This is a genomic window from Methylobacterium sp. UNCCL125 (assembly GCF_900116795.1).
GTDB lineage: Bacteria > Pseudomonadota > Alphaproteobacteria > Rhizobiales > Beijerinckiaceae > Methylobacterium > Methylobacterium fujisawaense.
In genome coordinates this window covers 281,162-338,832 of sequence record NZ_FPBW01000005.1, presented here as the reverse complement: position 1 = coordinate 338,832, position 57,671 = coordinate 281,162, and the positions used below count along the sequence as shown (strand labels likewise).

The window sequence follows — 57,671 nt, the reverse complement described above, 5'->3', positions numbered from 1 at the left end:
AGCGGGGCTCGGGCTCGATCCTTCCTGTGTCCTCTACAACGTGTTCGACCGCGAGGGCTTCACGGTGGCATCCAATGCTGAACAGATGGCAGGGTCCGGGTGACGTCAAAGCCGCTGGCCAGCACCGCTATGCCGGTGAGGAGCTGGGCCTATCAAAAGTAAGCGTTTGGAGACGCGTCTTCCTGAGCAAAACCCGTTGGACGGCGCGTAAACGCCTTTTCGCTCATGGCCGACGACGCGTGCGCCGACGACGGGGTGCCGGAGACGGTGCAGCGGGCCTGGACGCGCCAGGATGACGTCACGCCAAGCTCGAACTTGGAGGCGCGGCTCTGCACCATCAGCCACAATCTGTTTCATGCGGAGTGCCGCGAGCGCAGGCGCGTGATCGGAAATGTGGACGGCTCCGTTACGACTCAGCGCGCCGCGCCCGCGGCCCAAGAGCACCGCTCCGATCTGCCGACCGTCCGGTCGCCCATCGGTCAGCTGCCTGAGATCTGGCGCGGGGGTCTGCTGCTCGTGAGCGCGCGAGACTTAACCTATGAGGCGGCCGCCGAAGTGATGGGCTGTCAAACCGGTCCTGTGAAAAGCCGGGCGCGCCGCGCCCGGGCCTGGCGCGTTGCGAATCCTGCCAGCGAGGAGCACCTCAACTTGCGCAGGCATCCATGCTGACCTGTCCGGAGGCACCGAACCGGCCTGACACGGCTATGCCAGTGTGAGCGTATTCGTTTCTGTCAGATCTGCTCCGAAACTAGTTTTACATAGGACGAGGCTCGCGATTCAGCTTCATCCCGCGCTCCAAACGATTGAGCAACCCTCTGGGCTGAGCTCAATTGCCGTGCCACTTCGATGGTGGTCACTCGTAGTCGCTGACGATTCGGATGGCTGCCACGCTTAGCCATGCGCATCTACCCTGAGGTTGTTTCCGCATGACGCCGACTACGTCGCAGTTGGAGCCGAAGCTCCTCCTGAAGAGCCTCCGCGCCTTTCGGAAAGGTGACTTCTCGATCCGGCTGCCGCTGGATCTCACGGGCATCGATGGCGAGATCGCGGACGCGTTCAACGACATTCTCGAACTCAATCAGGGTCTCGCCCGGGAACTCGACCGGGTTGCGCGTGCCGTGGGCAAGGACGGGCGCATCGGCGAGCGTGGCAAGCTTCCGGCCGCGACCGGCGGATGGAACGACTGTGTCGACTCGGTCAACACGATGATCGGAGATCTCGTTCAACCGACCACCGAAGTGGCCCGCGTCATCGGGGCGGTCGCGAAAGGCGACCTCGGTCAGACCATGCAGATCGAGATCGAGGGCCGCCCGTTGAGGGGCGAGTTCCTCCGCATCGGCAAAGTGGTCAACACGATGGTCGACCAGCTGAACTCCTTCGCTTCGGAGGTGACGCGCGTGGCCCGGGAGGTTGGCTCGGAGGGCAAGCTCGGCGGACAGGCCAAGGTCAAGGGCGTCGGCGGAACCTGGAAGGATCTCACCGACAACGTGAACCTGATGGCGGCCAATCTGACAGGCCAAGTCCGCAATATCGCGGAGGTCACCACTGCCGTGGCCAATGGCGATCTGTCCAAGAAGATCACTGTCGATGTGAAGGGTGAGATCCTGGACCTGAAATCGACCATCAACACAATGGTCGATCAGCTCAATTCCTTCGCCTCGGAGGTCACGCGCGTTGCCAAGGAGGTGGGCTCGGAAGGCAAGCTTGGAGGCCAAGCCCAGGTCAAGGGCGTCGGTGGCGTCTGGAAGGATTTGACCGACAACGTCAACATGATGGCCGAGAATCTGACGGGCCAAGTGCGTAACATCGCCGAGGTCACGACCGCGGTCGCGCGCGGCGACCTCTCCAAGAAGATCACCGTCGACGTCAAAGGCGAGATCCTGGCGCTGAAGCTGACCATCAACACGATGGTGGACCAGCTCAACTCCTTCGCCTCCGAGGTGACGCGTGTCGCCCGCGAGGTCGGCACGGAGGGCAAGCTCGGCGGTCAGGCCCAGGTGGAAGGCGTCGGTGGGACCTGGAAGGACCTCACCGACAACGTGAACATGATGGCGGCCAACCTCACCGGCCAGGTGCGCAACATCGCCGACGTCACGACTGCGGTGGCCAATGGCGACCTGTCCAAGAAGATCACCGTGGACGTGCGCGGTGAGATCCTAGAGCTGAAGAACACCATCAACACGATGGTGGATCAGCTTAATTCCTTCGCCTCAGAGGTGACCCGCGTCGCGCGCGAGGTCGGATCGGAGGGGAAGCTCGGCGGGCAGGCCCACGTTCCTGGGGTCGCCGGCACCTGGGCCGATCTCACCGACAACGTGAACCTGATGGCCGCCAACCTCACCGGCCAGGTGCGCAACATCGCCGACGTGACCACCGCGGTGGCCAACGGCGACCTGTCGAAGAAGATCACCGTGGACGTGCGCGGCGAAATTCTGGAATTGAAGAACACCATCAACACGATGGTGGATCAGCTCAATTCCTTCGCCTCGGAGGTGACCCGTGTCGCCAAGGAAGTCGGCTCGGAGGGGAAGCTCGGCGGGCAGGCCCGCGTCGAAGGCGTGGCAGGAACCTGGGCTGATCTCACCGACAACGTCAACCTGATGGCCGCCAACCTGACCGGTCAGGTGCGCAACATCGCCGACGTGACCACCGCGGTGGCCAATGGCGACCTGTCCAAGAAGATCACCGTCGACGTGAAGGGCGAGATCCTGGAGCTGAAATCGACCATCAACACGATGGTGGATCAGCTCAACTCCTTCGCCTCGGAGGTGACCCGCGTCGCCCGCGAAGTCGGCACGGAAGGCAAGCTTGGCGGGCAGGCGCAGGTCAAGGGCGTCGGCGGCGTGTGGAAAGGCCTGACCGACAACGTGAACATGATGGCGGCCAACCTGACGGGCCAAGTGCGCAACATCGCCGAGGTCACGACTGCGGTGGCCAACGGCGATCTCTCCAAGAAGATCACCGTGGCCGTCGAAGGCGAAATCCTGGAATTGAAGTCGACCATCAACACGATGGTGGATCAGCTCAACTCCTTCGCCTCGGAGGTCGTCCGCGTCGCCCGCGAGGTTGGCATCGAGGGCAAGCTCGGCGGACAGGCCCAAGTGCGCGGCGTCGGCGGAACCTGGAAGGATCTCACCGACAACGTCAACATGATGGCCGCGAACCTCACCGGTCAGGTGCGCAACATCGCCGATGTCACGACTGCGGTGGCCAACGGCGATCTGTCCAAGAAGATCACCGTCGACGTGAAGGGTGAGATCCTGGAGCTGAAATCGACCATCAACACGATGGTGGATCAGCTCAACTCCTTCGCCTCGGAGGTGACCCGCGTTGCCCGGGAGGTCGGCTCGGAGGGCAAGCTCGGCGGCCAGGCTCAGGTGCGCGGCGTCGGCGGAACCTGGAAGGACCTCACCGACAACGTCAACATGATGGCCGCCAACCTGACCGGTCAGGTCCGCGGCATCGCGGATGTCGTCACGGCGGTGGCCCAGGGCGACCTCAAGCGGAAACTCTCGGTCGATGCCAAGGGCGAGATCGCCGCCCTGGCCGACACCGTCAACGAGATGATCGAGACGCTCGCCACCTTTGCCGACCAGGTCACCAACGTCGCCCGCGAGGTGGGCGTCGAGGGCAAGCTCGGCGGTCAGGCCAGGGTGCCGGGTGCCGCCGGGCTGTGGCGCGATCTCACCGACAACGTGAACCAGCTCGCGGCGAACCTGACGACCCAGGTGCGCGCCATTGCCGAAGTGGCGACGGCGGTGACGAAGGGCGACCTCGCACGCTCGATCTCGGTCGAGGCTTCCGGCGAAGTCGCCTCGTTGAAGGACAACATCAACGAGATGATCCGCAATCTGCGGGACACGACCCTCAAGAACGCCGAGCAGGACTGGCTGAAGACGAACCTCGCCAAGTTCACGCGCATGCTGCAGGGCGAGCGCGACCTCGCCACCGTCTCAAATCTGATCCTGTCCGAGATCGCGTCGCTCGTGAATGCCCAGCGCGGCGTGTTCTTCATGGTGGAGGACGATGGCGGAGAGCCGGTTCTGGATCTGATGGCGAGCTATGCCTTCACGGAGCGCAAGAACCTGTCGAACCGGTATCGCCTCCGTCAGGGTCTCGTGGGCCAATGCGCCTTCGAGAAAAAGCGCATCACCCTCACCAACGTGCCCGGCGACTACATCACCATCGGCTCGGCTCTCGGCGAGGCACCACCCCTCAACATCATCGTCCTGCCAGTCCTGTTCGAGCAGGAAGTTCGGGCAGTCATCGAGCTGGCGTCGTTCAACCGTTTCAGTGAGACCCATCAGTCCTTCCTTGACCAACTGACCGAATCCATCGGGATCGTGCTCAACACGATTGCCGCCAACATGCGGACCGAGGGTCTCCTCAAGCAGTCGCAGCTCCTGACCGGCGAATTGCAGAGCCGGCAAGAGGAGCTGAAGAAGACGAACGACCGCCTGGAACTTCAGGCGGCCTCCCTGCAGCAATCCGAGGATCTGCTGAAGAGCCAGCGCGAGCGCCTGCAGCAGACCAACGAGGAGCTGGAGGAGAAGGCGCGGCTGCTCGAAATCCAGAAGCGCGAGGTCGAGGGCAAGAACCGCGAAGTCTCCGTCGCCAAGACGGCGCTGGAGGAGAAGGCCGAGCAGCTGAGCCTGACCTCGCGCTACAAGTCGCAGTTCCTGGCCAACATGAGCCACGAGCTGCGCACGCCGCTCAACAGCCTGTTGATCCTCTCGAAGCTTCTCTCCGAGAACCGCGACGGGAACCTCACGGACAAGCAGCGGGAGTTCGCCAAGACGATCAACGCAGCCGGGACCGACCTCCTGTCGCTCATCAACGACATCCTCGATCTCTCCAAGATCGAGTCCGGGACGGTGTCGCTCGAAGTCGGCGATGTCGCGCTGCAAGACCTCGTCGAGAACCTCGAAAGGACCTTCCGCCAGCTGGCCGAGGACCGCCAGCTCGCCTTCGTGATCGATGTCGAGCCCGGCCTGCCGCGGTCGGTACGCACGGATTCCAAGCGCCTGCAGCAGGTTCTCCGCAACCTTCTCTCCAACGCCTTCAAATTCACCGAGACGGGCAGCGTTTCGCTCAAGATCGGCTCGGCCGAGGGGTCGCCGCTGCGCGCCGGGAGCCAGTGGATGGCCCTTTCCGTAACCGATACCGGTATCGGCATCGCCGAGGATAAGCAGCGGATCATCTTCGAGGCGTTTCAGCAGGCCGACGGGACCACGAGCCGCAAGTATGGCGGCACCGGCCTCGGCCTCGCCATCAGCCGCGAGATCGCCCGCCTGCTGGGCGGCGAGATCGTGGTCGAGAGCCGCATCGGTTCGGGCAGCACCTTCACCCTGTTCCTGCCCTTCGAACCGCCCGTTCAGGCAGTCACGGGCCGCGCATGGGAGACGGCCGCGGGGACCGGAAATGCCGCGCTGACCGGCCGCCAGCCGAACGCCGCGATGGCCCTTTCGGCCGCCGCGGACGACCGCCATGCCATCCACCCGGGGGATCACATCGTGCTCATCGTCGAGGACGACGCGATGTTCGCCTCGGTGCTGCTGGAGCTTGCGCGCGAACGCGGGTTCAAAGGCTTGATCGCGCAGGACGGTGCCGGCGCGCTGAGCCTCGCCCACCGCTTCAAGCCGCACGCCATCACCCTCGATATCGGCCTGCCCGACATGGACGGCTGGGCCCTGCTCGACCTCCTGAAGAACAACTCCCGCACCCGCCACATCCCGATCCACGTCATCTCCGTGAACGACGAGAAGAAGCGCGGCCTGCGCGCCGGCGCGTTCGGCTTTCTGGAGAAGCCCGTGGAGCGCGAGGGCCTGCTGCGGGCCCTGGAGCTCTCGAAGGATTTCATCACGCGGCCCGTCCGCAACCTTCTGCTCGTCGAGGACGACGAGAACCAGCGCGCCAGCATCACGGCGCTCCTGAGCGAGGAGGACGTCAAGATTTTCGGGGTCGGCACGGCGTCGGCCGCACTGGAAGCCCTGACCGGCGGCCGGTTCGATTGTGCGATCATCGATCTCGGCTTGCCCGATATCGGTGGTTCCGAGCTGATCGAGCAGATCCGCGCCTCGCAGGACGGAGAGGAACTGCCGATCATCGTCTATACCGGTCGGGCGCTCACGCCCGCCGAGGAGCAGCAACTGAGGCAGACCGCCTCGACGATCATCATCAAGGACACGCGCTCGTCCGAGCGACTCCTCGACGAGACCGCCCTGTTCCTGCATCGGGCCATCGCCAGCGCCCCGGCCGACGAGCAGGGTCTCGGCGATCGCAGTGACGGCGTGTCTCTCCAGGGCTGCCGGGTCATCCTGATCGACGACGACCTGCGTAACATCTTCTCGCTCACGAGCGCCCTGGAGCAGCACGGGCTTGAGGTTCTGTTCGCGGAGAACGGGCATGACGGCATCGCGCTGCTCGAATCCCATCCGAACATCGACGCGATGTTGATCGACATCATGATGCCAGGAATGGACGGCTACGAGACGATGCGCGCGATCCGGGTCCAGGGCGCCTTCCGAAGCCTGCCGCTGATCGCCGTGACCGCGAAGGCCATGAAGGGCGACCGCGAGAAGTGCCTCGAGGCGGGCGCGTCGGATTACGTCTCGAAGCCGATCGACATGGACGAGCTGCTGGCCGTGCTGCGGGTGCAGTTGGCACGACGGGGCGAGGTCGCCGACAGTGTGACGCCGCTACGTGCGGAAGCGAGAGACTTCGAGCGGCAACCCCGATGAGCCGCCGACTGGATCCCCATCCGGCTGGTCCGGACGATACCGCGGGACAGCTCGGCTTACCCACCGAGCTGGCCCCGGTCCGAGCCAAGATCCTGATCGTCGATGACGACCAGCGTAATCTGCTTGCCGCCTCCGAGATTCTAGCCGAGCCCAAGACCGACTTGATTCTAGCGAACTCGCCGGAGGAAGCCCTACGCCGGGCCCTCCGGGAGGACTTCGCCCTCATTCTGCTCGACGTACAGATGCCGCGCATGGACGGCTACGAGGTGGCCGCCCTCATCCGCAGCCGCTCGCGCACATCCCGTGTCCCGATCCTGTTCCTCACGGCCCACAACAAGGACGACATCCACATCTTCCGCGGTTACTCCGCAGGCGCGGTCGACTATGTGTTCAAGCCGATCCAGCCTTTGGTGCTGAAGTCGAAGGTCGATGTCTTCGTCGATCTTTACCGCAAGACCGAAGAGATCAAGCGCAACGCGACTGCCGAGAAGCGTCTGCTCCTGGAGAACCTTCGCGTACGCGGTGAGAAACTGGAAGCCGAGCAGGCGCTGCGCAGGCGGGAAGAGCATCAGGCCGCTGTCCTGCGCGGCCTTCCCATCGCCCTCTACACCTCACCGATCGGCGTCGCCGACCGGCGCCTCGACTTCACCAACGACAGCATCGCGCGCATCACCGGCTTCTCGCGCGAGACCTTCGCCACTTCCGGCCTCTGGAGCTCCCGCCTCGAAGCAGACGACCGTGAGCGCGTGTCGGCAGCGCTGCGCGCGGTCCTCGAGACCGGCGAGGTGACTCTGGAGTATCGCTGGCGCAACGCGGATGGCTTGGAACGACACATCCTCGACCAGATCTCGGTGAACCGTGATGAGAGCGGCACGGCGGTCGAGCTCTTCGGGATGTGGTTCGACGTGACGGAGCGCAAGGAACTTGAACTCAACTTGCAGCACGCTTCGAAGCTCGAGGCGGTGGGCCGCCTAACCGGCGGGATCGCGCACGATTTCAACAACATGTTGAGCATCGTCATCGGCAATCTTGACTTGGTAAAAGGCGCGTTGCTGGGCAACGAGAAGGCGCACCGCCGCATCGAGAGAGCCATCGAGGGGGCCCATCGCTGCGCCGAACTCACCAGCCGGCTGCTGGCCTTCTCGCGACGCTCTCCTCTCCAGCCGAAAGCGCTGAACTTCGCGAACTTCATTCCTGGCCTGATCAAGCTTCTGGCGCGTACGCTCGGCGAGCGGATCACGATCTCCGCGGATCTGGAGGCGGGATTGCCGGAAGTCTGTGTCGATCACGCTCAGTTCGAGGCCGCTCTCATCAACCTCGCGGTGAATGCCCGGGACGCGATGCCGGATGGAGGGACCTTGGACATCCGCATCAGGCGCCGGGACCCCACTGGGCCGGAGGGGGTCGAGGACGTGCGTTTCGTAGAGATCACGGTCGCCGACTCGGGCACGGGGATGTCACCTGATGTTCTGGCGCGCGTCTTCGAACCCTTCTTCACGACGAAGGAGGTCGGCAAAGGCACGGGCCTCGGTCTGAGCATGGTCTATGGCTTCGTGCAGCAGAGTGGCGGGACCATCGTTGTCGACAGCACGCCGCATCAAGGCACCCGTTTCCTCGTCACGATGCCCGTGCTCGCCGAAGGAAGTCCCAGATCGGAAGAATGCGCTGCGGGTGCGACGAACGAGCCGCCGAATCCGATGAATGGTGCGGGTAGGGCCGTGCTTGTCGTCGAGGACGACGCCGATGTCCGCTCGACCGTTGTCTCGACCCTCGAGGCCCTCGCGTTCGAGGTGCTCAGTGCGCATGATGCCAGCGAGGCTCTGCACGTTCTGCGGAGGGAGGCGAATATCTGCCTCGTTTTCAGCGACGTGAACATGCCCGGCGCGATGAACGGCATCGAGCTCGGACACATCATCCGGCAGCAATGGCCACACATGCAGATCCTGCTGGCCTCCGGCTACCTTCGGGAAGGTCAGGATGCGAACGGCTTCCCCTTGCTGCAGAAACCATTCCGAGCGGACGACTTGATTGACAACCTGCGGGAGCTGCTCGGCAACGCGCGGGGATGAAGTTGTCTCGATCGCGACCAAGGAAAACGACAGCGGAACGCGTGCCGATCGCAGAGAGGCGCGGCGATTTTGCCCGGCAGAGATCCCCGGGATCTGTGGAGATCCGCCGTTCCCGCGTATCGGCACAGGGCTGCCGGCGTTCGGGTTCCCGGTAAGACGGCCAGCGGTGCCCCAAGACGGTGCGTGCGAACGTCACCCGGGCGACGCCGGTTGTCGAGGGATGGACGCGCGGCCTGTCGATCAGCCGTCCGTCGCACGCACCGGGATGGACGGGTTCAGTCGGCCGAGCCGGCCGACTTCCGCGGCAACGTCCTGCAAGCTGGCGTCACCCTTGCGCAAGATCCGGTCGGCGGCAGACAGATCATGACGCTCTTCCTCCGAGACGTCGCGGGCACTCAGGACGACCACCGGAACTTCGTCGCCGCCTGGCATTGCCCGCAGGGCGCGCAGGAATGCGAAGCCGTCCATCACCGGCATGGTCAGGTCGAGGAGCACGAGCCCCGGGCGCGCCGCGCGCACGCTGGCCAGGGCCTCGGCCCCGTCGCCGGCCTCCCGAACCGCGAACCCCTGGCGCCCCAGCACGGTGCGGAGCCGGCGCCGCATCTCGGCGTCGTCATCCACCACCAGCACGTCGCCCGCGCCGGCGCCGATCCGGTCGAGCACCCCCTTCAGGCGGCTCCAGTCCACCGGCTTCGGAAGCGAACCGGCCGCCCCGAGCGCGGCCCCGAGTGCGGCATCGGCCACGAAGCTGACCATGATCACCGGGATGTCCCGGGTGGCCTCGTCGCGCTTCAGCGCGGCGAGCACGGCCCAGCCGTCCATCTCCGGCATCATCACGTCGAGCAGCACCGCGACGGGCTGCAACTGGCGTGCGAGTTCGAGACCCGACCGTCCGTCGACCGCAGCCTGGGCCGAAAAGCCCTGGCGGGCCAGGAAGCGGATCATCAGCTCGCGCTGGCTGGACTCGTCGTCGACGACCAGAACCAGACCGCGCGTGCCGTCCGCCGTGCCACCGTGAAGGGCCGGAGGATGCCCATCCGCGATCTCGGGCCCGGGCATGGTCGCCGGCAGTGTGAGGGTGAAGGTCGTGCCCCGACCTTCGGCGCTGTCCGCGGAGACGTCGCCGCCCATCAGATTGGCGAAGGCCTTGGTCAGGGCCAAGCCCAGTCCCGTGCCGCCGTACTTGCGCGTCGTCGATTCGTCGGCCTGCACGAACCTCTGGAACAGCCCGGCGAGCTGCTCGGGCGTCATGCCGATGCCGGTATCCGATACGGCGAAGGTCAGCCGGTCACCATGGGGTCCGGGCTCGCGCCGGACCCGCAACGTCACGGTCCCGCCCTCGGTGAACTTGGCGGCGTTGCCGAGCAGATTGAACAGGCACTGGCGCAGTTTCACCGCGTCGGTCTGTGCATGGCCGAGGTCCGGAGCAAGGTCGAGGACGAGGCGGTTGCCCTTCTTGGCCACGAGACCCTCGACGGTCGCGGCGGCGTCTCGCACGAAGGCCTCGACGGCGACGTCCTCGGCCAGGACGTCCATCTTCTCGGCCTCGACCTTCGAGAGGTCGAGGACGTCGTTGATCAGCCCGAGAAGGTGCTGGGCGTTCGAGCGGATCTTTCCGAGATCGGCCTGGAACGTGTCCTGCCCGAGATCCTCCGCCTCCTCCTGAAGCATCTCGGCGTAGCCGATGACCGCCGAGAGCGGCGTGCGCAGCTCGTGGCTCATGTTGGCGAGGAACGCGCTCTTGGCGCGGTTGGCGGCCTCGGCCGCATCCCGGGCATCCCGCAAGGCGGCCTCGTGGGCGTGACGGGCGCTGACATCCGCGTGGACGCCGACCCATTCGCGGATCGCCCCGTCCGCATCCCGCACGGGCACGGCGCGCACCGCGTAGTGCCGCCAGCTGCCATCCGATGCGCGGACGCGGTGTTCCACGGCGTAGGCGCCGCCCGTCCGGGACGCCTCCTGCCAGATCCGGTTCGTCTCGGGGAAATCCTCCGGGTGGATCGCTTTCGCCCAGCCGCGACCGCGATACTCAGCGAAGGTATGGCCCGTGATCTGCTCCCAGCCCGGCTGCTCCTCGATGAAGTCGCCGGCAGCGTTCGTCGTCCACATCACGCCATCGACGGCCCGGACCGCGGAGCGGAAGCGCGCTTCGCTGACGTGTAGGCGCCGCTGGGTGCGCCGCTGGTCGAACGAACCCGCCATCATCGCCAGGAACAGGACGACGAAGGTGATACCGGCCACCGCCAGGGCGAGATCTTGCTGGCCGGTGGACAGGACGGCCGCGTGGGCCGGGTGAGCACCCGCCTCCTCGGCTGTGAAGGTCGCGGCGGCCATGCCGGTGTAGTGCATGCCGGCGACCGCCAGCCCCATGACGCCGGCGGCCATGAGCCTCTGCCAGGGGCGGTTGCGCCGGAAGGTGAGCCACAGGGCGGCGGTCGATGCGGTGACGGCGATGGCGACCGACACGGCAACGATGCGCGGGTCGTAGGCCAGGTTCCCCGGGACCCGCATCGCGGCCATGCCGGTATAGTGCATGGCCGCCACGCCGAGGCCCATCGCCGAGCCCGCGACGAGCAGCGGCGCGGTGGCGATGCCTTCCCGCGCCACCCAGGCAAAGGCCGCGGCCGTGCTGCCCACAGCGACCAACAGCGACAGGACGGTCGTGCCGAGGTCGTACCGCGCCGGCATGCCCATCTCGAAGGCAAGCATCCCGACGAAATGCATGGCCCAGATGCCACCGCCCATGGCGCACGCGGCGGCTGCGGCCCAGGCCCAGCGCGGACCGGAATCGGGCTGGCGGATGCGCGCTCCGAGGTCGAGCGCCGCATAGGATGCGAACACCGCGATCACGATGGAGAGCGCCACAAGGGCCGGGCTGTAGCCGGTATGGATCATACGAGGATCGATCAGGGAGAGGTCGGGCGTCGGGCGCTCGGGAGGGCGGACGAATCTGCGGGCGGCGACAGAGCGTGTCCACTCACCGATGCGTTTGGCTTCGGTATCCGCCCGCGCGGGACGCCGATAGCGTGGCATTGTCGCGCGACGACCGCGGTGAAGAGGTCGGCTCAGGCCTCCCGCCAGCCCGAATCCCATTCCGTGGATGAGAGATCGGGGTCGGCTCACGTGGCTTTCGATCACGCTGCGGACAGCGGCTCAGGCATGTAGCTGGGCCCGCCCACGCTGGCGGACCGTGACGGGCACCGCTCATGCACCGACGCGGACAGGAGATTCACGCGGCGCGTGACGCGTGCGACTCCGGGCGACGGTCGTGCCCATATCGTCCCAGGGCAGGATCGCCGATCAGCGCGCGTCCGGATCCCGTCAGCACCGTGGGCATGGCCGAGCGGAGTCGGGGACAGCCACGGGTCGATTTCGGCCAAGCCGTCTGGTCCCGTCGGCGTCGGACTTGGTGCAACCGTCGCAGTCGGCGCGCGTCATGCAGGATGCAGATGGGACTCATTACCCGGATCTGCCGGAACCGGGACGCCAGGGTCAAAATGCGGACGCAGACGTTGCATCCGAGCGCCAGAAGCATCACACACGCACCAGATTTCCGGACCGTTCGGTGCGCCGCCCATGAGCGAGGCGCACCGAAGAGTCGGCAGTTCGGCGCCGTCCGTGATCGTCCAGACAACAGGAACTTGTGATGAAGACGCGCGCGGCTGTCGCGTGGGAGGCCAAGAAGCCTCTCACGATCGAGACCATCGACATCGAGGGGCCCAAGGCCGGCGAGGTTCTCGTCGAGCTGATGGCCACCGGGATCTGCCACACCGACGCCTACACGCTGTCGGGCCTCGATTCCGAGGGCAAGTTCCCGGCGATCCTCGGTCATGAGGGCGCGGGCATCGTCCGCGAGGTCGGCGCCGGCGTCACCACGCTGAAGCCCGGAGACCATGTCATCCCGCTCTACACGCCGGAATGCCGCAACTGTAAGTCCTGCCTGTCCCAGCGCACCAACCTGTGCACCGCGATCCGGGCGACCCAGGGCCAGGGCGTGATGCCGGACGGCACGAGCCGCTTCTCCTGCGTCTCGACCGGCGGCAGCCCGGGCGGTTCGAGCACCGTATTCCACTACATGGGCTGCTCGACCTTCTCGAACTTCACGGTCCTGCCCGCCATCGCGCTGGCCAAGATCCGCGAAGACGCCCCCTTCGACAAGATCTGCTACATCGGCTGCGGCGTGACCACCGGGATCGGCGCAGTGATCTACACCGCCAAGGTCTGGCCGGGCGCCAACGTGGTGGTGTTCGGTCTCGGCGGTATCGGCCTCAACGTGCTCCAGGCCGCCCGGATGGTCGGTGCCGACAAGATCATCGGCGTCGACATCAACCCGGAGAAGCAGGCCATGGCCCGCAAATTCGGCATGACCGACTTCATCAATCCGAACGAGGTCGGCACCGACAAGGTGGTTCAGGCCATCGTCGATCTCACCGGCGGCGGCGCCGATTTCTCCTTCGACTGCACCGGCAACGTCCACGTGATGCGCCAGGCCCTCGAGTGCTGCCATCGCGGCTGGGGCGAGTCGATCGTCATCGGCGTGGCGGAAGCCGGCCGCGAGATCTCGACCCGTCCGTTCCAGCTCGTCACCGGCCGCGTCTGGAAGGGTTCGGCGTTCGGCGGCGCGCGCGGACGCACGGACGTGCCGAAGATCGTCGACTGGTACATGGAGGGTAAGATCAACATCGACGATCTGATCACCCACACCATGCCGCTGGAGGAGATCAACCACGGCTTCGACCTCATGCACGAGGGCAAGTCGATCCGCTCCGTGGTCGTCTACTAAGGAAGACAGATCCGGGGCTCCCCCGCCTGCGAGGTCGGGGAGCCCCACGCACGCCCCCGCATTCCCGGAGCCCCGGTGCCCGCGATCCGGCCCCCGAGCGGGGCTCTCGGCGCCCGAGCAGGAGATCACAGCTGATGGAAACCGTCTCGAAGGCCCGCGCCCACGGCGGCACGCAGGGCGTCTACAAGCACGACGCGCAGACCACCGGATGCCCGATGACCTTCGCGGTGTTCGTGCCGCCCCAGGCCGAGAAGGGACCAGTCCCGGTGCTGTGGTACCTGTCCGGGCTGACCTGCACGCACGCCAACGTCATGGACAAGGGTGAGTATCGCAAGGCGGCAGCCGATCATGGTGTGATCGTCGTGGCTCCGGATACCAGCCCGCGCGGCCCCGGGATCCCGGACGAAGAGGGCAACTGGCAGTTCGGCTCCGGTGCCGGTTTCTATCTGGACGCCACCGAGGCGCCCTATGCGAAGAACTACAAGATGTGGAGCTACGTGACTGAGGAGTTGCCGGCCCTGATCGCGCAGGAATTCCCCGCCGATCTGTCGCGCCAGGGCATCTTCGGCCATTCCATGGGCGGCCACGGGGCGCTCACCATCGCGCTGACCTACCCGGAACGCTTCAAGTCCTGCTCCGCATTCGCGCCGATCGCACAGCCGTCCACGGCCGGCTGGTCGAAGCCTGCCTTCGAGAAGTACCTCGGGTCCGACCCGGCCGCCTGGCGCGCCCACGACGCCACCGCGCTGATCGAGGACGGCAAGCGCTTCCCCGAGATCCTGGTGGATCAGGGCACCGCCGACAGCTTCCTTCAGGACGGTCTGCGCCCCTGGCTGCTTGAGGAGGCCTGCAAGAAGGCCGGCATCGCGCTGACGCTGAACATGCGCGAGGGCTACGACCACTCCTACTTCTTCATCTCGACCTTCATGGCCGACCACATCGCCTGGGCTGCCGCGCGCCTGAAGTAAGTTTGTCAGCACCCTCGGCGCAGTCGGGAAGCGATGCTTCCCGACCTCGGGTGGAAGACGCCGTCCTGGGCGCCCGCGGAGGCTCGATCCCCCCGCTTTCGGGAAGCCCAGGCGGTTTTCCGCATGCCCGACATATATCGGTTGGAGCTCGTCCGCTTGTGCAGCGCGCCCTCTGCAAGGCGGACGTTTGACTTCCGGCCAGACCAACGCACGCCGGATCTCCGAAGCCCCCAACACCGCGCATCCGGGTTTGCGCTCCATTCGGCTGAACGGCGAGGGGCAGAAACGTCCCCCGAAGCCGGCACGGTTCCGGGGCGAGATCGATCCGCTTCACGTCCCGGACCGGAATCAGGCCGACCGACTGGCGCGACGTCTGTCAGGACAGGATCCCGGCGGCGCGCCGGGACATCTCGGGACCTCGTCGTTGCGAACCCAACGGTCGCCCTGATCAATCGGGTGTCCGGCCACCAAACCGGCAACGGCGGCGACACCGCCTTCCAGAAAGCGCCGCCGGGCGGGGATATCGGTGTCGTCGTCGGTCATGGCCGTGCGATCCGAAGTCGAAGGCGCTTGCGGCCGGGGCGCACTCATGCCGCTCCCCGGTCGGACGCGGCGTGCGGCGTGGAGAACCGGTCGGCAGGACGCGGCAGGCCGAGATTCTCCCGCAGGGTCGTCCCCTCGTATGCCTCCCGGAACAGGCCCCTTCGGCGCAGTTCGGGGATCACCAGGGAAACGAAATCGTCGAGGCCTCCGGGCAGGGTCGGCGGCATGATGTTGAAGCCATCCGCGCCATAAGCCTCGAAGCGCTCCTGCAGGGCGTCCGCGATCTGCGTCGGCGTGCCGACGATCGTCCAATGTCCACGGGCGCTGGCGGCCCGCAGGTACAATGCGCGGATCGTCAGCCCTTCGCGGCGGGCGAGACGGAGGAAGAGATCCTGACGGCTCTTGCCGCCGTCGGTCTCCGGAAGATCCGGCACGAGGGCATCGTCCGGGTAGGCGGAGAGATCGGCGCCGATGAGCTGCTGCAAGAGCGCGCGGCCGACCACCGGATGAATCAGATCCTGCAGGGACGCGAATTTGTCCTGCGCCTCGGCCTCCGTCCGGCCCACGACGGGGAAGGCGCCCGGCATGATCTTGAGGTGGTCGGGGTTGCGGCCGTGGCGTGCCATCCGATGCTTCACGTCGCCGTAGAAATCCACCGCGTCCTCCAGGGTCTGCTGGGCGGTGAAGATCACTTCGGCGGTGCGGGCGGCGAGGGCTTTGCCCGCCTCCGAAGAGCCGGCCTGAACCACCACGGGATGCCCCTGCGGCGGCCGGGGGACGTTGAGCGGCCCCCTCACCGAGAAATGCGCGCCCGCGTGCGCGAGCAGGCCGAGCTTGTCCGGATCGAAGAAGCGGCCGGTCTCGCGGTCGCGCACGAAGGCGTCGTCCGCGTAGGAATCCCAGAGGCCGCGGACGACGTCCACGAATTCCTCCGCTCGGGCGTAGCGGTTGGCGTGGGCGAGATGGCTCTCGCGGCTGAAGTTCCAGGCCTCGCGCGGATCGGCGGAGGTGACGAGGTTCCAGCCCGCCCGGCCGCCGCTCAGGTGATCGAGCGAGGCAAACTTCCGCGCGACATGGAACGGCTCGTTGTAGGTCGTGGAGGCGGTCGCCACGAGCCCGATGCGCTCGGTGACCGCCGACAGGTGGGACAGCAGCGTCAGGGGCTCGAACTGGCCGACATAGCGGATCGCCGTGCGGCTCAGGGCGTCAAGATCGTCCCCGCGAATGCTGACGCCGTCCGCGAGGAAGAGCAGATCGAACTTCGCGGCCTCCGCGGTCCGGGCGATCTGGCGGTAATGGGCGGCGTTGATCCCAGCATCGGCTTGGGACGACGGATGCCGCCACGCGGCGACGTGGTGGCCGCCGGGATACAGGAACGCGCCCAGGCGCATGCGGTCGCGGCGTGCCATGCCCGTCGCCCCCTCACGCCGAGCCGACCCGGTATTGCCGGGGCGGCGCCTCCCCGGAAATCGCGAAGGCGCCGACGGAGCGGTCCCGGTAGATCCGCGGGTTGTGGGAGGCGATGGTGCGGGCGTTGCGCCAGTAGCGGTCGAGCCCGTTCCCGACCTTCACCGCCGAGGCGCCCAGCGCGTCGAACAGGCTCGTCGTCGCGCTCAAGATCAGGTCGGTCACCACGCTGACCGCTTGGTTGACCTCGACATCGGCGAGCGTCGCCTGACGCTCCACGTCCGGCGATCCGGCCCGGTGCGCGTCGTGGACCCTCTGGAGGGCCTCCGCGACCTTCAGGACGATCGCGCCCGCCGCATAGGCGTTGGCACGCACGCGCCCCACCACCGCCTGGATCTGCGGGTCGTCAGCCGTCCGCCCGGCATTGCCGTGGCTGTAGACGCGGGTCCGCTCGGCCACGAGCCGTGCCACGTCGTCCGCCGCCGCCCGGCCGATCCCGGCGAGCGTCGCCAGATGAACCAGCTGGAAGAACGCCATCGCATAGGGGAAACGGGCCGGATCGGGCTTGATCAGGTCGGGGGCGAGCACCACGCCTTCGAAGGTCGCGGTGCCGCTGGCTGTGAGCGACTGCCCGAACCCGTCCCAGTCGTCGACGATGGTCACCCCCGGCGCGCGCACCGGCACCGCCGCCGTCACCGGGCCGCCCGCCTCGTCATCCGCCGAGAGGTGGATGTAGTCCGCGAACAGCGAGCCGGTCGTGTAGAACTTCCGGCCGTCGACCACGCGGGCACCGTCACGCTGGCGCACCACCGTGTCGAATGCGCCGACCTTGGCGGGGCCCGTCTCCGAGACGCCGCTGCCGATCGTCTCGCCCGCGCCGATCCGGCCGATCCAGGCCGCGCGCCATTCGGGCGAGGACGAGCAGAGCGCATCCTCGGTGAAGCCGAAATGCGCCCGCAGCGCATTGGTGACGTTGGAATCGGCGCTCGACAGCTCGATCAGCAGAGCGAACAGTTCCGACAGGCTGGCGCCGTGGCCGCCCTCGGACGGCGCGAGGCGCAGCGTGGTGAAGTTGGCCTCCCGCAGCCAACCGATCTCGGCATGGGGCAGTCGGCGGGTCCGATCCCGCTCGACCGCCGTGGCGCGGATCTCGGCGAAGACCGGCCGAAACCGGTCCGCGAGTTCCTCGTAGCGCCCGCTCGGCCCCGCACCCCAGCCCGCTTCCGTCTGAGACATGAACACGACTTCCCGATTCCGGCCGACGGCCCGACAGCGATGCCCCTGGAATCGGTGAGTTGTTCCCGGATCTCAAGCCGAATGGTCTTGCACTATCCGTTTTTGGAAACTCGGTCTCGCAAGGAAGACGCTTCGGAGATTTTCATTTTCTTCAACGTCCCAGAGAGAAAAGGCTGCCTCTTCGGGCCCATGATTCGTGAATGATCCGACAAAGATCGATCGTTGGCGCCGAATTCCGAACTGTCGGGCGCCGACAGCGAAAGAATACTTTTCCAAGCGCCCGTCAAGGAACGGTCTGCCATGCTGCAACGGCAAATCGAAAACACGTTTCATTGATCCGGCGCCCCCGGGCGGCTTTCAATACGGGGCCGGCCTCTTCTTTCCCTGCCGCGTTGCGAGCCTTCGATGACCGACGAGACCCTCTGGCGGATCGCGCCCTCCCGCCGCTCGCTCCTGCGCACCGGACTCGGCGGCGCGGCCGCCGTCGCGCTCGGTGCCCCTGCCGTGCACGCGGCGCCGCGCGAGGTGAAGATCAGCATGCAGCGCTCGTCGGTGCTGTTCACCGTGCTCAAGGTGAAGGGCACGCTGGCCGAGCGGCTCGCTCCGCTGGGCTTCACGCCGACCTGGCACCTGTTCACCAGCGTGATCGAGCCGATGAATGCCGGCGCGGTCGATATCCATGCCGACGTGGCCGATGCGGTGCCGATCTTCACCCAATCGGCCAAGGCGCCCCTCACCTTCTACGCCCGGGAGCGGGGGGCACCGTCGGCCGAGGCGATCATCGTGCCGGACGAGTCGTCGATCCGCACCGTCGCCGATCTGAAGGGCAAGACGGTCGGCGTCTCGCGCGGCTCGGGCAGCCATTACGTGCTCGCCGCCGCGCTGAAGCGCGACGGCCTCACGCTCGGCGATATCACGCCCGCCTATCTTCAGGCGCCGGAAGGGGCCGTGGCCTTCGAGCAGGGCCGCCTCGATGCGTGGTCGATCTGGGATCCGTTCCTGGCCTTCGCGGCGGCGAAGCGCCCGGTGCGGGTCATCGCCGACGGCAGCGGGCTCACGAGCTATCACCGGTACTACCTCGTCAACGATAGCTTCGCCGCCGCGCAGCCGGAGGTGGTGGCGACCGTCTACCGCGCGCTCGCCGAGGCCGGCGCGTGGATGAAGGCGAACCCAGTGGAGGCCGTGGCGCTGCTGGCTCCGATCTGGGGCGACCTGCCGCCCGCCGTCGTGGCCGCCGCCAACAGCCGCCGCACCTATGCCGTCGAGCCGGTGGAGCGGGCGCAGCTCGGCGAGCAGCAGGCCATCGCCGACGTGTTCTACGAGGCGAAACTCATCCCCCGCCGGATCGACGCCACCGCCGTGCCGATCTTCGCGATTCCTCCCGGCCGGGGCTGACGCCATGACGGGCTCACCCCGGTTCGGCATCTGGGCCGCCGTCCACGGCTCCCGCGCCGCCCACCACGATCCCGACGAGCCGGACGATGCCAGCTGGGAGCGCAACCGGGCCCTGGTGCTGGAGGCGGAGGCGCTGGGCTTCGACGCGGTGCTGGTCGCGCAGCACACGATGAACCCCTACGATCCGCAGCGCGATCAGCTGGAGGCCTGGACAGGAGCGGCGGCGCTGGCGGCCCTGACCCGGCGCATCGAGATCATCGCGGCGATCAAGCCCGGGCTTTACCATCCCGTGGTGCTCGCCAAGATGGCGCTGCAGATCGAGCATATCAGCGGCGGCCGCTTCGCCCTGAATCTCGTGAATGCCTGGAACAAGGTCGAGTTCGAGCGAGCCGGGCTGCCCTTCCCGGCCCATGACGAGCGCTACGCCTACGGCCGCGAGTGGATCGGCCTCGTGGACCGGCTGATGCGCGGCGAGCGCGTGACCGTCCAGGGCCAGCACTTCCAAGTGGAGGAGTACCAGCTCCGCCCGGCCGGGACCTTCCGGGCGCGGCCGAGGATCTATCTCGGCGGCGAATCCGAGCCCGCCCGGGCGCTCGCCGCCGACCATGCCGATGTCTGGTTCATCAACGGCCAGCCGCTCGCTGAGGTCGCGGCGCTGATCGAAGACGTCGCCCGCCGCCCTGCCCCCAATGCCCCCCTGCGCTACGGCCTCTCGGCCTTCGTGATCGCCCGCGAGACCGATGCGGAGGCGCAGGCCGAGCAGGACCGTCTCCTCGCCCTCGCCCAGCGCGACGCGGCCCTGCGCGCCGACACCCGGGCCCGCACCGATGCCGCGAGCGTCATGTTCGCCAAGACCGATGCGGCCGCCTCCCGGCATGTCGGCACCAATGGCGGCACCGCCGCCGGGCTGGTGGGCAGCTACGAGACTGTGGCCCGCCGTCTCCGCGACTTCCACGCTGCCGGCATCGACCTGTTCATGCTGCAGTTCCAGCCCTTCGAGGCCGAGATGCGCCGCTTCGCCGAGCAGATCCTGCCGCGCGTCCGCTGATCCGGAGAGAGTCGATGAGCGGCCGTCAATTGCACCTCAACGTCAATGTGCTGCATGCGGGCGTCTACCCCTCCGCGTGGCGGCTGCCGCAGAGCCAGCCGGATGCCTTCCTCGACCTCGACCACTTCGTGCGCGTCGCCCGCATCGCGGAGCGGGGCAAGCTCGACGCGGTCTTCCTGGCGGACACGCCCGCCATCAACGACCGGATCGACCACCGGCCCTTCAACGCCCTGGAGCCGACCGTCTTGCTCGCCGCGCTGGCCACCGCGACGCGCCATGTCGGCCTCGTGGCCACCGCCTCGACGACCTACAACGAGCCGTTCAACCTTGCCCGCCGCTTCGCAAGCCTGGACCTCGTCAGCCGGGGCCGGGCGGGCTGGAACGTGGTGACGACGGCCGATGCCGCCGCCGGCCGCAATTTCGGCTTCGCCGGCGCTTCGGAGCACGGGGCACGCTACGCCCGGGCGCGGGAATTCACCGATCTCGTCCACGCTCTGTGGGACAGCTGGGAGGACGATGCGTTCATCGGCGACAAGGCGAGCGGCCGGTTCATCGACACGGCGAAGGTCCATGCCGTCGAGCACCGCGGCGCGCATTACGCCGTTGCCGGGCCACTGACGGTGCCACGGAGCGCGCAGGGGCGCCCGGTGACCTTTCAGGCCGGCGGATCGGAAGACGGGCGCGAACTCGCCGCCGCCACCGCGGACGCGGTGTTCTCCCTGGCGCAGACCATCGAGGACGGCACCGCCTACGCCCGGGACCTGCGGGCGCGGGCCGCGCGATACGGACGCCGACCGGACGCGCTCGTTATCCTGCCGGGCCTCGCCACGGTGATCGGCGCGACGGAGGCCGAGGCACGCCGCCGCCAGGACGAACTCTGGGACCTCGTGCCGGTGGAATACAGTCTCGCTCGTCTCGCCGGGACGTTGCGCCTCGACCCGTCACGGCTCGAGCTCGACAAGCCCCTGCCGGAACCGCTCCCCCTGCCGCCCGACGCCAACCACACGATGTTCCTCGGCACGCTCGCCCTCGCGCGCCGGGACCGGCTGACGGTCCGCCAACTCCTGCGGGCGCTGGGCGGCGGCGTTGGCCACCGCATCGTCGTGGGCACACCGGAGGCGATCGCCGACGACATCGAGGCCTGGTTCCGCGCGGGCGCGGCGGACGGCTTCAATCTGATGCCTGACGTGCTGCCGGATGGTCTGGAGACTTTCGTGGACGCGGTCGTGCCGATCCTCCAACGGCGCGGGCTGTTCCGCCGCGACTATACCGGCGCGACCCTGCGCGACCATCTCGGCCTGCCACGGCCGGCGAGCCGCTTCGCCGCCACGGACGCCGCGGCTTCGGCATGATCAAGTGCAGCAGCATCAGGCTGAGAGAATTCCGCTCTCGATCTTCCCGACGACACGATAAGCAAGACCTACAGAAATGCAAAAGTTCGACAGTCGTTACTCTTGATGCCACGGAGCACCGAGCGATAAGAATATAAGCATTATCGTTCAGGAATTTTCTTCGAGAAGCGTGCGCCGTGCCCCAATACTCCCGTCGTCTCTTCCTGTCTGGCGCGCTGGCCCTGAGCATGGCGCCGGCGCGCGCCGCGACGGCTCCCCTGCGTGTCGTGGCCTCGTCCGTACCGCATGCGGAGATCCTCGAGTTCGTCGCCGACAAGCTCGCCCCCGACCTGCCGCTCAAGACCATCGAGATCTCGGGCGATCTCCGCCCGAACGCCCTGCTGCGTGACGGCGACGCCGACGCCAATTTCTTTCAGCACGTACCCTTCCTCCGCTCGGAGGAAGCCGCGATGGGCGTGCGCTTCGCCGTCGTCGCGGCGGTGCATATCGAGCCACTGGGATTGTACAGCCGCCGGGCCAAGTCGCTCGCGGACGTGCCGGCCGGCGGGACCGTCGCCCTGTCGAACAGCGTGTCCAACACCAGCCGAGGCTTGTCGCTGCTTCAGGCCAACGGCCTGATCCGTCTGCGGGCGAAGGACGCGGGCGTGATCGCGACCTTGGACGACGTCCTTGAGAATCCGAAGAACTTCCGTTTCGTCGAGATCGCGCCGCCGCAATTGCCGCGCTCCCTCGATGACGTGGCGATCGCGGTCATCAACGGCAATTACGCGCTGGAAGCGGGGCTGGAGCCCGCACGGGACGCGCTGGCCCTCGAACGCGCCGAGGGCAATCCGTATGCGAACGTCCTCGTGACGACCGAGGGTTTGGCGAAGGATCCGCGCATCCAGCGTCTTGCAACGCTGCTGACCTCGGCCGAAGTCGCGGCGTTCATCCGCAGCCGCTACCGCGGCTCCGTGATCCCCGTCCGGAATTCATGACCGACCACGGTTGCGGGACGACGGAGGTTCGGTGCGGGGGCAGTCCGGCCTCTGCCTCGGGGCCGGCGTCCTCGCCCAGAATGCGCCCAGGGAATTCCGGATCGGCTACCAAAAGTTCGGCCTCATCGTCGCCACCCGGCAGCAGGGCCTGATTGGAAAGCGGCTCCTATCGCGACTTCGCATCGCAGGTCGCGGCGTTCGTCGGAGACCCATCGGGGGACCGGCGCGGTCGCCCCGTGGACCGCGACGTCTTCGGTAAGCAGAGCCGTCCTGCATGCCGGTGACCACGATCCCACCGTCTCCGCGCCCACCGATCGACTCCGATGGGCGGAGGGCTCTCGGAGTGACCGCATTCGATGCGGTGCGCATCGTTCGCAAGGACGTGCTCGGGTCGCAGGCGGCTCCGCGCATTGCCCAACCGATCGGGTTTTGATCTAAGCGCTGCAGGGTGGCCGCTCCGTGAGGAGCAGCGGATTTGCGAGCCCCGCGATCGTGCTGACGGGCGCCTCGCAGGCCCGGCCTGCGGCGTGGCCGGGGCGACAGGTGTGCTGCCCGGCTCGCAGCTCTCCAGCGGCACCGGCCGGGGGTGGGTATACCGTCCGTCAGCCGATTTCGGGCATGGATGGCGGCCTCCCATCGACCACACCAAACGGAAGGGCTGACGCCACGATGCGAACGATCGTTTATGCCGACGGCGGTTGCGACCCTAACCCCGGGCCAGGTGGTTGGGGGGTCGTCGTTGCGGCCCCGGACGGCACGGTCGAGCTGTGCGGCGGAGAACCCGGTACGACGACCAACAACCGCATGGAGCTGACGGCCGCGATCAAGGGTCTCGAGCATTTCCCGGCCGGAGCCGCGATCGAGATGCGGTGCGACAGCCAGTACGTCGTCAAATCCGTGACCGAGTGGATGCGCGGGTGGAAGGCGAAAGGCTGGCGCACGACGACGGGTGACGTGAAGAACGTCGACCTCATGAAGCGCCTCGACGAACTGAACGCGGCGCGCGACGTGAAATGGACCTGGGTCCGGGGGCATGCCGGCGACCGTCTCAATGAGCGCGCCGACGCTCTCGTCCACCGAGGCCGCCGCGAAGCGAAGCTCGGCAAACCCGAATCGCGGACCCATGCTGCGCCCATACCTGCCGCGACCCCCGCATCGGCTTCGCCGAGCCAGGGTGCGGACCTGCGCGTCGATCTTGCGCTGGGTCTCCAGATCACGCGCGCCGCAAAGGCGGCGGGCGTCACGCCCGACGCTCTGGTCGACGATGCGATCCGCTTCTACCTTGAGATCGGGCCTCGCGAGGTCGCACGCCTGCGATCAAGCCGGGCCTAGTGGCCGAGGCCGATCCAATTCGCCTTGTGGATGTGTCCGCGGATGAGCGCGATCGCGCGGTCCTGGGTCTCGCCGACATGACGCCGGCTGCGACGGGCCTGCGCGACATTCATCCCGCGACGCTGCCGAAGCTTTACCTCGACTCGCAGGGGCACGGGGATGGTCGGCTACGGCGTGCAGGCGGCCGTCGAGACGGAGCGTCTGCTGTTCGCCGCCCGCGCGCTCAAGCGCGGTGACCCGGTCGTCCTCGGCAATCGGCCCGCCCGCAAGGTCGGCGGTCTTCGCGCGCCTATCGAGGCGGACGGTTGCTCCACCGACAGGCCGACTTTTTCGGCTTCAATCCGATCGGACTCGTCTTCGCCCCGCTCACGGCCAGACCACGCGCCGAAGCAGCCCGCACGGTCAGCGCCTCCTCGGACACCATCAGACGCCCGTCCTCGGGCGCTTCTCCACGGCCGAGTGCCGCAACCTTCCCGCGGCCGCAGGCTCCGATGCTGACGATCCGGCCAGATCAGATGAAGCGCTAGTCCGGCGCCGAACGCGGATGAAGCTCCCTGTATCGCGCGATGGCTGCCCGCGTGTTGAACAGCAGGCGATCCGGACCGAGTTCCTGATCGAGGCCAGCGCGCCGCACCATGTCGAGGACGCTCGGATTGAGGTCCACGAGCCAGACCGTCACGTCGGTCCGCCGTACGCCCTCCTGCAGCATCTGCAGCGCCGAATACTCGATGTCTGGCACACGGCTGAGGTCGAGGGCGACGACGCGCGGCGCACGGTCGGCGACGAGCGCCCGGATCCGATCGGCCACGTTCTGCGCGTTGGCGAAATAGAGGCGGCCTTCGGGACGCAGGATCAGAAGGCCCTCGAACGTCTCGTCGTCGGGGTGCTCGGGAGACAGGGGGCGCAGGACATCGGCCCCCCGCTTGCGGGCAATGATCGAGACCCGCGGATGGGCGGTCTGGAGGGCAAGGCCGAGGAGCGAGAGCACGATCGCCACGACAATGCCCTGGAGTGTTCCAAAGACGAGCACACCGAGTGCCGCCACAATCGCCCAGCGGAATTCCATGTGCCGTACGTGGTAGATGGCCCGGAACTCCTCCGGCTGAATGAGGCTGGCTGAGTAGACGATGACGATCGCCGCGAGGGTCGCCTGCGGCAGGAGACTGAGGATCGGAGCCAGGAACAGCATCGTGGCGAGAGCCGCCCCGGCCGTCACGAGCGAGGCCACTTGTGTCCTGCCGCCAGCGGCTCGGACGACACCGGTCTGAGACGTTCCGCCGCCGGCCGGCATGCCCCCGAGCAGGGCTCCCCCCAGGTTCGCCAAGCCCGTGGCGACCAGTTCGCGATTGGCATCCAGCGGCGGATCGCCGGGCCTCACGAACGCCCGTGCCGCGGCGATGCTCTCCGTGAAGCTCATCAGGGCGATGCCCATCGCGCCCGGCAGGAGTGCTTGAGCGAGCGCTGGGTCGGGCAAGCTGAAGGAGGGCAGGCCCTGCGGGATTGTCCCGACGGTCGACACGCCCGCGGCGCCGAGATCCAGCAGCCATGAGGCAATGAGGGCAGCCGCCACCGTGACCAGAGGGGCTGGCGCGTGCGGTTTGAGCCATTCCATCCCGACGAGCACGGTCAGCGTGGTCCCTGCGACGGCCAGGGTCGGAAGGGAGGTTGCGGGCAGGTGCTGAAAGAAGCTCACCACGTCCGCAAGGAAGGACTGTTTCGCGACGTGCAGCCCGAGGAGCTTGGGAGCTTGATCCAGCAGGATGACGGCTCCGATGCCGGCCTTGAAGCCCGTGAGCACCGGCAGGGAGATGAAGCTGGCGACGAAACCCAGCTTCAGCAGTCTGGCGGCGAGGAGCAGAATTCCGACCAGGGCCGTCAGCGTCGCCGTCGCGATGACGAGCTTCGCCGGATCGCCGTCAGGGACCACGCTGCCGAGTTCTGCCGCGGTCAAGATGGCCAGTGTCGTCGTCGAGCTGACGCTGAGCACGCGGGACGAGCCCAGAAGACCGTAGATGAGCGCGGGAACGAAAGCCGTATAGAGGCCGACCGCTACCGGCAGTCCAGCCACGGTGGCGAAAGCCATCGCCTTGGGCAGGACGACGGCCGCAGCCGTAAGGCCTGCCACCACGTCGAGCCGAATCTCCCTTGGCGCGTCTTTCCGGACTGGATGTGGCGTCGAACCGAAGTCCTTCATGTGCGCTCCTCCGCGCTCGGCGTGGGCACGAGGATCGATTCTACCAGTGCTTCGACGATTCCCGCACAAGACGCCGCGCAGCTTCGGCCGGATTCTCGTCTTGAGAACATTACTCAATTGAGTAACGGATCGCGTTCGATCCGCGAAGTCGGGCGTGGTGAAGACCGAGATTGTCGCGCTGGCAGCCGAGAGCAGCATCCGCCACGGCCCGCGTCGATGGTTCACCTCGGTCTCGACCAGGCCGATCCCCGTCTCGGCGAGGCGCTCGGTGTCGCGGTTGCCCAGGTCTTGCGACCCTCGGCCGGACTGGCAGACGCGGCCGCCGCCGGATCGCGACCCGCGGTGCAGACCCTGCGCCGTCGGACGATGCCGGCCAGGCCCCTCCCCCGCATCTGTTGGGTTATCCGTCACCAATGGGACGTCCGTTGTCCCGCTCTCTGCTCTGACTGGGACGATCTTCGTGCTCTCAGAGATAGCTCAAAGCCGGCCATCTCCCGGATCGTTTCAGCCGTACCATCGAACGGCAGGCCACCCAGAGGGGAATGCTGACAGCGGCGGCGATGAGCCAGAGCGCCGCCGGTGAGCCAGCCTCGACCCGTCCTGAAGCCCCAACCAGACCGACCGTCGCGGCTCCATCATACAGGAGACGCAGGAGCGCAAGGTGGAGCAGGTAGAAGAACAGCGGCGCGCCGCCGAAGACGCACAGCCAGCCGACGAGCCGCGCCGGAACCACCTCGAACAGCGTCAGCAGGCAGAGGCCCAGCCCGAGCGTCAGCAGCAGAAAATCGGCGGACGGCGGGTACTTGGTCAGATTGACGAAGGACAGCGCGGTGGCGAGGGGCGTGCGGCCGGGCTGCCACGGCACCGGTTCGCCGTAACCGTTGAGCGCGCGCAGGACGAGGAAGGCGACGAGGGCGGCCGCCCCGAGCCCGGCGAGCCAAGCGCGACGGCGCGTTTCGTTGACCGCTCCCGTGAAAAGCGGCCCGAGTGCGTAGCCTGCCGCGATCACGCCGATCCAGGGCAGGAGCGGGTACGACGTCCGGGCCACGCCGCCCCAGGGCAACGCGATCATCCCGCGCTGGTGCAGGATGGACCAGAGCACGTAGCCCGGCTCGTCCGCTTGGAGCACGAGCCCGTCGAGCAGGTTATGTCCGAGCATGAGCGCCAGCGCTCCGGTCACGAGGAGAACCCGCGGCAGCCAGAGCAACGCGGCCAGCGCCACCATGCACAGGCCGATCACCCAGATCACCTGCAGATAAAGGATCGGCGGCGAGAAGCTGCCGGCCCAGGCGACATTGACGAGCGTCACTTCCAGCAGGATCAGGAGCAGCCCGCGCTTGAGCAGGAAGGCGGCGGTCGCTCGCGGACCGTGCTTCTGCCCATAGAGGCTGGCCGAAAGGCCGGTGAGCAGGATGAAGAGCGGCGCGCAGAGGTGCGAGGACGCCCGCGTCAGGAACAGGTCCGGCGGCGTCGCGGCGAGATCCATGGGGTCTCGGACCTGCGCATGAAGGTAGAAGAACTCCCGCACGTGGTCGACGAGCATCAGGAGCATCACCAGACCGCGCAAGGCGTCGATCGAGAGGATGCGCGGCGGGCGCTTCACGTCCGTGGTCGTCACGACTGGTCCTCAAGACGGCAAAGCAGATTTGGGCGCGCGGCCGGGGTCCAGACGGTGCCCCCGCGGAGCATGCAGAAGCCGCGACGGCTCAATCCGCCGGCAAATCCCACCGGGGTGTACGGCCGCTCGCGCACGAGAGCCGCCAGTCGCCGCTTCGACGCGTGCCTGGACCGTTGCGCGCGAAGCGACGCGGCTCGACGTTCTGCATCGCCGGGCCGCGTCTCAAAATCCGGGCGGCCAGCCGACGTCGCGACAGCGCTCATACGGACCATATCGCGAAGCGGCGGAAGGCCAGCCCGGCCAGAGCCAATGCCACGCCCCACAGGATGAGCGCACTGAGCGCGGCCTGCCAACGCGCTGCGTCTGCCGCGATCACAGTCGGAAAGCGCGGCACGGCATCGTAGGCGTCGAAATCGAGGCGCGCCGGGCAGCCTGCGCAGACGGCCGCCGGCCGCAGCTCCTGCGCCAGGATGCGCGGTTCGAAGAAGGCGCGCAGGCTCCGGCGGTACTCGGAGGCTGCAGCCAGAAAGGCGGCGTGGCGGGCGGCGTCGGTGCCCGCCGCCGTGTCGAGCGCGAGGGCGAGCGTCGTCGCCGGAGACAGAAGAGCCAGGCGTGCGCTCCAGGCCGCGGCGCCCTCGGCGCGGGCCTGCATCCCTGCGCGGTAGGGGGCGAGCGTCGTCTCGTAGAACGCGTCCCGGGCCAGCCGCTTGATTTGCGGCGTCTCGCGCAAGTCGGGTCGGTCCGTGGTGCCGGGCAACCGCGCCGTCAGCCATGCGGCCGTGACTTTCGCCGCCTCGTCGCCCCGGTAGAAGGCATCCTGAACTTGGCGGCTGGCGTCGATGGCGGCGATCCGCGAGGGGGGCGGCGCCAGTTTGTCCACCGCGAGACCGAGGAAGGCCGGCAGGACAACGGTCACGCAGGCCCAGGTCAGCACGAGGATCGTCAGCGACGCCACCGCCCCGCGCCAGAGGCTGGCGGCGAGGGCACAGGCGGCGACCCAGAGCACGACATAGGCGCAGAGCGCGGCGGCCAAGAGGGCGAGGGTCGTGGCCCAGCCCGGAGGGAGGTCCCGCCATCCCGCCAGCGCCAGGGCCAACGCCGTCCCCCCGATCACGGCGGCGACGAGGATGAGCGCTGCCGCGCCGAACTTCGCGCCCGCGACGATCCGGGGGTGTACGGGCTGGGCCGCGATGAGGCGGAGGATCCCGGCATCCTGCTCGGCGGCGAGGCGCGTTCCCGCGATGGCGATCACCGCCAGGGGAACGAGGTAGATGAGGACGAAGGCGAGGTCGAAGGGCCCGAGCCTCAGCGCGGCGGCGGATCCCAGTTCGTAGGCCGTGTCCTCGAAGACGGAGCTGAAGCCGAAGCTCGTCTTCATGACGGCGGGCTGGATCTCGCTCTGCCCCGCAGAGAGCACGGCCAGGGGTGTCGGCGGCTTCACGGCGTAGGCGGCGAGGAAGTAGTGCATGTAGCCGAAGGCATGGGTCGGATCCTGCCAGTAATTGACCGTCATCGCACGCGGCACGGCGTAGCGGGCGGCGGCCTCCTTAGCGTCTCGAAGGGAGCGCGCGGCATCGTCCGAGGCTTGCGCCATCGCGGCCCGTTCGCCCGCCACACGCTGGGCACCGGTATGGCCCCCGAGGCAGAGGGCCGCCAGGAGCGCGGCGAGGATCGCCCAGGTCAGCCGCTCGCGCAGGATCAGGTGCAGTTCGGTCCTCAGCAGTGGGAGAAAGCGCGATTGGCTCACGGGGCCAGCCTGCGGATCAGGGGGATGCTCCCGGCGCCGAGCAGCGCCAGCCACAGACCGAACAGGAGGGCCGGGACCCGGATCTCGGCGAGGGACCGCGACAGCGGCAGGGGCGCAAAGACAAAGGGCGGAATTGCGCGCCACAATTCCGGCCCCGCCAGCATGGCGCGCCCGTCGCGCTGTGGGTTGTCGCGGATCTCTGCATTCATGCGCTCCGAGATCGCCCGCCGGTAAGCCTCGGCAGACCAGACGAAATGGGCGTGCTGAACGAAATCGGTCCCCGCAAGGCCTTCCGACACACGCTGGAGGGCGACGCGCGGCGAGAGCAGGCCCGCCCAGCCGAACGCGGCATCCCGCGCCGCCAGGGCCGCGAAGAAGGCTCCGAGTTCGCGGTCGTAGACCGCGAAGGCATGGTGGTCGTTCTCCACCATCATGAGGCCACGCAGATCCACCGGGAGTTCCTGCGGATCGCTCACGCCGTAGCGGGCGAGCGTCGCCTGCGCTCGCGCATCGCTGGCTTCGGCGGATTTATGGGGACGCAGGTCCCCGTCGATCCGCAGCCGGGTCTCGCGATAGGACGGGGCGGGCGAGACCATCTCCATGCCTGCAGTCGCGAGCCGTGGCGCGACGAGGCACAGCGCGATCCAGACCGCGAGGGAGATCGTCAAGGCTCCTCGCGCCGTGCGGGCCAGCAACGAGGCGATCATCGCGATGAGCAGGAAGACGGCACCGTAGAGGGCCTGCACCGCGATCCAGACGAGGAGGCGCGGCCAAGCCTGCCAACCCGCGGTGCCGAGGCTCGCAATGGCCACGCCGCCGAGCGTGAGGAGGGGCAGGCAGACCAGGACCGTAAGGACGAGGGTCAGTGCGGTGAAGCGGGCGGCAAAGAGTGGGATGGGCGGCGCGCCGTTGCCGAGGGCGAGGCGCAGGGTACCGCGCTCGCGATCCGCCGCGAAGGCGGCAAAGCCGAGGAGAAGCGCCACCAGGGGAACGACGAGGCCGACGACATCGGAGACATCGGAGAGGCCGGCCCGGTCGAAGGGGCCGGCATCCTGCACGGCGCGGTAGACCGCATCGTTGAACAGGTGCGCCTCGATCCGCACCATCCGGCCCGTATAGGGCTCGGTGCCGGGATCGAGGATGGCGAGGGGCGACGACGGGCGAAACACCCACAGGCCGTAATGATCGGCGGAATGCGGGTTCTTGGCATCCTGCCCGAGCCAGCGGGCCCGCTCTGCGGCCGTAACCCGCGCGACCTCGGCACCGTAATCGCGGGCGGATTGCCAGGCGCCGAGGCCCGTGACCATCAGGAGCAGGACGAGCAGGCCGCCGATCCAGCGGACGCGCGCGTCCCGCCACAGCAGCGCCAACTCCGCGCGGACGCGCCTCACGTGACCGCCCCCGACAGGCGCGCGATGTAGAGGCGTTCCAGATCGGTGTGCGCGACGCGCCTCGGATCGATCTCCTCGGCGACGCGCCCGCCCGCCAGCACGCCGACCCGGTCGGCCATCTCGCGCACGCGGTAGAGGTCGTGGGTCGCCATCAGCACCGCCGTGCCGCGCTCCGCCGCCGCCCGCACCGTCCCGGAGAAGGCCGCCGCCGCCGATGGGTCGAGGCCGGATGTCGGCTCGTCGAGCAGCAGCAGCCGGGTCTTTCGCGCGAGCGCGATGGCGATGCCGACCTTCTGGCGCATCCCCTTCGAATAGCCGGAGGCGGGCCGCGACCAGGCCTCGGGCGCCAGGCCGGCCGCCGCGAGATGCGTCTCGGCCTCCGCCCGATCGATCGCGAGACCGGCGAGGGTCGCGAAGTAACGGAGATTCTCCAATCCCGATTGCCCCGGATAAAGGGCCACCTGCTCCGGGATGTAGGCGGTGCGCGCCCGGGCAGCGATGGGATCCGTCCCTGCATCGATCCCGCAGACCCGGACCTCCCCCGCATCGGCCTTCAGGAAGCCGAGGATGAGGTTGATCGTGGTGGTCTTTCCGGCACCGTTGGGACCGAGCAGGGCATAGACCTCACCCGCGCGCAGGGTGAGGTCGAGACCGCTGAGGGCGGTCCTGCCTCCGAACTGCTTGACGACGCGGCCGAGCGCCAACACCGGCTCAACCGCCATCAGAACCGCACCGTCACGGAGCCCGTGATGCGACGGGGCGAGCCCGGATAGACGCGGAATACGTTCAGTGAACTCTCATAGTAATCGGTGTCGAATATATTCTCGATGTTGAGCGCCACGCGGGCGTTGCCGAATTTGTAATAGGCCAGCGCATCGACCGCGATGAAGCCCGGCAGGGTGAAGCCGGACCCCGCCGCGTCGCCCGCCCGCTCGCCCACGCCGCGCACGCCGCCGCCGATCCCGAAGCCGCGCCACGCGCCTGCTGGCTCGTAGACCGCGAGCAGGCTGCCGGAGTGGCGGGGCACGTTGACCAGGGGGGCGCCGACCGGAAGGACGTTGTCCTTGGTGACCCGGGCATCGGCATAGACGTAGCCGGCCAGGAGCTTCAGTTCCGGCGTGATCTGTCCCTGGGCCGTCAGCTCGAAGCCCTGGCTGCGCACGGCGCCGGCCGCGAGGGAGAAGCCGGTATTCGCCGGGTCGGGCGTGAGCACGTTCTCCCGCTCCACACGGAAGGCGGCGGCGGTGAGAAGCAAATTGCCGCCGAACAATTCGGACTTGGCGCCGACCTCGTAGCCGAGGCCGGTCTCGGGCGGCAGCGCCGTGCCGCGCGTGACGGCGGCGGCGTCGGTGCCGATATTCGGCCGGAAGCTCGTGCCGACATTGGTGTAGAAGGCGAGTTCCGGGATCGGCCGGTAGACCAGGCCCGCCCGGGGCGAGGCCGCGACCCGCGACTGGTCCACTTGGCTGCGCACCACGCGCTCGCGGAAGCTCTGCTCGAAGATGTCGAGCCGAAGGCCGATCAGCGCCCGCCATTCCGGGCTCAGGACGATCTCGTCCTGCGCGTAGAGGCCGGTATTGGTGATGCGCTCGATATTGTTGCGTGGGATGGTGATCGGCGGCAGCGCCTGTCCATAGACCGGCGAATAGATGTCGAGGGCGAAGGGGCTCGTGCGGAAGTTCGAGCGCAGATAGACCGTCCGGCTGTCGGTGCTCTCCCGGTCCATGCCGAGGAGGAGCGTGTGGCCGATGCCGCCCGTATCGAACCGCCCGATCAGGTCGGCCTGACCGACCGCCACGTCCCAGCGATAGTCGCGCACGTTGCGGTCGCGAAAGACGGTGCGGTTGTTGGCGGCGATTCCGCGGATCTCCGCCGATTCCCCTTCCAGATCGCCGGTGTTGAAGTAAGCGGCGAGCCGCATCTGCCAGTTCTCATCGAAGCGATGATCGACGCGGACCTGCAGCGAATTGTTGTTCTGGTAGGTGCTCTGACCGGGCTCGCCGAGGAACCGCGAGAGCGGCAGGAAGCCGAGCTGGCGGTTGAGCGCGATCACGCCCCGGTCGAAGACGATGCGGTTCTTCACGAACTCGGTCTCGACCGTAACGCGTGTGTCCGGCGTGACCTGCCAACTCACCACTGGAGCCACGAGCAGCCGGTCGCTGTCCACGAAGTCGCGGAAGCTGCCGGCCCCCTGTGCGGCGAGATTGAAACGATAGAGGACCGTCCCGTCCGCGTTCAGGGCACCGCCGGCATCGATGGTGCCGCGGGTCAGACCGAACGAATCGACCTGATTGCCGAACTCGACGAACCGTTCGGCGGTGGGTTGCTTGGTGATGAGGTTGACGAGCCCGCCGGGATCGCTGCGTCCGAACAGGGCCGCCCCCGGTCCCTTGAGCACCTCGATGCGTTCGATGTTCTGCGCGTCGGGCGGAGGCGGGGTCCCGCGATTGAGGGGGAAACCGTTCTTGTAGATCTCCGAGGTCGTCACACCACGAATGGCGTAACTGAAGATCGAGAGACCCCCGAAATTGTTCTGCTGGGCGACGCCGGGCAGATAGTTGAACGCCCGGTCTACGCGGGTGGCGGCGAGGTCTGTGATCGTCTCCCGCGGCGCCACGGAGACGGCCACCGGCACGTCGATCTGCGGAGTGGCGGTGCGCGTGGCGCTGACGGCCGTGCCCGCTCCGTATCCCGGCGTCGGGCCGATCAGGCCGATGGTGCCGCGCCCGGAGGCCGTCGTGCGGCCGGCACCCTCCCCGACCTGCTCGACCGAGAGTTCCTCCAACGTCACGCTCTCCTGCGCCCGCACGTCCTCGATCGGGAGTCCGGCCGAGAGGACAGCGGCGAGCGCCAGCCGCCGACGGCGATGCGGAGTCCGCGGACGACGCGCTGATGGCGCTGAAAACCGCGCAGGCTCGCCGAGAGACGGACGTTCGGAGGTCGCCACCACACACTCGCTGTTGCCGGGTGGAGGCCACGGGGATACGGGCAGCGTCGCCCACGAGACGGCGACACCGCGCGCTCCGCCGGGGCACCCCGCCCGAGGGACGTCATCGTGCCGAAGGCAGGTCTCCTGGCTCACGGGTCAAAGCGCCCGCCGGACCTTCCCAGTGCAAGCACCAGTGGTCATCGGTGGCAGGCGCTCGCCGCTCACAGTTGCGGGGGCAGCTTCGGATTCGCTCCGAAAAGCGCACCGAATTCCCGTCTTAGCTCCGGGCCGGGACCCGAAGAACCTTGGCTGGACGATATTCGCCACCGGCGCGCATCCGGTCAACGGGCCTGACAAACTTTGTAACAGTGTTACGTTACGTGTGGCGCTATGGACACAGTCCGATCCCCGATGGAATGCACGGCTCTCACGTTGCGGTGATGGACCGGATTGGGCTCGGACGACGCGGGTCCGAATGAGATCGGCGGGCCGATGGCGGCTGGATATGCGCTATGCTGAACCGAACGGACGAGCGGTCATCGACGCCTTGTTTCATGCGCCGCTGGGCGCCGAGCGTCTCAGCTGAATGGAAATCCGATGGAACGCTCTTGGCATCGTGTTGCTGACTGCGGAACGCGCGGCCCGAGCTCATGACCCGGCATACGGTCCTTCGGTGACCCGCTCCATCTCAGGGCCAGCCTTGCCGTCCAGCCTTGGATCGCGGCATGCGTCATCGCCGTGGTCGCGGTGGCCCCGTGCCAAAACTTCTCGTTCGGCGCGAACCCGATACCCTGACCGGCTGGCTTTGCATTGGACACATGCTCTCGATCGGTTCGGTTCTAAGCCAGCCGGTCAAGTCAGTCGTGCATTTGCGGTCGCTCGATCGCCCCTACATCTTCCGCTCGCGATGGATACGCTTCTTCTTCGGAAGTGCCTTGTGACGGCCGATGGTGACCCTGGCTTCCGACACCGTCGGTCCGGCCAGCGCCTTGCCCGGTGCGGGGCCAGCGGCCGTCGCGTCCGCGAACGTCGCGAAGGTCAACAGGGGAAAGGCGGCCAGCGCCGCCCGAAAGGCCCGGATCGTGTGCATAAGCGTTCACTCCTCTGTCTGTGGGCGCCGGGCCGTTTCCGGGGCCGGCCGGATGCGACGAGCGGTCTTCGGTTTGAAGGTGCTCCCCCGGAAACGGGCCGGTCCGACTGCGAAGTGCCGCGCCGATCATGCGCGTGAACCGGTTTGAAGAGGCTTGGGCAGAGGCCCATTTAGTCTGACAAAATATCGTCGATCTGCGACGCGCAAGACTGACAAATGGAACACATGCTGCATTTATACCAAATAAATATAAGTCATAAATCAATATAGGCGCCTTGATATTGATCAAGTTGAGCAAGCTCTGTCATGCGCGATGGGGCGTTCCGGCTGCGTCAGACGCCTTCGAGCAGTCGGTCGAGATCGAACGACGGACGCCGGCCCAGATCCGGCCCATGATCGGTCAGGAAGGTCGCGGCGCTCCGGCGTCCCTCGTCCCGAAGCATCGTCAGGAATGCCCATTCCGCGTTGAGCTTCGAGGACGAGCCCAGCTCGGCGACAACGTCGCTGGCGATGCGGTGCATGCGCATAGCCGCCCATCGGGCGCACTCGGAATTGTCCGTGGGCGCGACCTGCCGCAGCAAGGCCATCATCCGCAGTTCCTTGAGCAGGACCGCGTTGAAGGAGATCTCGTTGAGCCGGTTGAGGATCTCCCGGGCCGAGGTCGGCGCTTGTCTGCGCTCGACCGGATTGACCTGCACGATGATCGTATCGCGCGACTCGCATTCGCGGACCAGGGGGGTGATTGTCGGGTTTCCGGAATAGCCTCCATCCCAGTAGGAGGCACCGTCGATCCGCACCGCCTGGAACAGGGTCGGCAGGCATGCCGAGGCGAGGAGCACGTCGGCAGTGACCTCGGCGTTGCGGAACACCCGGCCCCGGCCCGTATGAACATCCGTCGCGGTGACGAAGAGCTTGATCCGGCTCCGTGCGATACGCTCGAAATCCAGCCGCGAGTCCAGGATCTGTCTGAGCAGGTTGAAGTCGTGCGGATTGAGGTCATACGGGGAGAAGACCCGCGCCATCAGGTCCGCGGCCAGATACAGCGGCGCGGAATCGAGCGTCCAGCGGCCCAGTATCACGTCGAGCGGGCTGCGCTGCAGCGGGCTGAACCGGGCCGCGCGCGAGACGGCGTCCCAGAAGGTCTGGAGTGCCGCGCGCGCACCGGTGGCCCCGTCCCGCTCGTAGCCCTCGATGAGGACGGCCGCGTTCATGGCACCGGCCGACGTCCCGGAAATGCCGTCGATGCTCAGCCAGGGCTCCTCGAGCAGGCGATCGAGGACCCCCCATGTGAAGGCGCCGTGCGCGCCGCCGCCCTGCAGGGCCAGATCGATCAGGATCGGATCCCGCCCCCGCCTGCCCGCCGTGATCGCCTCATCCGACATGGGACCGATACCCTCATCCCGTGAGCACCTCTTCCGTCGCCCTGCCGCCATCCCGGACCGCGACCGGCTGCGGAGCAAGAGCGGCTTTCGCCGTCTACTCGGCGACCGCCTCGCCGGAATCGGCCCGATACGGGTCGGACTGCACGCGATTGGCGGCGCCGCGCACCTTGGTGCCGGGCAGGATCTCGAATCGCGGGTCGAACGTCACCATCGTGGCGGCCAGCCGGCTCAGGATGCCGGCGTCGCCCTCGACCTGCGCGGTCCCGTCGGCAATCTGCGCCTCCAGGGTCTTGGCGCCGATCATCGTCTGCTCGAGATCCGACCGGTTGATGGTCAGGGTGAGATCGGGCTTCTCGGCCTGGAACCCCGCGATGTTGGTCAGCGTCGCGTTTTCCAATTCGACGATGAACCGCTCGCCGTTGTCCGGCGTGATCAGGTTGATGGTGAAGCGCAACCCCTCCGCCCTGCGGCTGTCCATGCGGATGCCGAGAAAGTTCAGGAAGAGCTCGGTCGGCATCGCCCGCACCACGTCGGGGCTGCTCGAACTGGCCGTCGCGCCTTCCGGGATGCCGGAGCGCAGCTCGTAGGCGCCAGCCAGGAAGCAGTTGCGCAGGCCGGGATTCTCCTGCTGGTAGCCGATCTGCTCGAAGATGTCGGCGAGGAGGTCCTTGGCGGCCTGGTTCTGCGGCTCGGCCTGGACGAGCTTGTTCACGATCTCCTGGGCCAGCAGATACTGGCCCGCGTCGTGAAGCCGCTTTCCCCGGGCGAGGATCGCCTCCGCACCGCCCATCATGTCGACGTAGAGGGGGGCACTCTCGGACGGGGCGAGCGGGATCAGCGTCGCCGGGTTGCAATCCCAGAATCCGAGATAGCGCTGGATCACGCCCCGGCTGTTGTGCTCCGGCGACCCGTGATAGCCGCGACAATGCCACGTCTGCTGTAGGCTCTGCGGCAGCGCGTAGACCTTGTGGATCTCGTTGATCGTCACGCCCTGGTTGGCGAGGTGGAGCACCTGATTGTTCATGTGGGCGTAGAGGTCGCGCTGCGCCCGCAGAACCGCCTGGATCCGCGCATTGCCCCAGCGGGGCCAGTGGTGGGAGGCGAACATTACCTCGGCCTCCCGGCCGAACCGGTACAGCGCCGCGTTGATGTATTTCGACCAGTTGAGCGGATCGCGCACCGGGGCGCCGCGCAGGGTGTAGATGTTGTGCAGGGACGCGATGACGTTCTCCGCCATCCAGAGCGCCTTCCGGTCCGGGATGTAGGTGTTCATCTCCCGCGGCGCTTCCGTGTTCGGCGTATTCTGGAAGACCATCGGGATGCCGTCGACCTCGAAGGTCTCGATCGGCTTCTCCACGTAGCGCGTCGGGGCGATCAGGCCTGTGGTGCCGGCCGAGACGCGCTGTCCCAGGCCCTGCCCGACATAGCCGTGCGGGGCCGCCGGCAGGAGCAGCCCGTACTGGTAGAACAGCCGCCGGTTCATGGCGTTGCCGGCGTAGACGTTCTCCGCCACCGTATGGACGAGGAAATCGGCCGGCGCGATCACCGGCACGGCGCCGGACCGCACGTCCTCCTCCTTGAGGATCCCGCGCACGCCGCCCCAATGATCGCCATGCGTATGCGAGTAGATCACGGCCGAGATCGGCCGCCCCTCGCCCACATGCGCCTGGAACAGCGCCCAGGCGGCACGTGCGGTCTCCTGGCTGACGAGGGGGTCGAACACGATCCAACCCGTCCGCCCCCGCACGATGGTGAGGTCCGAGAGATCGAACCCCCGGACCTGATAGATGCCGGGGACGACCTCGTAGAGCCCGTAATTGTTGTTGAGACGCGAGATGCGCAGCAGAGACGGATGGATACTGTCGAATTCGTCCTGCTGCTCCAAGAACTGGAACTGCTGCATGTCCCAGGCGACGTGACCATCGTCGGCCCGGATGATCCCGTCGGCCATGGGGGCGATCAGCCCGCGCCGCTGCTCCTCGAAATCCGTGTCGTCCGCGAACGGCAGGCGCGTGCGGGCCTGCCGGAGCACGGCGTGGGTGAACGACGACGGCGGTTTGCCTTTCGGGTGGAAGTGCTCCGGACCGGCGGATGCAGCCGGGGATTCCCCGTCGCCCGCGGCACGCGCTTCCGCCAGGAGGCATCCGGCTGCGGAGAAGGCGGCTCCGACAGCGGGAAGAGTCTTGATGAAGGCGCGGCGCGTCGACATCGGTCTGCTCCATCCCGGACGCGGTGGCTTGCCGTGGGACGACCGGGTCGCCGGGCGGTGGCGGCCCGATCCGGTCATCGGCGCACCGGTCAGCGCCAGGCGCAGACCCGTCGTCCGCGCCGCCACCAGCAGACCCTGCGGCGGCGCCGCCGCGGGACGACGACGACGGCCTGTGCTTTCTCGACTGGGCCGCCGCTCGGATCGTCGAGGGGCTCGATTCTCAGGGGTGCAGCGTAGACGGCACCCGGCACCATGAGCAGGCCCGCAGCCGCCAGGGCGGCGGACGAGAAACTGCCCAGCACGGCACGACGATGCATCGGTTCCATTGCCATCCTCCGGCTCGTGGTCTGATGTCCCTGGCTCCGCCACCCGATCCCGTCCTCGCCGACGGAGATCGGCGTTCGCCTATGCGGCTCAACGGGTCGCCGATCCGCTGCCGGGCGATGCGAGCGCCGGCGCGACCGGCGGCGGGCCGAAGAGGCCGATCCACGCCCATGACAGTCCCGCGGCGATCAGGTCGCAGGACACGAAGAGGCCGATCGCCCACAGGCCCGAATAGGGCCATTGCGCAATGATGGCGGCGCCCAGGAGCATCGAGAGCAGGGCGAACAGGATCACCGTGGCGCGCGACAGCTGCGTCGTGTGGACGATGGCCCAGAGCGCGCGCGCCACGCCGGAGGCGATCAGGGTGAGCCCGAGGACGAGCGTGAGGGCGAGCGACGCTTCGAGGGGGCGGAAGACGGCCCAAAGACCGCCGACGAGGTAGAGCAGGCCCGCGAAGAACCGAACGACGCGGGATCGCCACGCTTCGACCTCCGACGGCTTGGCGAGCGCCTCGGCGATCTCGGCGATCCCGGCCGCGATCAGGAGGACGCCGTACCAGAGCGTGCTGACGATCGTGAGGCTGACCACCATGAAGAGGCCCACGATGCCGAGGATCAGCAGCAGGCTGCCGACCGCGAGGAGCCATCCGCGGGCACGTCCCGCTCCGGTCTGCAGCGTTCCAAAGGTGACCGTTCCGCCCATACGACACCTCCCATCGGACCCGTGGATGAGGAGGCTGTCCCCATTCCGTCCGATCACCTCCGATTGAATCGCCCGTTCGATCGGAACGGCGTTGATACAAATCAAAGGCGCGGGTCCCCGTTCTCGACGGCCCGGGCGTCGATCGACGGCTCGGCATGCCCTGCGCAGCACGGGAGAAACTGGCGGATCGACCGAGGCGCCGCGCCGAAGAGACCGGTGTCGGCGACCAGACCCGCGATGCGGAATTGATCTAGCTCAAATCGAGGCCCCTCCCTTCGCGGCAGGATGCGGTCCGGCCCTGGATAATCCGATCCGCTCGGTCGGGCGGGCCACGGAAATGTCGCCTCGCCTGACCGCAGGAGGTTCCATGGATATCCGCAAGTGCGCGGCCGAGGCCATTGGCACGTTCTGGCTCACCTTCGCGGGCTGCGGGAGCGCCGTCATCGCGGCCGCGTTTCCGCAGGTCGGAATCGGCCTCCTCGGCGTCGCGCTCGCCTTCGGCCTGACTGTCGTCACCATGGCCTATGCCATCGGGCACATCTCGGGCTGCCACCTCAATCCGGCGGTGACCTGCGGACTCGCGGCCGGAGGCCGGTTTCCGGCCCACGACATCCCGGCCTACGTTATCGCCCAGGTCGTCGGCGGCCTCGTCGCCGCGGCTGTGCTCTACGCCATCGCCAGCGGCGCGCCGGCCTTCTCCGTCGAGAAGGGCTTCGCCGCCAACGGCTATGGCGCGCATTCGCCGGGGCAATACGCGCTGACCGCCTGCCTCCTGACCGAGGTCGTGCTCACCATGATGTTCGTCTTCGTCATCATGGGCGCGACGCACGGCAAGGCCCCGGTCGGCTTTGCGCCGCTGGCCATCGGGCTGTGCCTGACCCTCGTCCACCTCGTCGGCATCCCGGTCACGAACCTGTCGGTGAACCCGGCGCGCAGCACGGGACCGGCGGTCTTCGTCGGCGGATGGGCCCTGACCCAGCTCTGGCTTTTTTGGGTCGCCCCGATCTTCGGTGGGGTTCTCGGCGGGATTCTGTATCGCTGGCTGAGTGAGGAGCCCTCCGTCCAAGTGACCGGCATCTCTCCTCCGGCCCCGGCGGAGTGAGACGACGCACCGCTCGCCGGGGGATCAGTCAAGAACTTTGCTGAAAAACCATATTCACTGTCTCTCTTCGCGACGGCGATCTTTGCGCGCGGCGCGTCATCGCGATGCGCCGAACGTGACTTGGCCGGACGACCCGGGATGTTCCTCCCTGCGCCGGCCTTCGCCAGTCGAATCGAAGGCCGGCGCGATCCTTGATCGGACACCGGGAACCGCGCCTCAGCGGCTCGCGATCTGTCACGCGACGGAACAGGCCCCCCGGTCCGAACACGTCATGTCTTTCCGTCCGCCAGACGGATCGGTGCCGCTCGCGTTCGTCTCCGGGATCGAGGATCGATCTCGAATCCGCGCCTCGGTGCATCCCATCTTGTCCGTTCAGGCCATAGCTACGATGCGGTCCTCGACGGCGCGCACGCCCGGCACCGACCATGCGGCACGCTCGGCCGCATCACGCTCCGCCCAGGCCGTCACGGCACCCTCCAGAATGACCCGGTCGCCCGAGACGGTGACCTTGATCGCGTCGGCTTCGAACAGCGCGCTCCGCCGGAACGCCTCCAGGATCTTGTCCTTGACCGCCCCAGGTGGAACGCACGGTTCGATCGCGATCCGGTTGGTGACGCCAAGCACCCCTGAGAGCTGCCGCACGACGGCCTCGGCGGATCTCGACTGGTAGCGCCACGGCACGGCGCCCGTCAGGGTGATCCAGCCGCCGCTCACCGTGACCTGGATGGCGTCCTTCGGGAGATGCACAGACCAGTCGATGATCGCCAGCGCCCGGGCGGCGATCTGGTCGTCGGCCACCTTCTTCGCGTCGGCGTAACGGACCGCGATCTCCTGCGCGATGGCGCGCACGCCCCGGACGCGGCGCACGGCGCGCTCCGCCTCCACCTTCTCGGCGTAGCTGCCGACATGGCCGGTGAGCGTCACCACCCCTTCGGAGACGGCGACGCCGATATCCCCGGCGTCCAGGCTGGGGTCGAAGTCGAGTTCGTCGAGCACCGCCCGGCGCAAATCCTTGTCGGTCATGGCGTTCCTCCTGAGGCGGCGCGGGCCGCGCGGCTCCCGGTCAGGCGGCGCCGGCCGCCTGATCCATCAGAAGGCCCTCGCCTCGCGCTCGCTCGAGCACGAGCCGTGCGGCCACCCGGGCTCGGCCGGCGCGCAGCCTGCTGTCCGGATGGCCCTCGCGGAGCGCCTGGCAGGCACGGGCCCGGAACCAGTTGGCATTCGCGATCGCCGTGGCCCGGCGTTCGGGCTGATCAATTCCGCGGGCCTTTTTCAACGTTGCCATCGTCTTCAGCATTCCGGTTCGCGCGACACCGAGAGCCTGTCCATCGTGGCGCTGGCGGCGCTCTTCGTCTGTCGAAGCGGTGAAGCAGTCGACCGCGGCACACATTGATCAGGATCAACGCTGCCGCATCCGTCTCCGGCATCAAACTCTCAAGCCAGGAGGAGGATCGCGATGTCGCCATGGGATATTCGACTCGCTGTCGAAGCCCACAGAGAGGCCCTCGACGCATTGACCGGATTCTTGTCCGAGTTTCCTATGATTCCGCGATATCTTGTCGAGAATCATATCGCCTACGAAGTTGCCCACCGCATCCGATCGGGCGTCAGATCGCGCGATCGTCTGGTGCGTTACGGGATCGAGGCGGTTTTGACGGATAAGTACTGAGCGGCGGACCGGAGCCGCATCAGGGGTGGACCGTGTCGGCGAACCCAGACTTGCTCAGGCGCGCGGCGGTTCAGGCTCGCCGCGCAGGGCCGCCACCGTTCCGGCGAACCGGTCAAGGAGGACGGCGCGGCGCAGCTTCAGCGTGGGGGTCAGGAGGCCGTCCTCGACAGTCCAGGGCGTCCGCAGCAGACGCACCGCCCGGACCCTGGCAGCGCGGGGTCCGTCATGCAGCGCCGCGGCGATCCGATCGAGCGCGGCCCGTCGGGCGCGCGCGTCATCGAGGGCGTCCTCCGCCGCGGGATCGAGACCCAGATCCTGCGCAAGCTGCGTCCACATCGCCGCATCGACCACCGCCAGGACCGACAGCCGCGCCTCGCCCTCGCCCAGGACCATGGCCTGACGGAACAGGGGATCGCGCAAGATCGCGGCCTCCACGGCCTCGGGCGAGATCTTCTCGCCGGTCGACAGGACCATCATCTGCTTCAGCCGGCCGGTGATGCACAGATCGCCGTCCTGCAGCGTGCCGAGATCGCCCGTATACAGCCATCCGTCACGCAGGACCTCGCCCGTGAGGTTCGGACGGCGCCAGTACCCGAGCATCACCCCTGGCGAGCGCACGAGGATTTCCCCCGATGCCGCGAGGCGGATCTCCATTCCGGGGAGTGCGGGGCCGACCCGGCCCGGGCGCGTGGCGCCGAGCCGGAATCCCGTGACCGCCGAGGCCGCCTCGGTCAGGCCGTATCCCTCGACCAGGGGCAGGCCGAGGCTGAGGCAGAACCGGGCGGTATCCTCCGGAAGCACGGCGCCTCCAGAGACCGCGAGCCGCAAACGACCGCCGAACGCGCGGCGGATGGGGCGCCCCACGATGCTGCGCAGCAGGAGGCCGATGGCGGTCCGGGCAAGGCCGAGCCGCCGTCCGTCCCGCCGGGCCGCGAAGAGCGCCCAGCCGCGGGCCAGGGCTGCGCGCAGCAGCCAGCGCGTCGGCGGCGTCCGCTCCGCCCGTTCCGTCACGCTGTGGCGCAGACGCTCCAGCACGCTCGGGACCACCAGCAGGATGGTCGGGCGTGCGAACAGGAGGTCCTCTTGGAGATGCGCCACCGATCGTGCGAACACGACGGGCGCTCCGAGGATCAGCGGCAGATAGCACCCGACCACACGCTCGAAGATGTGGGCGAGGGGCAGATAGGACAGGAACACGTCCCGATCCGAGCCGGGGTTGCGGTCGAGAACAGCCTGCGCGACCGCCAGCAGATTGCGGTGCGAGAGCATCACGCCCTTCGGGCGACCGGTGGTCCCCGACGTGTAGACGATCGTCGCGAGGGCATCGGGGTCGCGCCCGGCAGGAGTCAGCACGGATCCACGCGCCCCTGCGAGCCAGAACCGCAGGCTCTGCAGGCGCGGATCGGAAGATCGGGTTCCTCGCGGCTCCTCGAGCGCGATCACGCGCTGAACTCCGGTGCGCAGCTGGGCGCGATCCCCGAGGCTGTCCCATTGCGCCGCCGTGCGGACGACGACGATGCGGGCGCTGGAATCCACCAGGATGTCGATGGCGTTGGCGGGGGCATCATCGGGAAACAGCGGCACCACCACGAGGCCGAGCGAGAGCGCCGCATGATCGAAGGCCACCCACTCGATCCCGTTCGGCAGCCAGAGCGCGACCCGTGCGCCCGGTTCGAGCGCCTCGCTGGCCAGGGCGGCCGCCCGTTCGGCGACCCGCTCGGCCATCTCGGCCCATGAGATCGCAGAAAAACGTCCCTCGGCAGGATCGTGTGCCACGTAGGCCACCGCCGTCGGGCGGCGGGTTGCCTGGGCTCGCAGAAGGCTGGGGATCGTGCCCGTCGAGGCGTCCGCGGGCGGCTTTGCGCAGATCCGTGTCTCGGAGCGGCCCGACATGATCATTCCGGAGCCGGCTCGACGGGCGGCGGCACCGCTTCCCGGGAGAGGTCCGGCTCATTGCAGCGGGCGAGAATCGCCGCGCGGGCCCGATTGCGCAGGCGGATCGCGGCGTGGAAATCCCCGCCGTCCGGAGCGATCGGCGCTCCGATATGGACGTGGATCACGCTCCGCCGGGGGAACCACTGATCGGCCCGCAGCGCCGACCGCGTGCCCGTGATCGCGACCGGCACGATCGGGGCACCCGCGCGGCAGGCATCCAGAAACGCACCGGGGTGGAAGCCGAGGAGGCCCGGGGTCCGGGTAAAGGTGCCCTCCGGGAACGCGACCACCTGCTCGCCATCGCGGATGCGCCCGACGATCGCCGCCGCGTCGGCGATACCCGCCACGGTACCCCGGTGGACGAAGGCGGTTCCCAGCCGCCGCAGGAACGGCCCGGCGATGCGCTGACGGGCCAGCTCCTGCTTGGCGAGGAAGACCGGCGTCCCGGGCAGCACGGCCGCCAGCACGGCGCCGTCGAGATAGCTCGCATGGTTGGCGACGATGACGGCGCCGCGGCTGACGGGCTCGCCCGATACGGTCAACGGCGTCCGCGTGACCCGGAAGAAGACACGCAGGCCCGTCCGGAGGGCGGCGAAGCGCCAAGCGCGCTTCGGCAGGACGAGCACCAGCGGCCATAGGATGGCGCCGATGACGACGAGGGCGCCCCACCAGGACGCCGCGTAGGCTGCCTCCGACCAGAGCCGCCCGATACGGCGCAGCCGCGCCGCGGCCCCCGCGAAGGCGAGCCGGACCAGCTGCGTCCGCAGGGCGGCTTCCGGCCGGCCGAGTTCGCCTGCCGCGTAGAGCGACCGCGTCGCCGCGCGACGGATCTTCCCGCTCGACGTCTTCGGCAATGTGCGGGGCGGACACAGGACGATCACGTCGGGCGGCTGCTCGATCACGCCCATCGCTTCCCGGGCCAGGGTGCGGCGCAGCTCCTCCAGGGCCGCGGCGTCGGTGAGGCGCGTCTCGGCGGCGAGGATCAGCCGCTCCGTCCCGGTTCTCGGGTCGGGGCTCGCGAAGGCCGCGACACAGCCCTTTCGGACGCCGTCGACCGCACCCGCCACCTCTTCCAGCTCGTGCGGATGGATCTTCCGACCGGCCCGGATGATGATGTCCTTGGTACGCCCCGTCACGAAGACGTCGCCGCTCGCCAAATAAGCGAGGTCGCCGCTCTCGAGCCAAGCTCCGTCGAACAGGGCGCGGGTGATCTCCGGACGCCGGAAGTAGCCGGTCGTCGCGGAGGGACCGTTGAACTGCAGCCGCCCCTCCCGGCGCTCCGGCACCTCGCGCCCGGCTTCGTCCACGATCCGGATCTGATGGCCGCGCAACGGATGCCCGCAGGCGGCGAAGGCGACGGCCCCCGGAGCGCCAGGCTCGGCCGGCAGGGCCTCGCCGCTCCGCGACAGCGTTGCGCGGTCGATCCAGTCGATGCGCGGGCCCCGGCCGAGGGGCGGAAAGGTGAGGCCGACCGCGCATTCGGCGAGCCCGTAGACGGGTGTGACGGCCGACGGCCGGAGGCCGAAGGCCGCGAAGCGCTGGGTGAACCGGGCCAGCGTGTCCGGGCTGACGGGTTCGGCCCCGTTGGTCAGGACGCGCAGCGAGCTGAGATCGAGCCCCGCGAGATCCTCGTCCCGCAGGGTCTTGAGACACAGCTCGTAGGCGAAGTTCGGGGCGGCCGAGATCGTGCCGCGCTGGCGATGGATTGTCCTGAGCCAGCGCCCCGGATCGGCCAGGAAGGCCAGGGGTGAAAGGATCGCCGCCGGCGCACCGTAATAGAGGCTGCCCAGCCAGCAGCCGATCAATCCCATATCGTGGTAGAGAGGGAGCCAGCTCACGACGACGTCAGCCGACGAGGCCGCCACCGCTTCGCCCATGGCGCGGACATTGGCGAGCAGGTTGGCGTGGGTCAGCATCACGCCCTTCGGATCGCCTGTGCTGCCGGAGGTGTATTGGATCAGCGCAAGGTCCGCCCCCGTGGCCGGGACGGCCGCCGCCAGAGCGTCTTCCGTCACGAGATCCGCGGTGGTCGTCAGGACCCGCAAACTCTCGACGCCGTCGCGCAGCAGCCAGGCGAAGGGTTTGATCGCCGCATCGGTGATCAGGATCTGCGGCGCGGCGTTCGCCAGGATACCGACTTGACGCTGCAGGTGATCCTGAATCTGGGCGCGCCGGAACGGCGGGTAGAGCGGGACCGGGACCCCACCCGCCAGGATCGTGCCGAGGAAGGCCGGGAAGAAGTCGGGCCCGGTGGGCAGCATGAGGGCGACCCGGTCGCCGAAGGCGAGATCGAGCTTCAGGAGGCCGGCCGCGACCTGACGCGAACGCCGGTCGAGCGCCGCGTAGGTCAGAACGGTCTCGGTCCCGTCCTCCTGTTGCAATCGAAGATGGGGGCGGTCCGGGTGATTGCGGACGTGGAAATCGAGCACGTCCGCCCACGTGGTGGCCCGGTGCGGCTCGGCCGCCGTCGGCAGCGCGGCTGGTGGCGGAGACGCCGCCGAGGGCTCGCGCGCGGCGCCCGCAGCCTGGATCGCGGCCAGCAACGCGGCCGGCGTCGCTGCCTCGCCGATCAGCCTCTCCGGCAGCGACACCCGGAAGCTGCGCGACAGCCTCAGGATCAGCTCCGCGCGCCCCAGGCTGTCGAGGCCGAACTCCCGTTCGAGGTCGCTGTCGAGGTCGACCGCGATCGTCGCCCCCCGCTCCGGGTGCAGTTCGAGCAGGAGCGACCGGACCATGTCCAGGACAGCGGCTCCGGTGGGCTGCGCGACCGGATCGAACCGCTCGCTCGGCAGGCGCGCGACGTTCTCCACGAAGGACTCCGGGATGCCGGCAAAATGACCGGGCTCCAAGCCGCATCCGCAATTCAGATAAGCCGTGTCCCGCCGCCGCGGCTTGATCTTCATCAACACGGGAACGTCGTATCGGATAGGCTTATGCAGCGATCGACCACGGGAAATGCTGTCTTCGCAGGTGAACCGACGAGCTTGGCCTGCCGAGGCGGCGCGTCCTCGGATCGCGCACGCAGCGAGACCTTCGCCGGATGAGATTCCGTTGACACGCGTCAAACGCGCGGTCGGGGTGCGGGTCTATGATCCGCGCCGTCATCCGGTGACCGGAAGAAGGCGTCATGTTCCGCTCTGTCCTCGTCATCGCCGTCCTGGTCGGATCGACCGCGGCGCTCGCGCGGCCCGGAAGCGGCGCCCTGCCCTTCGCGCATGTCGAGGCGCGTCGGACCTCGACCTGCCTGTGCGGCCCCGTACGAAGATCGCCCCGCTTCAGGGACCGGGCGTCGGTCTACCGCGATCGCGCCGCCTCCCAAGGCGGCGTGCGAAGCCGGACCCTGGCCGGCGGCCGATTCGACACGGGCGCCCCTGTTCCGGTGATGGGCGCGGCAGACGGGTTCCAGCGCTGGAGGCGCTACGACGATTGCATCTGGGGCTACGCCGGTCTCCTTCCGCCGGCGCATTGCACCGACTATTACGCCTTCTGAACCCGGCCGCGATCCGATCCGCACTGCAGTGGCCGGGATGCACGGTCGTGCATTCGTCGACCGGCCGTCACGGTTTCAGCGTCTTGAGGTAAGCCGTGAGGTCGGCGGCATCATCCGGTTCGAGCCGGAAGTCCGGCATGGCCGGATGGCGCCTCTCGACGCCCTCGATCAGGACGTCGGCGAGGTCGTCGACGGGAAAGCGCTCGGCCAGCATGCGGAAGGTCGGGGCCGCCCGCATCGGGCTCGCGCCCCGGAGGCCGATGGCGTGGCAGCCTGCGCAATGCGCATGCGCAAACTTCCGCCCCTGCGGCGCCGAGGACTCCTCCGCCCCGATCGCTCCGGTGCAGAGCAGATCCAGGCCGAGGGCGACACCGACGGAGAGCAGCCGCCAACGCATCAGTGACACATCAGGCTGCAGATGGGTGCGCGGTCGAGGACATCGCGCGTGACGCCGCCGAAGATCCATTCCCGCAAGCGGGAATGACCGTAGGCACCCATGACGACCAGGTCGGCGTCCTGCTCCAGGGCGAACCGCATGATCGCGTCGGCATCCGGGCCAGCGGCGTGGAGGTGGTGGGCGGTGGCGCTCACGCCGTGCCGGGCGAGGTGAACCGCCAGATCCTCGGCGTTGCCGACCCGCAGATCCTCGCCGCGGGTCGCCACGAGCACCTGATCCGCCGCGCGGAAGAAGGGCAGCGCCGCCGACATCGCCCGGCGCGCTTCGGGACCGTCCTTCCAGGCGAGGACGATGCGCGCGGCCTTCAGATGGATGATCCGCGGTGGCACGATGAGGACAGGCCGGCCGGCTTGCATCAGGACGGGCCCCGGCGACACGCCGAGCGGACCCGGGTCCGGGTCATCCGGCCCCTGCCGGCTCACGACGACGAGGTCGGCGGTGCTCGCCTGTTCGACGAGATGCGTCAGCGGATCGGCGAAGCCCGCGTGCCAGATCGTGCGCAGCTCGCTGCCGGCGCTGTGTTCGAACACGTCGCGCGCCCGTTGCAGGATTCCGCGGACCCGGGTCGCATTCTGCTCGACGTCGTCGGCCGCCTCGCAGAGGTCCCGCACCAGGATGGGAACAGGCACCGTCTGGGCGGCCGCACCCGTGAGGATCGCTTCGAAGCGCCGCGCCAATCCGGCGGCGAGGCTGACCCGGTCCGGAGCGTCCTCGCTGAGGTCGAGGGCGACGACGATGTTCGCGTAGCCCATGGCGCCCCTTCCCGTGCCGAAAGCGAGACACGACGGGTGGCCCAGAAGGCGCGTGGTCGCCTTGATTCAGCGCAAGATGCTGGGTCGTCCGGGTCTTGAGATGGATCAAGGCTCTGCGGAAACCGCGACCGCATTGTGGGTGGGTATTCCGTTCCCGGTCGCAGGATATCCGCATGTCGTACGCCAGCCTCATGGTCGCGGTCGATGACGGGCTGCACGCCGCGCAACGCATACGACTCGCTGCGGATCTCGCGCATCGCCTGGGCACGCGCCTCGTCGGCGTGGCCGCATGCGTGCCGGATTATCCGCGGGGCTATGGCGAGACCGCCGTGCCCATGGGCTCGGCCATCGAGGACATCCGCCAAGCCGCCCTCACGAGACTCGCAGGCTTCGAACAGATCTTCCGGGAGGCCGCCTGCCGCAGCGACCGCGTCGAGTGGCGCTCGGATCTCGACCATCCCGTCCGCTTTCTGGAGCAGCAGGCGCGGGCCGCAGACCTCGTCGTCGTCGGTCGCTACGCGCAGAACGAGGGAGTGTCCCTCGGGGCTGCGGTCGACCTCGGGGACGTTCTGATGGAGCTGGGCCGTCCGGTTCTCGTCGTACCGCCCGGCGTCGAGCGAATGGAGGCGAAGCGCATCGTCGTCGGGTGGAAGAGCTCTCCGCAAACCCGCAGGGCCGTATGGGACGCGATGCCGTTGCTCAGGCGTGCGGAGACGGTCGAGGTGGTGCGGGTCAACGATGGCGAGGACGCGTCAGAGATCGAGGATGTCGCTCGGTACTTGGCCCTCCACGACGTGAAGGCGGTGCCGCGCCGAGTCGCGGCATCGGGCTGGACGGCGGCCGAGGAACTGCAGAGGGCAGCTGTCGAGGCCGATGCGGACCTGATCGTAACCGGGGCCTACGGCTACAGCCGTCTGCGAGAATGGTTCTTCGGCGGCGTGACCCGTGACCTCCTGGCCGACGCGTCGGTCTGCAGCCTGATGAGCCACTGACGGGAGGTGCGCCGATGGCGAACCCGGGCAACCCTGGCGATCCTGACACCGGCTTCCCGCCGCCATCTCCCGCGCGAACACCGGAGCCGCAGCAAACCCCGCTGCCGGAGCCCCTGGGCATCCCCGACTCGGAGCCGGACGACGTGCCGCCGGCCAACGAGCCGCTGGGCATCCCGGGTGGAATGCCGCCCGAGATCGTGCCCTGACTGCGGACTCGTGCCTGACCGGCCCCGGAAGCCGGCGATCCCGGCCGCCCACCGATCCGGGCGCGGCTCCGGTTGCGTCGGACAAGGCCGTGTCCTGAAGCTCTTCCCGTGCGGAGCGATCCAGGCGCAGCGGTGCCGCCCGCCGCTGCGCTTGCCCAGGACGAGGCGGCGACGGCCAGGCCGGGCGCTGTCGTCCGATCAGGCGGCGATGCGCGCGGCCTGATCGCTGGTCGCCTCCTCCGAATCCGGCTCGGCGCGACCCTGGCTGGCGCGGAAATGGTCGAGGAGGCTGTCACCGAGGCCGTCGAGCACCCGATCGGTCGCGGCCTGTGTGGCCGGGTCCAGTTCCTCGGTGCGGTACCAAGCCAGGATCTGCTCCGGCAACGCGTCGAGGATCGCCCCCACGGGATTGAGCGGCTCGGCCACAGCCGGCACGTTGGCAACGGCTGTGACGATGACGGTTTCGTCAGGACCGGCCTCGGCCACGAAGGCGGTCCGGCGCTGGCTTTCCAAGGCAGCACGCCACGCGGCGTCGGCGGCTTCGGTCTCCCGGCGGGCCGTTTCCCGGGCGAGCGCCTGTGCGGCAATGGTGCGGGCCGCCTCGCGGGCCTCGTCCCGGGCGGCCTCGGCCTCGTAGCGGGTCAGCAGGGTGATGACCGGATGCATGTGCGGATCCGAGAGATCGCCGCAGGCCTCGATGGCGCATTCGATGATCCGCCGCGACAGACCGGTTCCCCGGGCGGGGAGCGCCCGGCCGGCGAGGTCCTGCCAGGCGGAGAGCGCCGCCTGCAGCGCCGGCAGGAGCGGTTCGGGAAGGCCGGCTCTGGCATGCAGGTCCGCGAACTGGCGCGGGTCGCGCATGGCCCGGACGATCGCGGCATGATCCTGACCCGAGAGGTCGGCCAGGGCGGCCAGGGCGAAGTCGATCCGGCCGGAGAGCACGGCTCGGAGAACGAGCCCTGCCGTCAGCTGCCTAGTCGTGCGCAGATGGGTCACGAGGCGCGACACCGCAGCCGCACCCCGTCCTTCGCAGGCCTCGAGGGCCACGCGCTCGCCGGCCTCGCGGCTCATCCGGCCGCAACGCTCGGCGCTGAGCCAGCCCCGGTCCGTGACGAACCCGGAGAGAGCCTGTGCCACCGCGATCCCGAGGGCATGGCGCACCTCGGGCGGCAGGTCGGCCCGGGCAAGCAGCGCCTCGCGCAGGGACGCCTCGTCTCCCCGCCGCTCGATCATGCGCAGCAACCGGCCCGCGGTGATCTTCGCCGTCGGATTGGCCGCCAGAACGACCAGCGTGTCCGTCTCGCCGATCTCGGCCAGGGCGCCCGAGACCGCATGCGACAGGTGGTGCCGGGCGGCGATCACCGCGCGGGTCGCCTCATCGCCGAGGGCCGCGGCGTCCACGAGATCGGCATCGGTGAGGACCGGGGATCGGGCCAGGACCAGCCGCGCCACCTCCGGCACATCGCAGGAGAGGGCGACCACGAGGGGACGCGGGGCCCGTGCCGAGGCCGCGCAGGTCTCGGCGAGCGCCCGGCGTACCAGCGGCGATGGATCGTCCAAGAGCGCGAGCAGCGCCGTCTTGGCCTCCCAGGCCTCGTCGGCGTTGAGATCCCCGTACAGGTAGGCCCGCGCCAGAGACGCGGTCGCCTCGGCCCGGCCTCCGGCCGAAGCATTCTGCGTCCAGGCCAGGAAGTCGCGGATGATCATCGACCGCTCCGGGGGGCGAACAGGCTGGTCCTGTCGCCGGGCATGGGCACTGCGACCGCAAGGTCCGCGGGTCGGCGGGGCGGCAGCGGCGGATTGAGAAGAGGTGCGCCCGCGAGCGTCGCCGCCGGCTCGGGAAGTGCGCCCGTGACGGCAGGCTCCGCGTCGGCGACGCGCGACGGCGGCTCCGAATCGGAGCGCGGGAAGTAGGTCGGCGCCGGGTGCTGCGTCGGCGCGGCGGTGTTGCGGGACTGCCAGAGCCGCGCCGCGGCATCCGACGCCGCACCGCGCTGGTCCGTCTGGAACAGGCTGCGCAGATCCGAGCTCCCGCCGAACGCGGTCGCTGCACTGGCATAGGCCGACACGGCCTGCGGCGCGGCGGCGTTATCCTGGCGCAGGCCGGTCAGGTCGGTGGCGGCCGCGCCCTGTGCGGCCGCCGAGAGGCTGGCATACAGTTCGGCAGCGCTGCGCGGCCGTCCGGCGCGGTCGTAGAACAGAGCCCGGTTCGCGGCGGCCGCCTCCGGCAGGTCGAGGGCGGCGGCGCGCTCCGGGAAGGCGCGGGCCGTCGAGATCAGGGCCGCGGCACCCTTCGCGCCCAGCACATGCGCCGCATAGAGGTCGCCTGCGGTCGGCTCGCGGCCGAGGGCGCTCGTCAGGGCGTCCGCATTCTGCTGGGTCAGGGCGCCGGCCAGCGTGGCGGAAATCTTGGGATCGCGGCGCAGGTCGAGGATCGCCTGCCGCTGGCTCGCGTCGGGGACCGTATAGGTCCCGTCCGACTGTCGGGTGATGGCTTCGGCCTGGGCCTGCAGACCGAGCCGCGGCCCGGCATTCTTCATCACGCCGAGCCAAGTCTGCTCGATGAACTGGAACAGCCCGGTGGCGGAGGAGGTCCCCGCCTTGGCGGCGGGATCGAGGGCCGATTCACGCCGCGCCGTGGCGAGGAGATAGTCGAAGCCGACGCCGCTCGCCGTCGCTCCGTCACGGATCGCCTGGACGACCGGACCCGAGGCGGGCGCGGCCGGCAGGGACCGCGCCTGGGGCGGCGGGCTCTCCGGTGGGCTCGACGGCGTGGTGAACAGGAACATCCGGGCGCGCACGGGAGTGGGGACCGTCCGAACCTGCGCCCGCTATGGTAAACAAGTCCTCAATCGACGGTGCGCGGCCCGATCCTGTTTCAGGACCCGGTGAACTCCCCGGCGCCCTTCGGCCGGCGCATCTGGAACCGGGTGTCGGCCGTGACGTGAAAGTAGTCGAAGTATCCGCCACGCATGATCGGATGCATCGCCGCGGTATCGACCATGCCGTCGACCACGTAGCGTGGATCGATATAGATCGACACGACTTGGCCGATCACCAGGAAATTCTCGGCCTCGCCGCCCTCGAGGGGGACCAGCGGCACGGTCTGCAACCAGCGGCATTCCAACGCCGCCGGCGAGGCGGCCACCCGCGGTGGGCGAACCTTGTGCGAGGGCGCGGTCTCCAGCTTGGCGAAGGCGAACTCGCTCGTTCCGCGCGGCAGCGGCGCCGAGGAATCGTTCATCCCATCGCGCAGATCCCAGGTCGCGAGACTGCAGACGAATTCCTGCCCCTCCTCGGCGAAGGTCATCGCGTCCTTGCGGCCCGTGGAGGAGAACGCGACCATGTTGTCGGCCACGGCGTTGAAGAACGAGTAGGGCGCGAGGTTCACCGCGCCCGCACGGTTCATGGCGCTGATCCAGCCGATCGGCCGGGGCGCGACGATGGCCTTGAGCGGATTGTGCGGGAGGGCGCGCGCCTCCCGAGGCAGCGCGAGATCGTAATGCACGGCCGGTCCCTTCAGAGATAGGTGACGATGTCGTCGAGCGCCGGCCGCGGCCGGTCGGAGGGCACCTCGCGCGCCCGGCCGATATGGACGAAGCCCGCCAGTTTCTCGGCCGGCGCCAAGCCCAGTGCGTCGAGGACGCGACGGTCGTAGGCGAACCATTCCGTCAGCCAGGAGGTCGCGAAACCGGCGGCATTCGCCGCGATCACGAGGTTCATGGTGGCGGCACCGGCGGAGAGCACCTGCTCCCATTCCGGGATCTTCACATGCGGCCCGGCTCGCGAGACCACCGCGACGACCACCGGCGCGTGGGTCAGGCGCGCCCGCTCCTGCGCGAGCCGCTCCGGCGAGGCGTCCGGATTGTCCGCCGCGAAGGTCGACTCAATGATCTCGCCCGCCCGCGACCGCGCCTCCCCGCCGATCACGATGAAGCGCCAGGGCGCGAGCTTGCCGTGGTCGGGCACGCGGGAGGCCGCGGTCAGGATCGCCTCCAGCTGCGCGCGATCCGGGCCCGGCTCGTCCAGCAGCGGCGGCGGCACCGAACGTCGGGTCTTCAGGAGATCGAGGGTGGCGGTCATGCGCTCCGTCCCGGTATCGCGTCCCGTGGGGGATGTGGCATGCGCGGGCCTCCGGTGGAAGTGCGGCCTTGCCACCGCCATGGTCCGGAGGCACAGGCAGCCCCGGACGATCCGGCGTCCGAGCTGGGGCAAAGGGTTGAGAGAGGCCGACCGATGCGCATGAGGCTTGCCGCGACGGCGCTGGCGATTCTCGCTGCCGGCCTGCTGCCCGCATCCGCCCAGCAGAACCCGTTCCAGAACCGGCTCGGCGGCGCCCTCCCCTCGCCGTCGATCACCACGCCGAACCTGCCGCCATCCCTGCCGGCGGCCGAGCCGGAGGCGCAGCTGTCCCTGTCGGCGCTTCTGTCCGGGCCGGGCACACCCCTGCGCCAGGGGCTGGCATGGCGCATCTACGAGGACCGGGGCGACGGCACCCGCCCCGCGATCGTCGCCCGTTCCAACGAGGCGGAGCCGCATTTCAACCTCGCCCCGGGCACCTATGTGGCGACCGTGACCTACGGTTTCGCCAGCGCCTCGAAGCGGCTCGTGATGGGTGGCCAGCCGACCACCGATACGCTGCGGGTGGCCGCCGGCGCCCTGAAGCTTGCGGGCGCCGTGGGTGACCAGAAGATCCCGCCCGGCCAAGTGATGTTCTCGGTCTTCGTGCCGGTGGGGACCAATTCCGAGGGCCGCCTCGTCCGCTCCGGGATCAAGACCGGCGAATTGCTGCGCCTTCCCGAGGGCACGTATCACGTGGTCTCGACCTATGGTGAGTCGAACGCGATTCAGCGCGCAGACCTCCGGGTCGAGAACGGCAAGGTGACGGAAGCGACCCTCAACCACCGCGCCGCCACCGTCACGCTGAAACTCGTGGCCGCTCCCGGGGCCGAGGCCTTCGCGGGCACCGCCTTCTCGGTTCTCACCCCCGGCGGCGACACGATCCGCGAGGCCATCGGGGCGTTCCCGCAGGTGACCCTCGCCGAGGGCGATTACGTCCTGATCGCGCGCCATGACGGGCAGGTCTACACGCGGGAATTCAAGGTCGAGAGCGGCCTCGACCGCGACATCGAGGTCGTGGCCAAGTCGGGCTGAGAGCGCCGGATCGGCTTTCAGGCGAAGCGCCGGGCCAGGGCTACGCAGGCGGCCACGGCCAGAGCGGCGCCGATCATGGCGGGCTCGATCCGCTCGCCGAGGACCAGCGCGGCGACGCCGAGGCCCAGGAACGGCTGCAGCAACTGGAGCTGGCCGACCGCCGCGATGCCGCCGCGCGCCAGGGCCCGATACCAGAACACGAAGCCGATCAGCATGCTGAACAGCGCCACGTAGGCGAGGCCCGCCCAGGCCGGCAGCGGGATCGTGCCGGGCTCGGCCGGACAGAGGGCCAGGGCCAGCGGCACGCTCACCGGCAGAGACAGGACCGTGGCCCAGGCGATCACCTGCCATCCGCCGAGCCGGCGCGCCAGGACGCCGCCTTCGGCGTAGCCGAGCCCGCAGAGCACGATCGCCGCGAGCATGAAACCATCCCCGGGACCGGGCGGTCCATCGAGGCCGCGCGCGGCGAAGGCGACCGTGACGAGCGCACCGGTGAGCGAAAACAACCAGAAGACGGGCGATGGCCGTTCGCCCGAGCGCAGCGCACCGAACAGCGCGGTGACCAGGGGCAGCAGGCCGAGGAACACCGTTCCATGCGCGGCACCGACGGTCTGCAAGGCCAGGGCGGTAAGCAGCGGAAACCCGACCACGACCCCCGCGGCCACGATGGCGAGCGCCGGAACGTCGGCCCGGCGCGGGCGCGCTTGGCGCAGGGCCAGAAGGGCCGCCGCACCGGCGAGGCCGGCGAGCGCCGCCCGTGCCGCACTGAGGAACAGGGCGTCCATGCCGGTCAGGGCGAGCCGGGTCGCGACCAGCGAGGCGCTGAAGATGGTGATCCCGACGAGACCATCCATCCAGGCGCCCGGTGCCGACCTCCGCGCCCGATCGAGCGAGGCGTCTGCCATGCATGTCTCCCGCAAACCCACGTCGGCCTTCGCTTGCCGCGACGGGCACCGGTGGGCCAGGAACGATCCCGCCGCCGCCGGGCATTCTGTCCCGGTCACGCGTCAGTACAGTTGCGCAAGGGGTTCGACGGGCGACTCACGACCAGGTATCCGCGGACCGCGCGGGCACCTCGCGAGGGCTCCATGTTCCGCGCATTAACATTTCCGTGCGGGGGCGGAACGATGCGGCGTCATCGTCCATTTCCAGCCACCCATACCGGGACACTGGAGTTATTCATGCGCCGCCTCGTCCTTACAGCCCTCGCCGCCGCCACACTCGCCGGTCCCGCCTTCGCCGCCAACGAGGCGCCCGCGACGGTGGCGCCGAAATTCGAGGCTGTCCCGCAGGACGCCGTGCTCAGCTACAACCTGATCGGTCTCAACGTCACCGACGCGCAGAACAACACGGTGGGCGAGATCAAGGATCTGGCCATCAATCACGACAAGCTTGTCGGCTACATCGTCTCGGTGGGCGGCTTCCTCGGCATGGGCGAGCACTACGTGGCGGTTTCGCCGAGCTCGATCGCCATCGGCTACGACGCCGACGCGAAGAAGTGGAAGGCCGTCATCGGAGCCTCCAAGGATCAGCTCAAGGCTGCGCCGGAATTCAAGTACGACGGCAAGTTCAAGCGCTGAGATCCAGATCTCAGACGAGGCCGGGCAGAGCGCCCGGCCGACCATTCGGGTCTCGCGGTGGAACGATCGCGGGACCCGTCGTGGCGGCCGAGGCATAACGCAGCGCCGGGCCGCCATGACACGATCGACGACAGTGCTTCCTATCCCGACCGCACGAGGCGGAGTGACAGGCTATCGCGACGGTGCGACGGTGTCGCCCTGGGAGGGGCGATCAGGCGCTCGGTGAAGCGGTTCACCGGGGCTTTCAAGAGCCTGACGCGCCAAGCAGGCGACCAAAGCGTCGCGTTTGGCCTGACGAAGCACGATCCGGGCGGCGGCCCGTGCGTTGGCGGCGCGCAACTCGGCGCGCGGGCCTCCATCGCGAAGGGCCCGCCATGCCAGGGCACGGAACCATCGGACGTTGGCCAGAGCCGCGGCGCGCCGGCTGAGCGGCCCACCGACATCGAGCGGCTTCTCCAGTGTCACGGACGCCATGGGCTCAATCCTGAAGTGCGACTCGCCGCTTGTCCGAACAGAGACAAGAGATGGCGAGTTCCGAGGAGCTGGGCAATAGTCCAAACGGTCATAACTTTCGGCCGACGCGCGAAGACTGCGCATCCGTGATATTTTCCGGACCCGCACCGTCTCGGCTTCGACGGCCCGGGTAAGACACGGCCTTCTTTGACGCGGGCCGGTCGGGAACACCCCAGCGCGTTAAGGACTTCACGGAGCTGGGAGCCGGAGCGACGGCAATCCGGTCCGGTGGATGCCGCAAGAGGGCAGCGTGCCGACGATCTTCGATGCCCATACCTTCGCCCTTACCGCGCATGCCGGTCAGCTCGACAAGTGTGGCGAGCCCTGCATGCGGCACCTGGAGCGCGTTGCGAACGCGGCCCTGGCCCGAGCCGGTCACGCCCGA

44 protein-coding genes, 1 pseudogene and 1 riboswitch (2 of these 46 running past the window's edge) are annotated in these 57,671 nt (G+C 68.5%); of the genes and pseudogenes, 19 read left to right on the top strand and 26 right to left on the bottom strand.

What is annotated here, in order from left to right:
- The 4 genes from BM396_RS06875 to BM396_RS06860 form a co-directional block, all read left to right on the top strand.
- Positions 1-103, top strand: partial view of a hypothetical protein gene (locus tag BM396_RS06875; RefSeq protein WP_043382083.1) — the 3' portion only. 131 nt of this gene lie to the left of the window's left edge; only the last 103 of its 234 coding nucleotides appear in the window; the start codon falls outside the window, past its left edge; the stop codon is at positions 101-103.
- Between the two features lie 122 nt (positions 104-225).
- The gene (locus BM396_RS06870) at positions 226-669 is read left to right on the top strand and encodes a hypothetical protein (protein WP_051976045.1); all 444 of its coding nucleotides are present in this window, start codon (positions 226-228) and stop codon (positions 667-669) included.
- Between the two features lie 257 nt (positions 670-926).
- Positions 927-6,740, top strand: coding sequence for a HAMP domain-containing protein (locus BM396_RS06865; RefSeq protein WP_043382085.1), 5,814 nt, complete (start codon positions 927-929; stop codon positions 6,738-6,740).
- The gene (locus BM396_RS06860) at positions 6,737-8,809 is read left to right on the top strand and encodes a response regulator (protein ID WP_043382088.1); all 2,073 of its coding nucleotides are present in this window, start codon (positions 6,737-6,739) and stop codon (positions 8,807-8,809) included. The genes BM396_RS06865 and BM396_RS06860 overlap by 4 nt, the downstream gene beginning before the upstream one ends.
- Before the next feature lie 240 nt (positions 8,810-9,049).
- Here the strand turns inward: BM396_RS06860 and BM396_RS06855 are convergent, their stop codons facing one another.
- Complete coding sequence (locus tag BM396_RS06855) at positions 9,050-11,704, bottom strand: MHYT domain-containing protein (RefSeq protein ID WP_051976046.1); 2,655 nt, start codon at positions 11,702-11,704, stop codon at positions 9,050-9,052.
- Between the two features lie 751 nt (positions 11,705-12,455).
- Here BM396_RS06855 and BM396_RS06850 point away from each other — a divergent pair.
- Together BM396_RS06850 and fghA are read left to right on the top strand one after the other, a co-directional pair.
- Positions 12,456-13,592 (top strand): S-(hydroxymethyl)glutathione dehydrogenase/class III alcohol dehydrogenase, encoded by a 1,137-nt coding sequence (locus BM396_RS06850; protein WP_043382090.1) that lies wholly within the window; start codon positions 12,456-12,458, stop codon positions 13,590-13,592.
- Positions 13,593-13,726: 134 nt separating this feature from the next.
- Entirely contained in the window at positions 13,727-14,560 is an 834-nt protein-coding gene (gene fghA / locus BM396_RS06845) for an S-formylglutathione hydrolase (RefSeq protein WP_043382092.1), read from the top strand.
- A 348-nt stretch (positions 14,561-14,908) separates the two neighbouring features.
- Here the strand turns inward: fghA and BM396_RS32105 are convergent, their stop codons facing one another.
- From BM396_RS32105 to BM396_RS06835, 3 genes are read right to left on the bottom strand one after another with little or no spacing between them, the layout of a single operon-like run.
- A complete protein-coding gene (locus BM396_RS32105) occupies positions 14,909-15,103 on the bottom strand; it encodes a hypothetical protein (RefSeq protein WP_139239460.1) in 195 nt (64 codons plus the stop codon).
- 44 nt (positions 15,104-15,147) lie between these two features.
- Positions 15,148-16,512: an LLM class flavin-dependent oxidoreductase gene (locus BM396_RS06840; RefSeq protein ID WP_043382097.1), complete on the bottom strand. Its 1,365-nt coding sequence runs from the start codon at positions 16,510-16,512 to the stop codon at positions 15,148-15,150.
- A 13-nt stretch (positions 16,513-16,525) separates the two neighbouring features.
- Positions 16,526-17,746 (bottom strand): acyl-CoA dehydrogenase family protein, encoded by a 1,221-nt coding sequence (locus BM396_RS06835; protein WP_043382265.1) that lies wholly within the window; start codon positions 17,744-17,746, stop codon positions 16,526-16,528.
- Positions 17,747-18,151: 405 nt separating this feature from the next.
- Here BM396_RS06835 and BM396_RS06830 point away from each other — a divergent pair, with 405 nt between their 5' ends.
- The 6 genes and pseudogenes from BM396_RS06830 to BM396_RS33265 all read left to right on the top strand — a co-directional run.
- Positions 18,152-19,141 (top strand): ABC transporter substrate-binding protein, encoded by a 990-nt coding sequence (locus BM396_RS06830; RefSeq protein ID WP_091994728.1) that lies wholly within the window; start codon positions 18,152-18,154, stop codon positions 19,139-19,141.
- A 4-nt stretch (positions 19,142-19,145) separates the two neighbouring features.
- Positions 19,146-20,189, top strand: coding sequence for an LLM class flavin-dependent oxidoreductase (locus BM396_RS06825; protein WP_043382099.1), 1,044 nt, complete (start codon positions 19,146-19,148; stop codon positions 20,187-20,189).
- A 14-nt stretch (positions 20,190-20,203) separates the two neighbouring features.
- Positions 20,204-21,541 carry an LLM class flavin-dependent oxidoreductase gene (locus BM396_RS06820; RefSeq protein WP_043382102.1) on the top strand — a complete coding sequence of 446 codons (1,338 nt, stop codon included), beginning with the start codon at positions 20,204-20,206 and terminating at the stop codon, positions 21,539-21,541.
- Positions 21,542-21,717: 176 nt separating this feature from the next.
- Positions 21,718-22,518: a MetQ/NlpA family ABC transporter substrate-binding protein gene (locus tag BM396_RS06815; RefSeq protein ID WP_244538830.1), complete on the top strand. Its 801-nt coding sequence runs from the start codon at positions 21,718-21,720 to the stop codon at positions 22,516-22,518.
- Positions 22,519-23,187: 669 nt separating this feature from the next.
- Positions 23,188-23,850 carry a ribonuclease HI gene (gene rnhA / locus BM396_RS06805; RefSeq protein ID WP_043382104.1) on the top strand — a complete coding sequence of 221 codons (663 nt, stop codon included), beginning with the start codon at positions 23,188-23,190 and terminating at the stop codon, positions 23,848-23,850.
- A gap of 219 nt (positions 23,851-24,069) precedes the next feature.
- A pseudogene (locus BM396_RS33265) lies at positions 24,070-24,355 on the top strand (IS630 family transposase); the annotation flags it as partial.
- Between the two features lie 18 nt (positions 24,356-24,373).
- On the opposite strand, the gene BM396_RS06800 reads toward BM396_RS33265, so the two are convergent.
- The 11 genes from BM396_RS06800 to BM396_RS06750 form a co-directional block, all read right to left on the bottom strand.
- Positions 24,374-26,044 (bottom strand): SulP family inorganic anion transporter, encoded by a 1,671-nt coding sequence (locus tag BM396_RS06800; protein WP_043382106.1) that lies wholly within the window; start codon positions 26,042-26,044, stop codon positions 24,374-24,376.
- 466 nt (positions 26,045-26,510) lie between these two features.
- On the bottom strand, positions 26,511-27,662 hold the full coding sequence (locus tag BM396_RS06795; protein ID WP_043382108.1) for an acetyltransferase domain-containing protein: 1,152 nt from the start codon (positions 27,660-27,662) through the stop codon (positions 26,511-26,513).
- A 259-nt stretch (positions 27,663-27,921) separates the two neighbouring features.
- Positions 27,922-29,409, bottom strand: coding sequence for a DUF3526 domain-containing protein (locus BM396_RS06790; RefSeq protein WP_043382112.1), 1,488 nt, complete (start codon positions 29,407-29,409; stop codon positions 27,922-27,924).
- On the bottom strand, positions 29,406-30,800 hold the full coding sequence (locus BM396_RS06785) for a DUF3526 domain-containing protein (RefSeq protein WP_043382113.1): 1,395 nt from the start codon (positions 30,798-30,800) through the stop codon (positions 29,406-29,408). Before BM396_RS06785 ends, BM396_RS06790 begins: the two co-directional genes overlap by 4 nt.
- Positions 30,797-31,522: an ABC transporter ATP-binding protein gene (locus tag BM396_RS06780; RefSeq protein ID WP_043382116.1), complete on the bottom strand. Its 726-nt coding sequence runs from the start codon at positions 31,520-31,522 to the stop codon at positions 30,797-30,799. The genes BM396_RS06785 and BM396_RS06780 overlap by 4 nt, the downstream gene beginning before the upstream one ends.
- A complete protein-coding gene (locus BM396_RS06775) occupies positions 31,522-33,609 on the bottom strand; it encodes a TonB-dependent siderophore receptor (protein ID WP_236961649.1) in 2,088 nt (695 codons plus the stop codon). The genes BM396_RS06780 and BM396_RS06775 overlap by 1 nt, the downstream gene beginning before the upstream one ends.
- A 236-nt stretch (positions 33,610-33,845) precedes the next feature.
- Positions 33,846-34,052, bottom strand: a riboswitch (cobalamin riboswitch).
- Positions 34,053-34,618: 566 nt separating this feature from the next.
- Positions 34,619-34,819, bottom strand: coding sequence for a hypothetical protein (locus BM396_RS06770; protein ID WP_043382120.1), 201 nt, complete (start codon positions 34,817-34,819; stop codon positions 34,619-34,621).
- A 332-nt stretch (positions 34,820-35,151) separates the two neighbouring features.
- Complete coding sequence (locus BM396_RS06765) at positions 35,152-36,201, bottom strand: patatin-like phospholipase family protein (RefSeq protein WP_043382122.1); 1,050 nt, start codon at positions 36,199-36,201, stop codon at positions 35,152-35,154.
- A 94-nt stretch (positions 36,202-36,295) separates the two neighbouring features.
- Positions 36,296-38,410 (bottom strand): alkyl/aryl-sulfatase, encoded by a 2,115-nt coding sequence (locus BM396_RS06760; RefSeq protein WP_043382124.1) that lies wholly within the window; start codon positions 38,408-38,410, stop codon positions 36,296-36,298.
- 89 nt (positions 38,411-38,499) lie between these two features.
- Positions 38,500-38,727: a hypothetical protein gene (locus BM396_RS06755; RefSeq protein ID WP_244538829.1), complete on the bottom strand. Its 228-nt coding sequence runs from the start codon at positions 38,725-38,727 to the stop codon at positions 38,500-38,502.
- A 97-nt stretch (positions 38,728-38,824) separates the two neighbouring features.
- Entirely contained in the window at positions 38,825-39,436 is a 612-nt protein-coding gene (locus tag BM396_RS06750; protein WP_043350331.1) for an HdeD family acid-resistance protein, read from the bottom strand.
- Between the two features lie 367 nt (positions 39,437-39,803).
- Here BM396_RS06750 and aqpZ point away from each other — a divergent pair, with 367 nt between their 5' ends.
- The gene (gene aqpZ, locus BM396_RS06745) at positions 39,804-40,538 is read left to right on the top strand and encodes an aquaporin Z (protein ID WP_043350328.1); all 735 of its coding nucleotides are present in this window, start codon (positions 39,804-39,806) and stop codon (positions 40,536-40,538) included.
- Between the two features lie 372 nt (positions 40,539-40,910).
- Here aqpZ and BM396_RS06740 read toward each other — a convergent pair whose 3' ends face one another.
- The 4 genes from BM396_RS06740 to BM396_RS06725 form a co-directional block, all read right to left on the bottom strand.
- Entirely contained in the window at positions 40,911-41,561 is a 651-nt protein-coding gene (locus BM396_RS06740; RefSeq protein WP_043382126.1) for a BON domain-containing protein, read from the bottom strand.
- 40 nt (positions 41,562-41,601) lie between these two features.
- A complete protein-coding gene (locus tag BM396_RS06735; RefSeq protein WP_244538828.1) occupies positions 41,602-41,835 on the bottom strand; it encodes a hypothetical protein in 234 nt (77 codons plus the stop codon).
- 426 nt (positions 41,836-42,261) lie between these two features.
- Positions 42,262-44,100 carry an AMP-dependent synthetase/ligase gene (locus BM396_RS06730; RefSeq protein ID WP_051976048.1) on the bottom strand — a complete coding sequence of 613 codons (1,839 nt, stop codon included), beginning with the start codon at positions 44,098-44,100 and terminating at the stop codon, positions 42,262-42,264.
- Between the two features lie 2 nt (positions 44,101-44,102).
- Entirely contained in the window at positions 44,103-46,991 is a 2,889-nt protein-coding gene (locus BM396_RS06725; protein WP_244538827.1) for an AMP-binding protein, read from the bottom strand.
- Positions 46,992-47,269: 278 nt separating this feature from the next.
- Between BM396_RS06725 and BM396_RS06720 the strand changes: the two genes are divergently transcribed.
- Complete coding sequence (locus tag BM396_RS06720; protein WP_043382128.1) at positions 47,270-47,632, top strand: hypothetical protein; 363 nt, start codon at positions 47,270-47,272, stop codon at positions 47,630-47,632.
- Between the two features lie 67 nt (positions 47,633-47,699).
- Here BM396_RS06720 and BM396_RS06715 read toward each other — a convergent pair whose 3' ends face one another.
- Together BM396_RS06715 and BM396_RS06710 are read right to left on the bottom strand one after the other, a co-directional pair.
- Positions 47,700-48,029 carry a c-type cytochrome gene (locus BM396_RS06715; protein ID WP_043350319.1) on the bottom strand — a complete coding sequence of 110 codons (330 nt, stop codon included), beginning with the start codon at positions 48,027-48,029 and terminating at the stop codon, positions 47,700-47,702.
- A complete protein-coding gene (locus BM396_RS06710) occupies positions 48,029-48,841 on the bottom strand; it encodes a universal stress protein (RefSeq protein WP_043382131.1) in 813 nt (270 codons plus the stop codon). Before BM396_RS06710 ends, BM396_RS06715 begins: the two co-directional genes overlap by 1 nt.
- 173 nt (positions 48,842-49,014) lie before the next feature.
- Here BM396_RS06710 and BM396_RS06705 point away from each other — a divergent pair, with 173 nt between their 5' ends.
- Positions 49,015-49,833 carry a universal stress protein gene (locus BM396_RS06705; RefSeq protein WP_043382134.1) on the top strand — a complete coding sequence of 273 codons (819 nt, stop codon included), beginning with the start codon at positions 49,015-49,017 and terminating at the stop codon, positions 49,831-49,833.
- Positions 49,834-49,847: 14 nt separating this feature from the next.
- Positions 49,848-50,039: a hypothetical protein gene (locus tag BM396_RS06700; RefSeq protein ID WP_043382136.1), complete on the top strand. Its 192-nt coding sequence runs from the start codon at positions 49,848-49,850 to the stop codon at positions 50,037-50,039.
- A 198-nt stretch (positions 50,040-50,237) separates the two neighbouring features.
- Here BM396_RS06700 and BM396_RS06695 read toward each other — a convergent pair whose 3' ends face one another.
- From BM396_RS06695 to BM396_RS06680, 4 genes are all read right to left on the bottom strand, one after another.
- Positions 50,238-51,746 carry a DUF2336 domain-containing protein gene (locus BM396_RS06695; RefSeq protein ID WP_043382140.1) on the bottom strand — a complete coding sequence of 503 codons (1,509 nt, stop codon included), beginning with the start codon at positions 51,744-51,746 and terminating at the stop codon, positions 50,238-50,240.
- Positions 51,743-52,828 carry a lytic transglycosylase gene (locus tag BM396_RS06690; protein ID WP_043382142.1) on the bottom strand — a complete coding sequence of 362 codons (1,086 nt, stop codon included), beginning with the start codon at positions 52,826-52,828 and terminating at the stop codon, positions 51,743-51,745. Before BM396_RS06690 ends, BM396_RS06695 begins: the two co-directional genes overlap by 4 nt.
- Positions 52,829-52,917: 89 nt before the next feature.
- Positions 52,918-53,547: a flavin reductase family protein gene (locus BM396_RS06685; protein ID WP_043349196.1), complete on the bottom strand. Its 630-nt coding sequence runs from the start codon at positions 53,545-53,547 to the stop codon at positions 52,918-52,920.
- An 11-nt stretch (positions 53,548-53,558) separates the two neighbouring features.
- Entirely contained in the window at positions 53,559-54,122 is a 564-nt protein-coding gene (locus BM396_RS06680; RefSeq protein WP_043382144.1) for a nitroreductase family protein, read from the bottom strand.
- 153 nt (positions 54,123-54,275) lie between these two features.
- Between BM396_RS06680 and BM396_RS06675 the strand changes: the two genes are divergently transcribed.
- The gene (locus BM396_RS06675) at positions 54,276-55,193 is read left to right on the top strand and encodes a hypothetical protein (protein WP_043382147.1); all 918 of its coding nucleotides are present in this window, start codon (positions 54,276-54,278) and stop codon (positions 55,191-55,193) included.
- Between the two features lie 17 nt (positions 55,194-55,210).
- Here the strand turns inward: BM396_RS06675 and BM396_RS06670 are convergent, their stop codons facing one another.
- Positions 55,211-56,098: a DMT family transporter gene (locus BM396_RS06670; protein ID WP_051976049.1), complete on the bottom strand. Its 888-nt coding sequence runs from the start codon at positions 56,096-56,098 to the stop codon at positions 55,211-55,213.
- 276 nt (positions 56,099-56,374) lie between these two features.
- Between BM396_RS06670 and BM396_RS06665 the strand changes: the two genes are divergently transcribed.
- Both BM396_RS06665 and BM396_RS06655 read left to right on the top strand, forming a co-directional pair.
- Positions 56,375-56,773, top strand: a complete 399-nt coding sequence (locus tag BM396_RS06665; protein ID WP_043382150.1) for a PRC-barrel domain-containing protein — start codon at positions 56,375-56,377, stop codon at positions 56,771-56,773.
- A gap of 763 nt (positions 56,774-57,536) precedes the next feature.
- Positions 57,537-57,671 carry the 5' end (the start) of an HD domain-containing protein gene (locus tag BM396_RS06655; protein WP_043382283.1) on the top strand. It continues 360 nt past the right edge of the window, so the window shows 135 of its 495 coding nt (coding positions 1-135); the start codon lies at positions 57,537-57,539; its stop codon lies beyond the right edge, outside the window.

Bases quoted from the DNA above. Each gene is read 5' to 3' on its own strand.
- BM396_RS32105 (WP_139239460.1), bottom strand. From the start codon at position 15,103: ATGACCGACGACGACACCGATATCCCCGCCCGGCGGCGCTTTCTGGAA.
- BM396_RS06820 (WP_043382102.1), top strand. From the start codon at position 20,204: ATGAGCGGCCGTCAATTGCACCTCAACGTCAATGTGCTGCATGCGGGC.
- BM396_RS06705 (WP_043382134.1), top strand. From the start codon at position 49,015: ATGTCGTACGCCAGCCTCATGGTCGCGGTCGATGACGGGCTGCACGCC.
- BM396_RS06665 (WP_043382150.1), top strand. From the start codon at position 56,375: ATGCGCCGCCTCGTCCTTACAGCCCTCGCCGCCGCCACACTCGCCGGT.
- BM396_RS06780 (WP_043382116.1), bottom strand. From the start codon at position 31,522: ATGGCGGTTGAGCCGGTGTTGGCGCTCGGCCGCGTCGTCAAGCAGTTC.
- BM396_RS06865 (WP_043382085.1), top strand. From the start codon at position 927: ATGACGCCGACTACGTCGCAGTTGGAGCCGAAGCTCCTCCTGAAGAGC.
- BM396_RS06840 (WP_043382097.1), bottom strand. From the start codon at position 16,512: ATGGCACGCCGCGACCGCATGCGCCTGGGCGCGTTCCTGTATCCCGGC.
- BM396_RS06800 (WP_043382106.1), bottom strand. From the start codon at position 26,044: ATGAAGGACTTCGGTTCGACGCCACATCCAGTCCGGAAAGACGCGCCA.
- BM396_RS06730 (WP_051976048.1), bottom strand. From the start codon at position 44,100: ATGTCGGGCCGCTCCGAGACACGGATCTGCGCAAAGCCGCCCGCGGAC.
- BM396_RS06675 (WP_043382147.1), top strand. From the start codon at position 54,276: ATGCGCATGAGGCTTGCCGCGACGGCGCTGGCGATTCTCGCTGCCGGC.
- BM396_RS06700 (WP_043382136.1), top strand. From the start codon at position 49,848: ATGGCGAACCCGGGCAACCCTGGCGATCCTGACACCGGCTTCCCGCCG.
- BM396_RS06690 (WP_043382142.1), bottom strand. From the start codon at position 52,828: ATGTTCCTGTTCACCACGCCGTCGAGCCCACCGGAGAGCCCGCCGCCC.
- rnhA (WP_043382104.1), top strand. From the start codon at position 23,188: ATGCGAACGATCGTTTATGCCGACGGCGGTTGCGACCCTAACCCCGGG.
- BM396_RS06720 (WP_043382128.1), top strand. From the start codon at position 47,270: ATGTTCCGCTCTGTCCTCGTCATCGCCGTCCTGGTCGGATCGACCGCG.
- BM396_RS06680 (WP_043382144.1), bottom strand. From the start codon at position 54,122: ATGACCGCCACCCTCGATCTCCTGAAGACCCGACGTTCGGTGCCGCCG.
- BM396_RS06755 (WP_244538829.1), bottom strand. From the start codon at position 38,727: ATGCATCGTCGTGCCGTGCTGGGCAGTTTCTCGTCCGCCGCCCTGGCG.
- BM396_RS06870 (WP_051976045.1), top strand. From the start codon at position 226: ATGGCCGACGACGCGTGCGCCGACGACGGGGTGCCGGAGACGGTGCAG.
- BM396_RS06860 (WP_043382088.1), top strand. From the start codon at position 6,737: ATGAGCCGCCGACTGGATCCCCATCCGGCTGGTCCGGACGATACCGCG.
- BM396_RS06855 (WP_051976046.1), bottom strand. From the start codon at position 11,704: ATGATCCATACCGGCTACAGCCCGGCCCTTGTGGCGCTCTCCATCGTG.
- BM396_RS06735 (WP_244538828.1), bottom strand. From the start codon at position 41,835: ATGCTGAAGACGATGGCAACGTTGAAAAAGGCCCGCGGAATTGATCAG.
- BM396_RS06825 (WP_043382099.1), top strand. From the start codon at position 19,146: ATGACGGGCTCACCCCGGTTCGGCATCTGGGCCGCCGTCCACGGCTCC.
- BM396_RS06670 (WP_051976049.1), bottom strand. From the start codon at position 56,098: ATGGCAGACGCCTCGCTCGATCGGGCGCGGAGGTCGGCACCGGGCGCC.
- BM396_RS06765 (WP_043382122.1), bottom strand. From the start codon at position 36,201: ATGTCGGATGAGGCGATCACGGCGGGCAGGCGGGGGCGGGATCCGATC.
- BM396_RS06715 (WP_043350319.1), bottom strand. From the start codon at position 48,029: ATGCGTTGGCGGCTGCTCTCCGTCGGTGTCGCCCTCGGCCTGGATCTG.
- BM396_RS06835 (WP_043382265.1), bottom strand. From the start codon at position 17,746: ATGTCTCAGACGGAAGCGGGCTGGGGTGCGGGGCCGAGCGGGCGCTAC.
- BM396_RS06750 (WP_043350331.1), bottom strand. From the start codon at position 39,436: ATGGGCGGAACGGTCACCTTTGGAACGCTGCAGACCGGAGCGGGACGT.
- fghA (WP_043382092.1), top strand. From the start codon at position 13,727: ATGGAAACCGTCTCGAAGGCCCGCGCCCACGGCGGCACGCAGGGCGTC.
- BM396_RS06740 (WP_043382126.1), bottom strand. From the start codon at position 41,561: ATGACCGACAAGGATTTGCGCCGGGCGGTGCTCGACGAACTCGACTTC.
- BM396_RS06760 (WP_043382124.1), bottom strand. From the start codon at position 38,410: ATGTCGACGCGCCGCGCCTTCATCAAGACTCTTCCCGCTGTCGGAGCC.
- BM396_RS06830 (WP_091994728.1), top strand. From the start codon at position 18,152: ATGACCGACGAGACCCTCTGGCGGATCGCGCCCTCCCGCCGCTCGCTC.
- BM396_RS06770 (WP_043382120.1), bottom strand. From the start codon at position 34,819: ATGCACACGATCCGGGCCTTTCGGGCGGCGCTGGCCGCCTTTCCCCTG.
- BM396_RS06710 (WP_043382131.1), bottom strand. From the start codon at position 48,841: ATGGGCTACGCGAACATCGTCGTCGCCCTCGACCTCAGCGAGGACGCT.
- aqpZ (WP_043350328.1), top strand. From the start codon at position 39,804: ATGGATATCCGCAAGTGCGCGGCCGAGGCCATTGGCACGTTCTGGCTC.
- BM396_RS06850 (WP_043382090.1), top strand. From the start codon at position 12,456: ATGAAGACGCGCGCGGCTGTCGCGTGGGAGGCCAAGAAGCCTCTCACG.
- BM396_RS06695 (WP_043382140.1), bottom strand. From the start codon at position 51,746: ATGATCATCCGCGACTTCCTGGCCTGGACGCAGAATGCTTCGGCCGGA.